This is a genomic window from Type-C symbiont of Plautia stali (assembly GCF_059730935.1).
In genome coordinates this window covers 1664405-1720998 of the sequence record NZ_AP035923.1, presented here as the reverse complement: position 1 = coordinate 1720998, position 56594 = coordinate 1664405, and the positions used below count along the sequence as shown (strand labels likewise).

At 54.5% G+C, this 56594-nt stretch carries 58 protein-coding genes, 1 tRNA gene and 1 pseudogene (2 of these 60 running past the window's edge); 21 read left to right on the top strand and 39 right to left on the bottom strand.

What is annotated here, in order from left to right; genetic code table 11:
- The 9 genes from fliL to AC6I7J_RS07815 all read left to right on the top strand — a co-directional run.
- Positions 1-475 carry the 3' portion of a flagellar basal body-associated protein FliL gene (gene fliL / locus AC6I7J_RS07855; RefSeq protein WP_021509864.1) on the top strand. 11 nt of this gene lie to the left of the window's left edge, so 475 of the gene's 486 nt are visible here — the last part of the coding sequence; its start codon lies beyond the left edge, outside the window; it ends in the stop codon at positions 473-475.
- A gap of 4 nt (positions 476-479) precedes the next feature.
- A complete protein-coding gene (fliM, locus tag AC6I7J_RS07850; RefSeq protein WP_498007083.1) occupies positions 480-1487 on the top strand; it encodes a flagellar motor switch protein FliM in 1008 nt (335 codons plus the stop codon).
- Positions 1480-1890 (top strand): flagellar motor switch protein FliN, encoded by a 411-nt coding sequence (gene fliN / locus AC6I7J_RS07845; protein WP_021509862.1) that lies wholly within the window; start codon positions 1480-1482, stop codon positions 1888-1890. The genes fliM and fliN overlap by 8 nt, the downstream gene beginning before the upstream one ends.
- A gap of 2 nt (positions 1891-1892) precedes the next feature.
- The gene (gene fliO, locus AC6I7J_RS07840) at positions 1893-2288 is read left to right on the top strand and encodes a flagellar biosynthetic protein FliO (RefSeq protein WP_058757392.1); all 396 of its coding nucleotides are present in this window, start codon (positions 1893-1895) and stop codon (positions 2286-2288) included.
- The gene (fliP, locus tag AC6I7J_RS07835; RefSeq protein ID WP_031280176.1) at positions 2288-3022 is read left to right on the top strand and encodes a flagellar type III secretion system pore protein FliP; all 735 of its coding nucleotides are present in this window, start codon (positions 2288-2290) and stop codon (positions 3020-3022) included. The genes fliO and fliP overlap by 1 nt, the downstream gene beginning before the upstream one ends.
- A 41-nt stretch (positions 3023-3063) precedes the next feature.
- Complete coding sequence (gene fliQ, locus AC6I7J_RS07830; protein WP_010618647.1) at positions 3064-3333, top strand: flagellar biosynthesis protein FliQ; 270 nt, start codon at positions 3064-3066, stop codon at positions 3331-3333.
- Positions 3333-4121 (top strand): flagellar biosynthetic protein FliR, encoded by a 789-nt coding sequence (gene fliR / locus AC6I7J_RS07825; RefSeq protein ID WP_021509859.1) that lies wholly within the window; start codon positions 3333-3335, stop codon positions 4119-4121. Before fliQ ends, fliR begins: the two co-directional genes overlap by 1 nt.
- 627 nt (positions 4122-4748) lie before the next feature.
- Positions 4749-5384, top strand: a complete 636-nt coding sequence (gene rcsA, locus AC6I7J_RS07820; protein WP_021509858.1) for a transcriptional regulator RcsA — start codon at positions 4749-4751, stop codon at positions 5382-5384.
- Between the two features lie 163 nt (positions 5385-5547).
- Positions 5548-7251, top strand: a complete 1704-nt coding sequence (locus AC6I7J_RS07815) for a methyl-accepting chemotaxis protein (protein WP_058776029.1) — start codon at positions 5548-5550, stop codon at positions 7249-7251.
- Positions 7252-7486: 235 nt separating this feature from the next.
- Here AC6I7J_RS07815 and dsrB read toward each other — a convergent pair whose 3' ends face one another.
- Positions 7487-7684 carry a protein DsrB gene (dsrB, locus tag AC6I7J_RS07810; protein ID WP_010618650.1) on the bottom strand — a complete coding sequence of 66 codons (198 nt, stop codon included), beginning with the start codon at positions 7682-7684 and terminating at the stop codon, positions 7487-7489.
- 67 nt (positions 7685-7751) lie between these two features.
- Positions 7752-7910 (bottom strand): YqaE/Pmp3 family membrane protein, encoded by a 159-nt coding sequence (locus AC6I7J_RS07805; RefSeq protein ID WP_021509855.1) that lies wholly within the window; start codon positions 7908-7910, stop codon positions 7752-7754.
- Between the two features lie 316 nt (positions 7911-8226).
- Here AC6I7J_RS07805 and AC6I7J_RS07800 point away from each other — a divergent pair, with 316 nt between their 5' ends.
- The 3 genes from AC6I7J_RS07800 (at position 8227) to AC6I7J_RS07790 (ending at position 10864) form a co-directional block, all read left to right on the top strand.
- Positions 8227-8460, top strand: coding sequence for a YodD family protein (locus AC6I7J_RS07800; protein WP_058757390.1), 234 nt, complete (start codon positions 8227-8229; stop codon positions 8458-8460).
- A gap of 359 nt (positions 8461-8819) precedes the next feature.
- Positions 8820-9617 (top strand): mannosyl-3-phosphoglycerate phosphatase-related protein, encoded by a 798-nt coding sequence (locus tag AC6I7J_RS07795; protein WP_498007082.1) that lies wholly within the window; start codon positions 8820-8822, stop codon positions 9615-9617.
- Between the two features lie 26 nt (positions 9618-9643).
- Positions 9644-10864 carry a glycosyltransferase family protein gene (locus AC6I7J_RS07790; protein WP_058757388.1) on the top strand — a complete coding sequence of 407 codons (1221 nt, stop codon included), beginning with the start codon at positions 9644-9646 and terminating at the stop codon, positions 10862-10864.
- Here AC6I7J_RS07790 and dgcQ read toward each other — a convergent pair.
- The 6 genes from dgcQ to AC6I7J_RS07760 all read right to left on the bottom strand — a co-directional run bounded on the left by dgcQ (position 10861) and on the right by AC6I7J_RS07760 (position 14924).
- Positions 10861-12513, bottom strand: a complete 1653-nt coding sequence (dgcQ, locus tag AC6I7J_RS07785; protein WP_288443927.1) for a cellulose biosynthesis regulator diguanylate cyclase DgcQ — start codon at positions 12511-12513, stop codon at positions 10861-10863. The genes AC6I7J_RS07790 and dgcQ overlap by 4 nt on opposite strands.
- Positions 12514-12646: 133 nt before the next feature.
- Positions 12647-12826: a YodC family protein gene (locus tag AC6I7J_RS07780; RefSeq protein WP_498007081.1), complete on the bottom strand. Its 180-nt coding sequence runs from the start codon at positions 12824-12826 to the stop codon at positions 12647-12649.
- A 181-nt stretch (positions 12827-13007) separates the two neighbouring features.
- The gene (locus AC6I7J_RS07775; RefSeq protein WP_254919505.1) at positions 13008-13142 is read right to left on the bottom strand and encodes a hypothetical protein; all 135 of its coding nucleotides are present in this window, start codon (positions 13140-13142) and stop codon (positions 13008-13010) included.
- Between the two features lie 36 nt (positions 13143-13178).
- Positions 13179-14090, bottom strand: coding sequence for a DUF808 domain-containing protein (locus AC6I7J_RS07770; RefSeq protein WP_058757386.1), 912 nt, complete (start codon positions 14088-14090; stop codon positions 13179-13181).
- An 11-nt stretch (positions 14091-14101) separates the two neighbouring features.
- Positions 14102-14377 carry a hypothetical protein gene (locus AC6I7J_RS07765; RefSeq protein WP_021509848.1) on the bottom strand — a complete coding sequence of 92 codons (276 nt, stop codon included), beginning with the start codon at positions 14375-14377 and terminating at the stop codon, positions 14102-14104.
- Between the two features lie 70 nt (positions 14378-14447).
- Positions 14448-14924, bottom strand: coding sequence for a very short patch repair endonuclease (locus AC6I7J_RS07760; protein ID WP_058757385.1), 477 nt, complete (start codon positions 14922-14924; stop codon positions 14448-14450).
- A 156-nt stretch (positions 14925-15080) separates the two neighbouring features.
- Here AC6I7J_RS07760 and dcm point away from each other — a divergent pair, with 156 nt between their 5' ends.
- Positions 15081-16478, top strand: a complete 1398-nt coding sequence (gene dcm / locus AC6I7J_RS07755) for a DNA (cytosine-5-)-methyltransferase (protein ID WP_498007080.1) — start codon at positions 15081-15083, stop codon at positions 16476-16478.
- Positions 16479-16628: 150 nt separating this feature from the next.
- Entirely contained in the window at positions 16629-18224 is a 1596-nt protein-coding gene (locus tag AC6I7J_RS07750) for a methyl-accepting chemotaxis protein (protein WP_498007079.1), read from the top strand.
- A 39-nt stretch (positions 18225-18263) separates the two neighbouring features.
- On the opposite strand, the gene AC6I7J_RS07745 is transcribed toward AC6I7J_RS07750, so the two are convergent.
- Both AC6I7J_RS07745 and AC6I7J_RS07740 read right to left on the bottom strand, forming a co-directional pair.
- Positions 18264-18509 carry a hypothetical protein gene (locus AC6I7J_RS07745; RefSeq protein ID WP_021509844.1) on the bottom strand — a complete coding sequence of 82 codons (246 nt, stop codon included), beginning with the start codon at positions 18507-18509 and terminating at the stop codon, positions 18264-18266.
- Positions 18510-18579: 70 nt separating this feature from the next.
- On the bottom strand, positions 18580-19284 hold the full coding sequence (locus AC6I7J_RS07740; RefSeq protein ID WP_058757381.1) for a phosphohydrolase: 705 nt from the start codon (positions 19282-19284) through the stop codon (positions 18580-18582).
- A gap of 579 nt (positions 19285-19863) precedes the next feature.
- On the opposite strand from AC6I7J_RS07740, the gene AC6I7J_RS07735 reads away from it, so the two are divergent.
- From AC6I7J_RS07735 to AC6I7J_RS07725, 3 genes are all read left to right on the top strand, one after another.
- Positions 19864-20544 (top strand): ASCH domain-containing protein, encoded by a 681-nt coding sequence (locus tag AC6I7J_RS07735; RefSeq protein WP_058771148.1) that lies wholly within the window; start codon positions 19864-19866, stop codon positions 20542-20544.
- Between the two features lie 237 nt (positions 20545-20781).
- A complete protein-coding gene (gene mtfA / locus AC6I7J_RS07730) occupies positions 20782-21558 on the top strand; it encodes a DgsA anti-repressor MtfA (protein WP_166711580.1) in 777 nt (258 codons plus the stop codon).
- A gap of 103 nt (positions 21559-21661) precedes the next feature.
- A tRNA-Asn gene (locus tag AC6I7J_RS07725) sits at positions 21662-21737 on the top strand.
- An 83-nt stretch (positions 21738-21820) separates the two neighbouring features.
- Here the strand turns inward: AC6I7J_RS07725 and AC6I7J_RS07720 are convergent.
- Positions 21821-22752: pseudogene (locus AC6I7J_RS07720) on the bottom strand (ArdC family protein).
- An 840-nt stretch (positions 22753-23592) separates the two neighbouring features.
- On the opposite strand from AC6I7J_RS07720, the gene AC6I7J_RS07715 reads away from it, so the two are divergent.
- On the top strand, positions 23593-23952 hold the full coding sequence (locus AC6I7J_RS07715) for a mCpol domain-containing protein (RefSeq protein WP_498007078.1): 360 nt from the start codon (positions 23593-23595) through the stop codon (positions 23950-23952).
- A gap of 9 nt (positions 23953-23961) precedes the next feature.
- Positions 23962-24564: a Cap15 family cyclic dinucleotide receptor domain-containing protein gene (locus tag AC6I7J_RS07710; protein WP_498007077.1), complete on the top strand. Its 603-nt coding sequence runs from the start codon at positions 23962-23964 to the stop codon at positions 24562-24564.
- Between the two features lie 391 nt (positions 24565-24955).
- Here AC6I7J_RS07710 and AC6I7J_RS07705 read toward each other — a convergent pair whose 3' ends face one another.
- The 25 genes from AC6I7J_RS07705 to AC6I7J_RS07585 form a co-directional block, all read right to left on the bottom strand.
- On the bottom strand, positions 24956-26701 hold the full coding sequence (locus tag AC6I7J_RS07705) for an anti-phage protein (protein ID WP_498007076.1): 1746 nt from the start codon (positions 26699-26701) through the stop codon (positions 24956-24958).
- 60 nt (positions 26702-26761) lie between these two features.
- Positions 26762-27655 carry an anti-phage nucleotidyltransferase gene (locus AC6I7J_RS07700; protein ID WP_498007075.1) on the bottom strand — a complete coding sequence of 298 codons (894 nt, stop codon included), beginning with the start codon at positions 27653-27655 and terminating at the stop codon, positions 26762-26764.
- 15 nt (positions 27656-27670) lie between these two features.
- Complete coding sequence (locus tag AC6I7J_RS07695; RefSeq protein ID WP_498007074.1) at positions 27671-28633, bottom strand: anti-phage phospholipase; 963 nt, start codon at positions 28631-28633, stop codon at positions 27671-27673.
- A gap of 716 nt (positions 28634-29349) precedes the next feature.
- A complete protein-coding gene (gene ybiX, locus AC6I7J_RS07690; protein WP_058771146.1) occupies positions 29350-30027 on the bottom strand; it encodes a PKHD-type hydroxylase YbiX in 678 nt (225 codons plus the stop codon).
- Between the two features lie 51 nt (positions 30028-30078).
- Entirely contained in the window at positions 30079-32364 is a 2286-nt protein-coding gene (locus AC6I7J_RS07685; protein ID WP_150058605.1) for a catecholate siderophore receptor Fiu, read from the bottom strand.
- A gap of 347 nt (positions 32365-32711) precedes the next feature.
- Positions 32712-32879 (bottom strand): hypothetical protein, encoded by a 168-nt coding sequence (locus tag AC6I7J_RS07680; RefSeq protein ID WP_021313248.1) that lies wholly within the window; start codon positions 32877-32879, stop codon positions 32712-32714.
- Positions 32880-33165: 286 nt separating this feature from the next.
- On the bottom strand, positions 33166-34356 hold the full coding sequence (locus tag AC6I7J_RS07675) for a cytochrome c biogenesis protein/redoxin (RefSeq protein ID WP_498007073.1): 1191 nt from the start codon (positions 34354-34356) through the stop codon (positions 33166-33168).
- 136 nt (positions 34357-34492) lie between these two features.
- A complete protein-coding gene (locus AC6I7J_RS07670) occupies positions 34493-35803 on the bottom strand; it encodes a sensor histidine kinase (RefSeq protein ID WP_498007072.1) in 1311 nt (436 codons plus the stop codon).
- The gene (locus AC6I7J_RS07665) at positions 35800-36540 is read right to left on the bottom strand and encodes a response regulator (RefSeq protein WP_021509836.1); all 741 of its coding nucleotides are present in this window, start codon (positions 36538-36540) and stop codon (positions 35800-35802) included. The genes AC6I7J_RS07670 and AC6I7J_RS07665 overlap by 4 nt, the downstream gene beginning before the upstream one ends.
- A 73-nt stretch (positions 36541-36613) precedes the next feature.
- The gene (locus tag AC6I7J_RS07660; RefSeq protein WP_215480460.1) at positions 36614-37609 is read right to left on the bottom strand and encodes an alpha/beta fold hydrolase; all 996 of its coding nucleotides are present in this window, start codon (positions 37607-37609) and stop codon (positions 36614-36616) included.
- 17 nt (positions 37610-37626) lie between these two features.
- Complete coding sequence (locus tag AC6I7J_RS07655; RefSeq protein ID WP_159377232.1) at positions 37627-38079, bottom strand: DUF6130 family protein; 453 nt, start codon at positions 38077-38079, stop codon at positions 37627-37629.
- A 235-nt stretch (positions 38080-38314) separates the two neighbouring features.
- Entirely contained in the window at positions 38315-39061 is a 747-nt protein-coding gene (locus tag AC6I7J_RS07650; protein WP_498007071.1) for an aspartate/glutamate racemase family protein, read from the bottom strand.
- Entirely contained in the window at positions 39054-39758 is a 705-nt protein-coding gene (locus AC6I7J_RS07645; RefSeq protein ID WP_498007070.1) for a class I SAM-dependent methyltransferase, read from the bottom strand. Before AC6I7J_RS07645 ends, AC6I7J_RS07650 begins: the two co-directional genes overlap by 8 nt.
- A gap of 16 nt (positions 39759-39774) precedes the next feature.
- Positions 39775-41004: a DUF711 family protein gene (locus AC6I7J_RS07640; protein ID WP_072208521.1), complete on the bottom strand. Its 1230-nt coding sequence runs from the start codon at positions 41002-41004 to the stop codon at positions 39775-39777.
- A complete protein-coding gene (locus AC6I7J_RS07635; protein ID WP_498007069.1) occupies positions 41004-41675 on the bottom strand; it encodes an NTP transferase domain-containing protein in 672 nt (223 codons plus the stop codon). The genes AC6I7J_RS07640 and AC6I7J_RS07635 overlap by 1 nt, the downstream gene beginning before the upstream one ends.
- Positions 41668-42057 (bottom strand): ParB N-terminal domain-containing protein, encoded by a 390-nt coding sequence (locus AC6I7J_RS07630; protein ID WP_058757367.1) that lies wholly within the window; start codon positions 42055-42057, stop codon positions 41668-41670. The genes AC6I7J_RS07635 and AC6I7J_RS07630 overlap by 8 nt, the downstream gene beginning before the upstream one ends.
- Complete coding sequence (locus AC6I7J_RS07625; protein ID WP_498007068.1) at positions 42054-42833, bottom strand: NTP transferase domain-containing protein; 780 nt, start codon at positions 42831-42833, stop codon at positions 42054-42056. The genes AC6I7J_RS07630 and AC6I7J_RS07625 overlap by 4 nt, the downstream gene beginning before the upstream one ends.
- Positions 42823-44673 carry a glycosyltransferase family 25 protein gene (locus tag AC6I7J_RS07620; protein WP_498007067.1) on the bottom strand — a complete coding sequence of 617 codons (1851 nt, stop codon included), beginning with the start codon at positions 44671-44673 and terminating at the stop codon, positions 42823-42825. Before AC6I7J_RS07620 ends, AC6I7J_RS07625 begins: the two co-directional genes overlap by 11 nt.
- 294 nt (positions 44674-44967) lie before the next feature.
- Complete coding sequence (locus AC6I7J_RS07615; protein WP_262257691.1) at positions 44968-46389, bottom strand: EmmdR/YeeO family multidrug/toxin efflux MATE transporter; 1422 nt, start codon at positions 46387-46389, stop codon at positions 44968-44970.
- Positions 46390-46509: 120 nt separating this feature from the next.
- Complete coding sequence (locus AC6I7J_RS07610; protein WP_058771132.1) at positions 46510-47259, bottom strand: ABC transporter ATP-binding protein; 750 nt, start codon at positions 47257-47259, stop codon at positions 46510-46512.
- Positions 47252-48127: an ABC transporter ATP-binding protein gene (locus AC6I7J_RS07605; protein ID WP_021509824.1), complete on the bottom strand. Its 876-nt coding sequence runs from the start codon at positions 48125-48127 to the stop codon at positions 47252-47254. Before AC6I7J_RS07605 ends, AC6I7J_RS07610 begins: the two co-directional genes overlap by 8 nt.
- On the bottom strand, positions 48120-49403 hold the full coding sequence (gene livM, locus AC6I7J_RS07600; RefSeq protein WP_088516815.1) for a high-affinity branched-chain amino acid ABC transporter permease LivM: 1284 nt from the start codon (positions 49401-49403) through the stop codon (positions 48120-48122). The genes AC6I7J_RS07605 and livM overlap by 8 nt, the downstream gene beginning before the upstream one ends.
- Before the next feature lie 10 nt (positions 49404-49413).
- Positions 49414-50328, bottom strand: a complete 915-nt coding sequence (locus AC6I7J_RS07595; RefSeq protein ID WP_021509822.1) for an ABC transporter permease subunit — start codon at positions 50326-50328, stop codon at positions 49414-49416.
- 81 nt (positions 50329-50409) lie between these two features.
- On the bottom strand, positions 50410-51468 hold the full coding sequence (locus tag AC6I7J_RS07590; protein WP_168926258.1) for a branched-chain amino acid ABC transporter substrate-binding protein: 1059 nt from the start codon (positions 51466-51468) through the stop codon (positions 50410-50412).
- A 162-nt stretch (positions 51469-51630) separates the two neighbouring features.
- Entirely contained in the window at positions 51631-51792 is a 162-nt protein-coding gene (locus AC6I7J_RS07585) for a hypothetical protein (protein WP_498007066.1), read from the bottom strand.
- Between the two features lie 74 nt (positions 51793-51866).
- Here AC6I7J_RS07585 and AC6I7J_RS07580 point away from each other — a divergent pair, with 74 nt between their 5' ends.
- Positions 51867-53321, top strand: coding sequence for an AMP nucleosidase (locus AC6I7J_RS07580; RefSeq protein WP_021509819.1), 1455 nt, complete (start codon positions 51867-51869; stop codon positions 53319-53321).
- Between the two features lie 46 nt (positions 53322-53367).
- On the opposite strand, the gene AC6I7J_RS07575 is transcribed toward AC6I7J_RS07580, so the two are convergent.
- Both AC6I7J_RS07575 and AC6I7J_RS07570 read right to left on the bottom strand, forming a co-directional pair.
- The gene (locus AC6I7J_RS07575) at positions 53368-53664 is read right to left on the bottom strand and encodes a hypothetical protein (RefSeq protein WP_150361631.1); all 297 of its coding nucleotides are present in this window, start codon (positions 53662-53664) and stop codon (positions 53368-53370) included.
- Between the two features lie 338 nt (positions 53665-54002).
- Complete coding sequence (locus tag AC6I7J_RS07570; RefSeq protein WP_021509817.1) at positions 54003-55301, bottom strand: NCS2 family permease; 1299 nt, start codon at positions 55299-55301, stop codon at positions 54003-54005.
- Positions 55302-55755: 454 nt separating this feature from the next.
- Between AC6I7J_RS07570 and AC6I7J_RS07565 the strand changes: the two genes are divergently transcribed.
- On the top strand, positions 55756-56502 hold the full coding sequence (locus AC6I7J_RS07565) for a response regulator (protein ID WP_021509816.1): 747 nt from the start codon (positions 55756-55758) through the stop codon (positions 56500-56502).
- Here AC6I7J_RS07565 and AC6I7J_RS07560 read toward each other — a convergent pair.
- Positions 56439-56594, bottom strand: the 3' end of a protein-coding gene (locus AC6I7J_RS07560) for a carbohydrate kinase family protein (RefSeq protein ID WP_021509815.1). 897 nt of this gene lie beyond the right edge of the window; only the last 156 of its 1053 coding nucleotides appear in the window; its start codon lies off the right edge, out of view — the gene reads right to left on this strand; the stop codon is at positions 56439-56441. The genes AC6I7J_RS07565 and AC6I7J_RS07560 overlap by 64 nt on opposite strands.

Genomic DNA, 56594 nt, shown 5'->3' with positions numbered 1-56594 from the left:
CGCGAAAGCTAAAGGCCGCAAACGTTCATTACTAATTCCGGTGTTACTGATTGTAACGCTGGCCGCTTGCAGCGTGGCAGGCTATGCAGTCTGGCGAATGATGAATAAACACGAGGGTGACAAGCCGGAGGCTGCCAAAGTGGAGCCGCCGCCCGCCCCGGTATTTTTTGCAATGGATACGTTTACGGTTAACCTGGTCAATCCCGACAACGATCCCGATCGCGTGCTGTACGTAGGCTTTACCCTGCGTCTGCCGGATGAGGATACCCGTCGTCGGCTGAATGACTACCTGCCTGAGGTGCGCAGCCGTTTGCTGCTGCTGCTTTCACGTCAGAGCGCCAGCGCGCTGGCAACCGAGCAAGGCAAACAGGCCCTGGTTGAACAGATCAAACAGGTGCTGGCGCCACCGCTGGTAAAAGGTCAACCTGCGCAGGTAGTCAGTGACGTGCTGTTTACCGCCTTCATTTTGAGGTGACTTAATGGGCGATAGCATTCTCTCCCAGGCTGAGATTGACGCGCTGCTCAATGGCGACAGTGACAGTGCGGAAGTAGAGAACAGTTCCAAAGGGGCCGATGGCGATATCCGCCCCTATGATCCCAATACCCAGCGTCGCGTGGTGCGCGAGCGTCTGCAGGCGCTGGAGATCATCAATGAGCGTTTTGCCCGTCATTTTCGTATGGCGCTGTTCAACCTGCTGCGCCGCAGCCCGGATATCAGCGTAGGGGCAATCAAGATTCAGCCGTACCATGAGTTTGCCCGCAACCTGCCGGTGCCAACCAACCTGAACCTGATTCACCTGCAGCCGCTGCGGGGGACTGCGCTGGTGGTGTTCTCGCCGAGCCTGGTGTTTATCGCGGTGGATAACCTGTTTGGCGGCGACGGTCGTTTTCCGACCAAAGTGGAAGGCCGTGAGTTCACCCACACCGAGCAGCGCGTGATTCGTCGCATGCTCAAGCTGGCGCTGGAAGGCTACAGCGACGCATGGAAAGCCATTTATCCGCTGGAAGTGGAATACGTGCGTTCTGAAATGCAGGTGAAGTTCACCAACATCACCACCTCACCGAACGATATCGTGGTCAACACGCCGTTCCAGGTGGAGATTGGCAACCTGGTGGGTGAGTTCAATATCTGTATTCCGTTTTCGATGATTGAGCCGCTGCGCGAGCTTCTGGTCAATCCACCGCTGGAGAACTCGCGTCAGGAAGATAACCACTGGCGCGACAATCTGGTGAAACAGGTGCAGCACTCGGAGCTGGAGCTGATTGCCCACTTCGCTGAAACGTCGCTGCGTCTGTCACGTATTTTGCAACTGAAACCTGGTGACGTCCTGCCCATTGAGAAGCCGGAGCGCATCATTGCCCACGTCGACGGCGTACCGGTACTGACGAGCCAGTATGGCACGCTCAACGGCCAGTATGCGCTGCGTGTAGAACATCTGATTAACCCGATTTTGAATTCGCTGAATGAGGAACAGCCCAATGAGTGACAGCAAAAAACCGTCCGATGATATCTCTGCGGACGATCTGTGGGCTGAAGCGATGAACGAGCAGGCGGCGACCAGCAGTGCGGCGGAGCCAGGCGATAACGTATTTAAGTCGCTTGAGGCCAGCGCCGCCAGCGGCTCGCTGCAGGACATCGATCTGATCATGGATATTCCGGTCAAACTGACCGTGGAACTGGGCCGTACCAAGATGACCATCAAAGAGCTGCTGCGCCTGACGCAGGGTTCGGTGGTGGCGCTTGATGGCCTGGCCGGCGAGCCGCTGGACATCCTGATTAACGGCTATCTGATCGCCCAGGGTGAAGTGGTGGTGGTGAACGACAAATATGGCGTGCGCATCACCGACATTATTACTCCGTCCGAACGTATGCGTCGTCTGAGCCGCTAATCATGTTAAAAAACGCGCAAACCGTTCAGCCCGCTCACGCCCAGCCGGTGGTGTCCACCAGTTCGGTCGTTGGGCAAGTCAGCAGCGTGCTGGCGGTGATCGTGCTGCTGATTCTGGCCTGCGGCTGGCTGGCGAAACGCCTCGGCTTTGCGCCGAAAGCGGTGAGTGGCCAGGCGCTGAAAGTCAGCGCCAGCGTGCAGGTTGGCCGTCAGGAGCGGGTGGTGATTGTTGATACCGCCGATGCGCGTTTAGTGCTGGGCGTCACCGCTCAGCAGATCACCCATCTGCACTCGCTGCCGCCGCTGCCACCGGAAGCATCCCTGCCCGTCAGCGCGGCGCCGCAGGATTTTCGTCAGCTGTTTCAGAACCTGGTTAAACGTCCCGGAAAACCCCAATGATGCGTCGATTGCTCCCTCTTCTGCCGCTGCTGATGCTGCTGGCACCGGCTGCCCATGCGCAGCTGCCGGGTTTGATCAGCCAGCCGCTGGCCAATGGCGGCCAGAGCTGGTCGCTGCCGGTGCAAACGCTGGTCTTCATTACCTCGCTGACCTTTATTCCGGCAGTGTTGCTGATGATGACCAGTTTCACCCGCATCATTATTGTGTTTGGTCTGCTGCGCAACGCACTGGGTACGCCGTCCGCGCCGCCGAATCAGGTGATGCTGGGTCTCGCGCTGTTTCTGACTTTCTTTATCATGGCGCCGACCTTCGACAAGATTTACACCGATGCCTATCTGCCGTTCAGCCAGGACAAAATCAGCATGGACGTGGCGATCGACAAAGGTGCCCAGCCGCTGCGTGAGTTCATGCTGCGCCAGACGCGCGAAGCCGACCTGGCCTTGTTCGCCCGTCTCGCCAACAGCGCGCCGATTCAGGGTCCGGAAGCGGTGCCGATGCGCATTCTGCTGCCCGCCTATGTCACCAGTGAGCTGAAAACCGCTTTCCAGATTGGTTTCACCGTCTTTATTCCGTTTCTGATCATCGACCTGGTGGTCGCCAGCGTACTGATGGCGCTGGGAATGATGATGGTGCCGCCGGCCACAATTTCGCTGCCGTTTAAGCTGATGCTGTTCGTGCTGGTGGATGGCTGGCAGCTGCTGGTGGGATCGCTGGCGCAAAGTTTTTACTCCTGAGTGGCTTTCCGCCCTCACCTTTCTCTCGACAGGAGCGCAACATGACACCGGAATCGGTAATGGTAATGGGCCAGGAAGCGATGCGTATCGCCCTGATGATGGCCGCTCCGCTGCTGCTGGTGGCGATGGTGAGCGGTTTGCTGATCAGTATTCTGCAGGCGGCAACGCAGATTAACGAACAGACACTGTCGTTTATCCCGAAAATTCTTGCCGTTGCGGCCACCGCCGTGGTGGCCGGACCGTGGATGCTCAACCTGATGCTGGACTACATCCGTACCCTGTTCAGCAACCTGCCTTATATCATCGGCTAATGGTCACCCTCGACAGCAGCCAGCTGGTGCACTGGGTGGCGCAATTCTTCTGGCCGATGGTGCGTTTGCTGGCGCTGTTTGCCAGCGCGCCGCTGCTGAATGAACGTTCGATTCCAAAACGGGTCAAAATTGGACTGGCGGTAGTCACCACCTGGATTCTGATGCCGCTGCTGCCGCCGGTCGAAGTGACGCTGTTTACTCCGGCGGGCTTCTGGATGCTGGTGCAGCAGTTGCTGATTGGCGTGGGGATTGGTCTGACCATGCAGCTGGCTTTTTCTGCCGTGCGGCTGGCCGGTGAGATGATTGGTCTGCAGATGGGTCTCTCTTTTGCCACCCTGCTCGACCCGAACAGCCGGATCAACATGCCGCTGCTGGCCCGTTTTCTCGACATGCTGGCGATGCTGCTGTTCCTGACCTTCAACGGTCACCTGTGGTTGATCTCGTTACTGGTGGACAGTTTTCACACGTTGCCGATTAACGATCAGCCACTCAACGCCAACGCCTTCATGGCGCTGACCAAAGCCGCCAGCTTAATTTTCCTTAATGGCATGATGTTAGCGCTACCCTTAATAATTCTGCTCCTCACGCTAAACCTGGCACTAGGTTTGTTAAACCGCGTTTCACCTCAGCTGTCGGTTTTCGCCATCGGCTTCCCAATCACCTTAACGGTAGGGATCCTGAGTCTGGGTATGATGATGCCGTTGCTTGCACCTTTCTGTGAACATCTGTTCGGTGAAGTCTTTGATTTACTCGCGCAGTTTGTATCAGAACTTTCCCCTGCCCGTTGATTAACGATACTGTTAACCTTCTTATACGATAGTTAAGTAATCAAAAACATTCTGTGCATTTTTCGAACCATATTTTTCAGAAATCAACTGAGGATATTCTGATAAATGCGCATTTATGGTGAAAATTATTCTTATTAAACGGCGCTTCGCGTATTTTAGTCAGACGATTCCTAAGCCGGTTAAGCCGGTGAATCGGTTGATAAAATGCTCAAAGGGCTGTTTTTAAACAAAAAAAATATTACAGCGATTTTTCTTGTCTAAATCCCTTTTTTCCGGCATTGTCAACACTCGCTGAAACGTCACACTTTCGCGATTCAAATGTTTTTAAGAATTGTCCTATCAGATTTGTCTGTGACTTGCGCGATAGTGACAGGGCTCTCAAAACAGAGCGAAAGAAACACATAAACCAAATTCCCGGCGATTCCCACTATCGCGGGGACAAGAGTGACGTGGAAGTAACACAATAAACTTCGCAGAACGGGTCAGGGACGAGTCAAGATGGCGCAGGAATGCATTACGCCAGTCTGCCGAGCAGAATAAAAAAGTGTCTTTGGAAATCTCTCTCGTACCGCAAACGCGTATTCATCGTTGATTTAAACGGATAACAAATTGGTGAGGGTCGCTATAATGCCAACGATTATTATGGATTCATGTAACTACACACGCCTGGGTTTGTCAGACTATATGTCGGCAAAAGGAGTCAAAAAGAAAAATATTACTTCCGTGTCTGACATCGAACAATTGCAACAACGGTGTGAGCAATTAAAACCGGGCGTAGTATTTATTAACGAAGAATGCTTTATTCACGAATCCGATTCCAGCGATCGCATTCGTTCTATTATCATGCAGCATCCGGATACGCTATTCTTTATTTTTATGGCGATCTCGAATATCCATTTTGAGGAATACCTCTACGTTCGTAAGAACCTGATTATTACGTCAAAATCGATAAAAACATCGACACTGGACTCCCTGCTGGGCACCTACCTGCAAAAGAAACTCAATGCCTCACCGCGCATTTCTGCCGGGCTGGATATTCATCCACTGACATTGAGCCAGACTGAATCGAATATGCTGAAAATGTGGATGTCAGGTCATGACACCATTCAGATTTCGGATAAGATGCAAATCAAAGCGAAAACTGTTTCGTCACATAAAGGCAATATTAAACGCAAAATTAAAACGCATAATAAACAGGTTATTTATCATGTGGTGCGCCTGACAGATAATGTTACCTCGGGCATTTATGTCAACGTGCGATAATTTCACCCAACGATAATACGCTTTGTGGTCAAGGCCAGTCCCCGCGACTGGCCTTGATTATTTTTGAGCGTTTTGCGAGCGCGATCCCACTTCCCCGCTAAGCCTTTATCCCCTGCTGCCGATGCTTGTTTTCAGAACCCCTTACCACTATGAGAGCAAGGAAATGAAAACAGCATCGATAGATGAGCAACATAAGCTCAGCATCTGGCAAAACCTACGCCTGATGCCTCTGTTCAGCATGATCTTTGGTGGCATTCTGCTGCTTTTTGCCCTGTGCATTGGACTCGCCAGCTACTTTCTGATTCAGAGCAATAATTCCCTCAATGACGCCACCGATGAGATTCAGGTGCGCATGGGCATTTCTAACAGCTCAAACCATCTGCGAACCGCACGCCTTAACGTGCTGCAGTCGGGCGCGGCGGCGCGCATCGGTGAAATGGATGGCTATCGTGCCGATCTGGCGCGCACCGAAACGCGCATTAAGCAGGCGCGCGAGGGCTTCAAAATTTATATGGATCGCAAAATGAAGACGCCGGCTGACCTGGCGCTCGACGGTCCGCTCACCACCAGCTTCAATGCCTATATTGATAAAGGCCTGAAGCCGATGATCGAGTCGGCGAAACAGGGCAGCTTTGAGGGGATTGTCGCGCAGGAGACCGATGTCACGCGCAAGCTGGATGATGCCTATAATGCCGTGCTGCTGAAGGCGATTAAGATCCGCACCGAGCGCGCCGAAGCGATAAACGCCGAAGCGGCGCATCAGTCGCGCGTCGGTTTTATCGCGATGGCTGCGGCTTTTGCCGCCGCGCTGCTGCTGGTGCTGCTCACCTTCGTATTCCTGCGCCGCGTGGTGATCAATCCGCTGCGCCTGTCGGTGGGTCGCATTGAGCGCATCGCACAGGGCGATCTCACCGCCCCCGAGCAGGCCTATGGTCGCAACGAAATTGGCAGCCTGCTGCACAACCTGCAGCTGATGCAGGCGTCGCTGGTGCGCACTGTCGGCACCGTCCGGGAAGGCGCGGTGGCGATTTATCAGGGCTCCAGCGAGATCTCCGCAGGTAACACCGATCTGTCATCACGCACCGAGCAGCAGGCTTCTGCGCTGGAGCAAACTGCCGCCAGCATGGAGCAGCTCACCGCCACGGTGAAGCAGAACGCCGAAAACGCCCATCACGCCAGCCAGCTGGCCGCCGATGCGTCTGGCAAAGCGCGCAGCGGTGGTGAACTGGTGAGCGGCGTGGTGAAAACCATGAATAACATCTCCGGCAGCTCGAAGAAGATCGCCGAGATTACCAATGTCATTAACAGTATCGCCTTCCAGACCAATATCCTGGCGCTCAACGCCGCAGTGGAAGCCGCACGCGCCGGCGAACAGGGCCGTGGCTTCGCCGTGGTCGCCAGTGAAGTGCGCAATCTGGCGCAGCGCAGTGCGCAGGCAGCGAAAGAGATCGAGTCGCTGATTGCCGAGTCGGTGGATTTGATCAGTAACGGCTCGCATCAGGTCGGCGAAGCCGGCAGCACCATGGGCGAGATTGTCGAAGCGGTGCGCCGCGTTACCGACATTATGGCCGAGATTGCGGCAGCGTCTGATGAGCAGAGCCGTGGCATTCAGCAGGTCAGCCTGGCGGTGACCGAGATGGATAACGTGACGCAGCAGAACGCCTCGCTGGTGGAGGAAGCCTCTTCAGCCGCGGCTTCGCTGGAAGATCAGGCCGGTAAACTGACGCAGGCGGTGGCGGTGTTCCGCCTGAATGATACGCCGGCTTCGCTGGTGGCTGCTGCGCCGCAGTCGGCGCTGAAAGCGCCAGCGCTCGCTCCACGTCCGACGCTGGCTGCAGCGGGCAATGATAACTGGGAGACGTTTTAAGAGTAGTGAGGTGGGGTGCGGTATTTTTCCCTCACCCCATCCCTCTCCCGCTTGCGGGAGAGGGGGCCGTCCGTGCGGCTGTTGAGTAGGGTTTTCACATAACGCTTCAGGAACAACTTATTACTAAGCGTCGGCGCTGAACGGTTCCCTCTCCTGCGAGCAGGAGCACTGAACGGTTCCCTCTCCCGCAAGCGGGAGAGGGTTAGGGTGAGGGTAATCTAATCGCAAAACCACACTACCCTTCCCCCGCATACGGCTCAACAAACACGCCTTCGGCGTGATCGCTCTCATTAAAGAACCAGATCCCCAGCGGGTAATCCTCCAGCGCCACCAGATACATGGTGCCCTCATTAAAGCCTTCCACAGCCAGCACAGTACCGACGCGACGTGGGCCGCCGTCGGTTTTTACCGTTACCCGGTCATTGACCTTCATTGATTTCTCTCCAGAAACAGTCCTGCGCATAGTGTAACGGAAGATAGTCAGCGCTGCCTGATCGCGATCAGCGTCGGGCGATTACCCACACCGCATGCACGATGCCGGGGATGTAACCACACAGCGTCAGCAGAATGTTGAGCCAGAAGGCGCCGCCAAAGCCGACCTGTAAAAACACGCCCAGCGGTGGCAACAGAATGGCAATAATGATCCGAATTAAATCCATACTAACTCCCTGATAACCATAATAATCAACCAGCTGTAAGCATAGCTGCTTTACGCCAGAATGGGGAATGCAGCGGGTAAAGAAGTGTCAAAGCCGGGCTTTTCACTTTCTTAACGTTTCCCGGAAAGACTTTTGACGCGGCACCCTCGTACACTTGTCATCACTGCACCAACCCCAAAGGGGCAGTCAACCTAAAAGTAACAAGGATTTTTGCCCGCGCAGCGCGGGCTTTTTTTTGCCCGTTTCCCGTCCACGTCCCTCGCCCGCTGTCACCGTCTATACTTGTCAGGAATCCGTTTGCCTCCGGGAGGCTGTCATGGCTACAGCAAAAGAGTACAGCGATAACGTGCAGCGCGAAGTGAACATCGACGTGGACGCGCTGCTGGAAGCGATTCAGAAAAAAACGTCAGGCGAAGTGCAGGAGTTTATGCAGGCTGAAGATGCGCACCGCGTGAAGGTGAATGGCGAAGCGTTTGACTCCTACACCGAACTGGCCGAGGCGTTTGAACTTGATATTCGTGATTTCACCATCACTGAGGTGAACCGCTGAAATCGATTTCAAAAAAAGACCCGGCACGCTGGCCGGGTTGAAAAAAGAATAAATTCGTTACACCAGGAAAATCTTAACACCGCTTCAGAGTACGCCTTAGCTGAAGTAAGACAAGTCTCAATTCTGCACGCAATTCGAACAAATCTGCATAATCATGCACTGCTGTTACCGAAAACATCGCGCTACGGCTGACATTCTGCATGCACAAAACGTGCAGCCGCTTCGGTATCTGGCTTATGTTTTAAGAATTATCCTGGATAGTGGCCGCGCCGGCGGCAAGGAAAAGTGTGATCGTGATTACGCTATTATACTGATTACACGTCGCTTTACGGATGCCTTTGGGCGTAAGGAGTGTATTGATGATCCCGTTAGATTCCTCCCTGCTGATCGTGACCGATCTCGATGGTTCGCTGCTCGATCATCATGATTACAACTGGCAGGCCGCCAGCGAGTGGCTGGCGCGTCTTAAGCAGCAACAAATTCCGCTGGTGATTTGTTCGAGTAAAACCGCAGCCGAAATTATTCCGCTGCAGAAGCGGCTGGGCATTGCCGGTGCACCCTTTATTGCGGAAAACGGCGCCCGCGTCGCCTTCGGCGGGGAGGCGCAGATCGCTGAAGAGCCCGGTGCCGATTACCTTGCGCTCTGTGCCACGCTCAGCAACCTGCAGGCGGATTTTCGCTTCACCGGCTTTCATGACTTCAGCGACGCAGAAGTGGCCCGTTTCACCGGCCTGACACTGACGGAAGCCAGCCAGAGCCGACTGCGCGATGCGTCTGAAGTCATCGTATGGCGCGATGATGAAACGCGGCTCGACGCCTTCCGCGCGGCGCTGGCCGGGCATCAGCTGGCCCTGACGCAGGGCGGACGTTTCTGGCACGTGATGCCGGCGGGCAGCGGTAAAGGCGTGGCGCTGGAACAGTTATTGCAGCAGTTGCAGCAGCAGGAAGGCACGAAGCGCACCACGATTGGTCTGGGCGATGGCCCTAACGATGCGCCGATGCTGGAGCGCGTCGATTATGCCGTGGTGATTAAAGGTTTCAGTAAAACCCCGGTGCTGCTGCAACGCAGCGATCATCATAACGTTTACCACACCGCACACGTTGGCCCTGAGGGCTGGCGCGAAGGTCTGGATTACTTTCTTGCCCAACCTGAATAACGGCAGCTGACCAGAAGGATGAGACGATGAGTGATTTTTACCAGAACGGCGTAATTACCAACTTTCATAATCTCACCCACCGCAGCGTGGAGTCGCTGGAAAAAGAGATGGTGCGCTTTGCGCGCAAGCGCAAAATGGGGCTGATTCTGCCCTCGCTGTTTTCCGAGCTGGAAGGCCCGGCGCTGGATAATATCGTCAACGAACTGGCGAAAGTGCCCTATCTGGAGGAGATTGTGATTGGCCTCGATCGTGCCGATCGCGATCAGTTTCTTTTCGCGCGCGAATTTTTTTCGCGCCTGCCGCAGCGCCACCGTATTTTGTGGAACGATGGCCCGCGGCTGAAAGCGCTGGACGCCGAGCTGGATAAAGAGGGCCTGTCGCCCAGCCAGCCAGGCAAGGGGCGCAACGTGTGGTTCTGCACCGGCTACACGCTGGCCTCCGACCGCTCGCAGTGCGTGGCGCTGCATGACTGCGACATCGTGACCTATGAGCGCGGCATGCTGGCACGTCTGCTCTACCCGCTGGCCAACCCGGCGTTTCAGTATGAATTCTGCAAAGGTTTCTATGCGCGCGTTGCGGACGGCAAGCTTAATGGCCGCGTCGGACGTCTGCTGGTGGGCCCGCTGCTGCGCTCGCTGCAGAAAGTCTACGGCCATTCGGAGTATCTCGACTATCTCACCAGTTTCCGCTATCCGCTGTCCGGCGAGTTTGCCATGCGCACCCACGTGCTGAACGGCATCAAAATCCCTGGCGACTGGGGGCTGGAGATTGGCGTGCTGTCAGAGATTTATCGCAATTACACCACGCGGCAGACCTGCCAGGTGGAAATCGCGGACAACTACGATCATAAGCATCAGCCGCTGGCAGAAGAGGATGGCACCGGTGGCCTGAAGCGCATGAGTAACGATATCGTGCAGTCGCTACTGCGTAAGCTGGCGACAATGGGCGTGCCGCTCACCAGCGACTCGTTCCGCGTGCTGAAGGCCACCTATTATCGCAACGCGCTGGACATGATGGAGATCTACAACCACGAAGCCACCATGAACGGACTGAAGTTTGATCAGCACATTGAAGAAGCGGCGGTCGAGATGTTCACCCAGGCGATTCTCGACGCCGGCCAGTCGTTCATCGAGCGGCCAAACGAGAAACCGTTTATCCCCAGCTGGAGCCGCGTGCAGTCGGCGTTCCCCGATATCCTGCAGCGCATCTACCAGGCGGTAGAAGAGGATAACGAGGGCAAAGTCTAACCGGCCGCGCACACCCGATTGCGACCGCCGCTTTTCGCCAGATACAGGCGGCGGTCCGCTACCGCCTGCAGACTTTCTGCATGGTAACTGCCCTGCTCAGTACTGCAGCTGACACCTGCCGACAACGTAACGCTAAAGGTGGTGCTGGCGTTGACCAGAATGGTTTTGGCCGCCAGCCGGCTGCGGATACGCTCCGCCACGCCCTGCGCCTCAGCCAGCGTGGTGTGCGGCAGCACGATACAAAACTCCTCGCCGCCGATGCGTCCGGCCACGTCGTAAGGGCGCAGCGTATGTTTGATGACGCCGGCCACGCGCATTAGCGCCTGATCGCCCGCGTGGTGGCCCCAGCTATCATTGACCTTTTTAAAATGATCGATATCGAGCTGGATCACCGCCAGCGGCTGTTGCTGCTGTTCGCAGCGCCGCGCCAGCGCGATAAACTGGTCGAAAAAGGCGCTGCGATTAAGCAGGCGCGTCAGGCCGTCATAATTAGCGCGCCAGGCCAGTCGCGCCGAGAGGTCCTCCAGCCGTCGTACCAGGCGGAAAATCACCTGATGCGCCAGCGCCAGTAACAGCACGAACAGCAGCCACATGCCCAACAGAAACAGCGCTACCCGCCCCAGCTCCTGCGCCAGTCCCTGGCGCAGGCTCTGCACGTTGATTAGCCAGGCATCGACATTTTTTAACTTAACCCAGCTGGCCAGCTGACTGCCGAGCCACAGTGTTCCGGCCGGCTGCTGGTGAATCGCCTGCATCAGCTGGCCGCGCTGCGCGGGGGTCAATGCCACATCGTGCGGTGCCGGCAGCCGGGTGATCTCGTTGAGAGCGCGATCTTCGAGCACCAGCTTGCCCTGCAGCACGCTGTGACGCGACTGGTGCAGCAATGCATTTATTCGCTGCTGGGTGAAATCCATCGATAACACGCCGTACCAGTGCTGATGGGCGATCACCGGCGCGCTCACCGTCAGCATCAACCCCTCGTTGAACTCCCCCTGATAGGCTTCGGTCCAGTGCCATCGCGTCTGCGGCGCCCGGCCCGGCTGCTGGTCGCGAAAATAGGGTCGCTGCGTCATGGTGGCGTAACTTTGCGCCAGCTCCTGCGCGTCGCGCGGCGGACGTGAGCTGATGTAATAGCCCGCGCGCGAGGTGTACCAGAAGCGTGAATGAAAGTCCTGCGCCTCATCGCTGAACTGCATGATAAAGCTGAACTCCAGCGCAGCGCGCAGCTCGGGCAGCAGATAAGTATCATCGCGCTGCAGCAGTGCATCACGCTGCAGCCATTCGTCGCTGACGCCATTAATCGGCATGCTGCGCAGGTTAGCGATCTGCAACTGCCACACCGGCTGATGGCGCAACTGCTGAAAACGCTGCAGGGCGTGCTGACCATAATCGGCGTCCAGCGGGTGCGTCAGCGCGTAGCTGAGCATCCGCTGATAGTAATTAAGCTCGTCCAGACTCTCCTGAAAGCGGCTATCAAGGCTGCGCTGGATCTCGGACAGCTGGGCGCGCTGCCGCTGCTGATAGTTATTTTTTAATTCCAGCGCTTCATGGACGGTGAGAAAAAGTGAAAAGAGAAAGACCGCCAGAAAACAGAGATGCACGCGCAGCGCAGGCGTCATGCGGCGTGATGACAGTGGCGAGATTGGCATCAGTAGCCAGGCTCCGGATAACAACGAATTGAAGAAGTGTAGTCAGGCGGGAAAACGGCGTACAGGCAGAGATCAGGAAAAACGTGAAAAGTGACAATGACATCGGGACGGCGCGCTGACCGTCCCGAGGGACTCAGCTGGCCAGCTGGCGCGCGGCCGACAGATGCGTCAGCTCATCACTGCGGAACGCTTCGCGGCGTACACTGTAGCCATCATACCAACGACACTCTACCATTCCGCTGGCATAGCCGGTCAACACCATGGTGGGTCCGCCCTGTTTGTGCTGAACTTCGTCACTGATTGCAAAGGTCATACCGCGCCCTCCCTTCTCACCGTTGATTGAACGGATTAAGGTATAGCAGCTGTGCGCGTTTTTTGCCTATAGGATATTGCTATTACTGTGACAAATTCGGAATAAGCAGTGAAAAATGCCGTAAATAAACAAAGCCGATAAAAGTTATTATCGGCTTTGAACGATTTTCCCGGGTGGAAAATCAGATTTTGCAACCTTCGCAGTCGGCTTCGTCGCTGATATCTGCCGGCACTTCACTGGCTTTTTCTGCCGCTTTGGCTTCCGCCTGCTCCAGCTGTGCATCGATATCAAATTCAAACATATCGTCGTTCATCATCGTTCTCCTGACCCGTGATTAGAAATTTCCTGCGCTTTATACCGATTTACCGCGCAGCTTCGCAACCAGATTTACCACTAACAGCACAATCGACCCAACAATAAAGCCCAGCACCAGATTCGCGCCGTTGCTCAGCAGCATGGAAACCACACCCGGGAAGCCGCTGCTGTACTCTTCAATAGCATGATGCAGCGGCGCGATACCGTGCACGATAATGCCGCCGCCCACCAGGAACATCGCGACTGTGCCAACCACCGACAGGATTTTCATCAGCCACGGTGCCAGCGCCAGCAGCGCGCCGCCGGTGGCCTGCGCCAGCGTGGAAGACTTCTCACGCAGCCAGTAGCCGAGATCGTCAATCTTAACGATCATCGCCACAATACCGTACACGCCGATGGTCACCAGAATGGCAATACCGGCGAGGATTAACACCTGATTGAGCAGCGGCGCATCCGACACAATGCCCAGGGTAATCGCCACAATTTCAGCCGACAGAATGAAGTCGGTGCGCACTGCGCCTTTCACCTTATCTTTTTCGAACTGGCGCGGGTCCTGCTGCGCCAGATTATCCAGGCGCTTTTGCCGCGCTTCCGGGCTCTTCTCCGCTTTGTCGTGGTGCAGGCTGTGCAGCACTTTTTCCACTCCTTCAAAGCACAGATAGGCGCCGCCAATCATCAGCAGCGGCGTAATCAGCCAGGGCGCAAACGCGGAGATCAGCAGCGCCAGCGGCACCAGGATCAGTTTGTTGATAAACGAGCCTTTCGCCACGCCCCACACCACCGGAAGCTCACGATTGGCCTTCACGCCCGTCACCTGCTGTGCATTGAGCGACAGGTCATCGCCCAGCACGCCGGCGGTCTTTTTTGCCGCCACTTTGCCCATGACGGAAATGTCGTCGAGCAGCGTGGCAATATCATCCAGAAGAGTCAGTAAGCTGGTTCCTGCCAAAATGTCATTCCTTATTCCGGTTCGTGATCCTGACAACAGGGGCACCGCTCAATCGCCGTCACCGTCATATCGGCGATGCCCGCACAGTCCCATTCGACGCGTAACGTTTTCCCGTGCAGATCGTCGGCGTGCAGATACTTGCTCACCGGACTTTCTGTCATGCCGCTTATCTCCTCGGTGGCCACCAGCGTATCGTCCAGGTAAATGCGCGCAGTGGCATGGGCATTGACCATGCGCTCATCGCGCAGTTGATACAGGCGTCTGACCGTCAGTTTGATGCTGCTCATGCTGGTGTTCCGCGTCCCAGAGAAAACGCTGATCTAAACTGTTATGGCAGGTAAAAGCAATCACCCTGCCTTAATCCGCCCGATAGTGATGCAATCCCTGATGATCGATCTCGCTGCTGTGCGTGGCAGCCAGCAACCACTCTTCCAGCCGCTCCACCAGCGCTTCATCTTCCAGCCGCAGTTTGCCGCGCAGCGCGCATTCCCAGACGATCAGCACCTTCCAGCCGCTTTCCTGCAGCTGCTGCACATAGCGCCGGTCACGCTCCACGTTACTGTTGATTTTGCCGCTCCAGAATTCGGTACGCGTGGCCGGCATTTTGAACAGATAACAGTGGTGACGATGCCAGAAACAGCCGTGCACAAAGATAATGGCTTTGTGCTGCGGCAGCACAAAATCCGGCCGGCCCGGCAGCGCTTTGTCCTGTACACGAAAGCTAAAACCGCGATCTTTCAGCAGCAGCGCAATACGCTGCTCAATCGCCGTATCCTGATTGCGAATGGCGCGCATATTTTTGCTGCGAATATCATGCGAGTGGACGTCTGCCATGGCGTCTCCTTTTTTCCGGGCTTCTTCAACTTTAGCGCGTTGAGGCGAAAGCGAAAGTTTGTGCGAAGCAGATTGCGAGACGCTGCGCAGCCATCGTTAATTTCCACGCCGCGCCAGGAGTGGTAGCATAGCCGCTTCACTGTTAAGGAAAAACGCATGCTTGCACTCGATCCCGCCGCGACGGCTTCACCCTCCCCGCACTCCGCTGATGATGACGCCACCGCCATACTGCTGCAGGTACTGGATATCTACGCGGCCCGCGATCTGGTGGTCATCCTGAGCAAGGCCGGCGGCCGCGACTGGAGCATCACGCAGCTTAACCGTATTCGCGCGGGAAAAAGTGCCGCGCCCGCGCTGTCCGCGGCGGAGGTCGCTCGTCTGCAGGCGCTGCTGCCGTCGCGACCGGCGCATTATGACAATCCCCGCTTTCAGTTTATCGATCTGTTTGCCGGCATCGGGGGTATTCGCCGCGGCTTTGAGCAGATTGGTGGCCAGTGCGTATTCACCAGCGAGTGGAATAAAGAAGCGGTGCGCACCTATAAAGCCAATCACTACAGCGATCCCGCCCGGCATCAGTTCAACAGTGATATCCGGCTGATTACCCAGCCGGCCGGTTTGCCGGATGAGCAGGCGATTTATCAGCATATCGATAAGACGATTCCCGACCATCAGGTGCTGCTGGCCGGCTTTCCCTGTCAGCCCTTTTCGCTGGCCGGCGTCAGTAAAAAGAATGCGCTGGGTCGCGCGCACGGTTTTGAATGTGAAGCCCAGGGCACGCTGTTTTTTGATGTGGCGCGCATCCTCGCCGCCAAAAAACCGCCGTTTTTCGTGCTGGAGAATGTGAAGAACCTCAAGAGCCATGATAAAGGCCGCACCTTTGCCATTATTATGGCCACGCTGGATGAGCTGGGTTACGACGTCGCTGACGCGGCTGACGACCCGTCGCCGGATGCCAAAGTGGTCGATGCGCGTCACTTCCTGCCACAGCACCGCGAGCGCATCGTGCTGGTGGGGATCCGGCGCGATACCGGCCTGAGCGAGGGTTTTTCGCTGCGCGCGCTGGCGGCACTCTATCCGCCTGAAGTTCCGCCGCTGCACAGCCTGCTGGAGCCGCAGCCGGCGGCAAAATATACCCTGTCGCCCACGCTGTGGCACTATCTCTACCAGTATGCGAAGAAGCATAAAGCCAAAGGCAACGGTTTTGGCTTTGGCCTCAACGATCCGCGCAATCCGCACTGCTGCGTACGCACGCTGTCAGCGCGCTACTATAAAGACGGTTCGGAAATCCTGATCGATCGCGGCTGGGATCACGCGCTGGGCGAGCAGGATTTTCAGCAGGCCGCGAACATGGCGCGCCGCCCGCGCCGCCTGACGCCGCGTGAATGTGCCCGCCTGATGGGCTTTGAAGCGCCGGGCGAAGCGCGCTTCCGCATTCCGGTCTCCGACACACAAGCCTACAAACAGTTTGGTAACTCGGTGGTGGTGCCGGTGTTCGCCGCCGTAGCGAAACTACTGCTGCCGCTGATTGAGCAACACGCGCGTCAGCGCCGCTGAAAACGCAGCCGCGCTTCACGCCCCGGTTTTCCGCCCCGCAATTTGCTTTAGTAACGCGTGATGTGCTGTTTTGCCGCACATCGCGCGCACTGTCACCGGACTGTCACGCATCAAACCAATACTGCGTTTTATTTTTTGCGGAGCTGTTTGATGTCTCTCCTGTCTGTAATCTCCCTGCCGCTGCGGCTGCGACCTCGTTTTACCCTGCGTCTGCCCGTCTGGCTCTCCAGCCTGCGCAGCCAGTTCATGCTGTTTATTGTGCTGTTTTGTCTGTTGCAGTTTGCCGGGGTGCTGTTGCTCAACCAGCACGTGAATCAGACGCAACACTCATTGCAGCAGGCCAGCCAGCTGCGCGAACGGCTGGCCCTGCTGGATAAAGCACGCATTGAGTTACTCACCGCCAGCGACAACAGCCATCGTGCCGGTATTTATCTGATGCAGGACCAGCAGAGCGGTTCGGTCGACAGCTGGAAAAGCCTGGCGGCGGCCGCCACTACCTCATTGCAGCAGGCGCAGCAGCTGTTTGCAGCCTATCAGGCGAAAAGCGATAGCCCGCTGGCACAGGGATTCGTGCTGCTGGCTGGTGGGCTGCAGGAGCAGCTGAAAGGGCTGGCAGCCAATGATATCAACGCATTTTTTATGGTGCCGATGCAGGCTTTCCAGCAGCAGTTCAACGATGCCTGGTTTAGCGAAATCGAACAGGCCAATCAGCAGCTCGGCAGCGTCAACCAGCATTCGCTCAGTACGCTCAAGCAGAGCCGCAATCTGGCGCTGGCGATCGCCGCGTTATTAATGGCGCTGCTGCTGCTGGCCGCCGCGCTGCTGATGCGCGGCGTGTTGCTGCCGCTGCGTCACGCCAACGCCCAGCTGGCACAAATCGCGACGGGCGATCTGGTCGCCAGACCGGCGCCGACGCGCCGTCAGTCGCTGGAAACGCGCCAGCTGCTCCTGTCCATCGATACCATGCGTCAGGGTTTGCAGCAGATCGTCAGCGACATCACGACGGTAGCAACCCGGGTGGCGGCCGGCGCTGATGAGATGCAGCAGCATAATCAGCAGGTGATGCAGCAGCATCAGGCGCAAAATGCCAGCTTCCATCATCTGTCGCAGCGGCTGCATCGCGTGTCAGAAGAGGTGGAAAAAGGTGCACACTTCTCGCAACAGGCGACGCACGACGCGCAGTCCGCGGATGCGCTGATGCGTCACTGCGCCCATGAAGTCGACAATATGGAACACCAGATGCAGCAGATCGTCGCGGCCGCCGGCGATATCGCTGGCATCGTCGGCATGCTGGACAGCCTGTCGATGCAGACGCGTCTGCTGTCGCTTAATGCGGCGATTGAATCTGCGCATGCTGGCGCTTACGGGCGCAGTTTTTCGGTCGTCGCCAAAGAGATGGGATTGCTGTCGCAGCAGAGCGGCGCTTCCACGCGGCAGATCGACGGTTTAATCCAGCACACGCAGCAGCACGTGCAGGATGGCTTTGCGCAGGTGCAGGCGCTGGAAGTGCTGTTTGCGCGGATTGGCCAGGCGGTATCCGGCGTGGTCAGCCAGCTGAATGAGCTGCAGGATAACAGTACGGCGCAGAGCCATCGCGTGAGTAAAATTGCCCGGGAAGTGGTGGAAATGAGTCTTCAGCTCCAGCAAAACGAAGCCCTGACTGATCAGCAGGTGCAGGCAGCGGCGCAGCTGAGTGAACTTTCAGCGCGACTGACGCAGCGCGCGCAGCAGTTCCGCGTTAGCTAAGGTGCAGAAAGAAAAACCCGTCAGCGACGGGTTTTGGTGTTATTTCTTTTTCTTACTTTTCTTCAGCAGTGCACGCACCTGCTTCAGCTCGGCGGCGCTCAGTTGATCGCCCGCCTCTTCGGTATGCAGGCTGTCGACGGCCGGTGGCTCAACGGCATCTAAACTGGCCTGCAGGCGGTTAACGATCTCCTGACTCATGGAGATTTGGTTATCAGCGGCTAACTGTTTAATGTGCTCTTTCAGCGCCGGGTCAATTTTAATGGTTAAGTTAACGGTCTCGGTCATCTTCACACTCCCTCTTGATTTACAACAACGTAGCGGAAGCAGAATAAAGTTAACAGACTGTCATAAAAATTTAATATTGTGCCGGTATGGGACTGAAATCGCGTAACACGGACTCATCAATATCGGTCAGATTGCCCTGCAGTTCGGCGCACAGCTTCGCCATATAGCGGACGAGAAAATCGGCGTTGTGTTCAGCCAGCAGACGGCCGGTTTCCGTCTGCATGGTCTGCGGCAGGCTCAGCAGTTTCTTCTGGAAATGGTCCAGCGTCCACTTTACGTCATCCAGTTCACGATCTTTACCCAGCGGATCGTCGCTGTCGAACAACGGCCGTCCCAGCGCACCTGCAGTATAGAAAACGCGCGCAAGGCCAATCGCGCCTAATGATTCGAGACGATCGGCGTCCTGAACGATCTTCGCTTCTAACGTTTTTGGCGTAATGCGGGCGCTGAAACTGTGGGCCTGCACCGCATGCGCCACGCTGTCCAGCAGCGCTGAGGGGAAGTCCGGAAAATCCTGTTGCAGAATGCGGCGCGTCTCTTCCGCCGCGTAAGTCGAAGCCAGATGGCGTTCCGGATGGTTTTTCGGCAGGTTCACCACATCGTGGAAATAGCAGGCGGTCAGCACCACCAGCGGATCGGCATTGGTGTTTTGCATGATGCGGGCCGCGCTCATCCAGACGCGGCGCAGGTGCGCGATATCGTGGGCTTTATCATCGTGCAGCCAGTTCAGCTGTAGCCAGCTTTCGTAACGGTGTTGCCAATGGGTCAGTGACATCGTGCTTCTCCTGTTATTGCTATTATTTCGCACCGGGTACGGCTTGCGCCCATCATAGCGGCCCGGTGATGACACTTTCTTTACACCCTTCCCGGATGTCCAGCGCAAAAAAATGCGATCCCGATCATGTTATAGCGCTGTTAAAGCCGCTTGCCCAGCCGCGATACGGTTTTCAGTATTTCCTTAACCTGTTTTAGTTAAGCCACTCTGTTTAATTTCGGTGATGCATTTCCCGCTGGGTGAATTTTCAGCATCGCCAAAGGTCCAGTTTAGCCTGTCGCAACCCCAGCATTAAAACGCCCCTTTACATAGCGACATAATCTGAAAAGATTCCCATTGCGACCGTTATAACGTACTGTATAGGGGAAATTTACGGCTCTCACCTGTACCCGGAGCCTTCGTCAGCGCACTGTTTGCTTATGAGCCATTTTTAATACCGGAAGCGGCAGTTATTGCCCGATAATAAGGCGACAAATTATTAAGCAAATTGATTCAAACCCATTATGCTAATGCTCTCATCCGAGGATACGGATGTTTCGTCGAAGTTCTCCGGGTACGTGATACAACATGAGGTACATAATGAAAGAACGGCCGATTCTTTTTTCCGAACAGCGGGTGCGCGCCCTGCTGGTTGGCCAGCAAACTCAGACCCGGCGCATTATGAAAACTCAGGCGTTTGGCCCGGGACAGGATCATCATGAAGGCGTGCACGCGTTTGATGTCAGCGCTAATCATCTGCATGGCTATAAGCTGATGTCGATGGCGGACATTGGTGCGCAGTGCCCGTTTGGCCAGGTCGGCGATCGTCTGTGGGTGCGTGAAACCTGGCGGGGTCCGATTGTGCCTGAGGCGCAGCTGGCGGAATACGAGCGCGATCCGCTGCCGTTCCGCAATCCGGCATTTTGCCAGTATCGCGCCGACAGCCATGAACTTGGACAACAGGAAGAAAATCAGCAGGTCGCCGAGCAGTTTGGCTGGCAGACCGCCATCCATATGCCGCGCTGGGCCAGCCGCATCGATCTGGAAATCACGGCGGTACGCGCGGAGAAAATTCAGGACATCAGCGAAGACGACATAATGGCGGAAGGCGTGCAGACCGATTCGCACTTCCTCAATAATTTCTTCACTATGAACATGAATTCCGAATCGCCGAAAGAAGCTTACCGCAAGGCGTGGCAGAAGCAGTACGGCGCCACCAGCTGGGAGGTGAATCCCTGGGTCTGGGTCATCGCATTCCAGCGTGTGGAGCGTGAAGGCTAACCGTTTGCCCTCTTCCGCACGGATGAGGGCGTCATCTTTTGCGCGATTCAGTGAATCACCAGTTCTTGCCCCCTCGCCGGCGGCACAGCGCCCCCCTTTCCCACCTTGCCAGTTTGCAATCCCTGTCACAGACAAATCCGCCGCTAACAGGTTGAATAAGCGGCTTTGATTCCACGCTGGCAATTTATCGTCTGCCGCGTCAGGATATGATTTCCGCCCTGCAGAGTGAGTGACGCAATGATCAAATGGCCGTGGCGTGCACAAAAAGATGCTGCCGTGACTGCCCTGCCCTGGCAACAGGCGCTGGGGCAGCCGATCTTTTCTCTGCTGAACAGCGACGAGCAGCAGGCGCTGGTGGCGCTGGCGCAACGCTTCCTGCTGCAGAAAAAAATCACTCCGCTGCAGGGGCTGGAACTTAGCGAACTGCGCCTGGCTCGTCTGTCGTTGCTGTTTTGCCTGCCGATATTGAAGCTGGGTCTGGAATGGCTCGACGGCTTCCACGAAGTGCTGATCTACCCGGAGCCGTTCAGCGTTGACGATCGCTGGGAGGACGACAGCGGCCTGGTGCACCACGCGCCGGCCGTGCATGCCGGCCAGAGCTGGACGCAGGGACCGGTGGTGCTGAACGCGCTGGACATCCAGGACTCGTACGATCTCTCTGGTTACAACCTGGTGATCCACGAAGTGGCGCACAAGCTCGACGCGCGCGGCAGCGGTTACACCAGCGGCATCCCGGCCATCGCGCTGCGCGATGTGGCCAGCTGGGAGAAAGATTTACTGCAGGCGATGGCCGAGATTGAAGCGGAAGTGGATCTGGTGGGTGAACAGGCCGCGACCCTCGATCCTTATGCCGCCAGCGATCCGGCGGAATGTTTTGCCGTGCTGTCGGAGTACTTTTTCAGCGCCCCCGACCTGCTCGCCAGCCGTTTTCCGGCTATGTATCGCCACCTGCAGCAGTTTTACCATCAGGATCCGCTGGCGCGTCTGGCGCAGCAGGCACCGGAATCTGCTTAAATCACGATCGCTTTGCCGCTTTGCTAGCCAGTTGAATACAAATGTGTTTTTAGCTGTTGACACCCACAGGGGCTGCCATTAATATTCGCCTCGTTCCAACGATTCCTCTGTAGTTCAGTCGGTAGAACGGCGGACTGTTAATCCGTATGTCACTGGTTCGAGTCCAGTCAGAGGAGCCAGATTTAAAGAAGCCCGCTCAGGGAAACCTGAGCGGGCTTTTTGCTTTGATTTCACAGTCCCTCTCTTAAACCCTGAGCTTAAGTCATTCAATATCGATGCATTTTGATGCCGCAGTGCCCTCTTTGAGAATATAGCGCTCGTCGTTTTTCAGCGCTTTCAACCAGGAAGCAATATAGCTTTCATGTTGTACCTCTCACTCAATGCCATGATCAGTCATCACAAAGGCACTTCCCAGCTCCGCGACAAGTTCTTCCTCTGCATAATCCGCACTGCCAAACTTTCCTTTCATTTCACGGTTCAGGCGTTTTTTACTCCCACTCCAGTGGACAAGCTCATGCAGGCCGGTAGCGTAGAAGTTAGCCGCATCTGAAAAAAGATGGCGCTCCGGTAGCCATACTTCATCAGTTGAGGGTCGGAAAAAAGCGTTTTGTCCTTTTTCAATGATGTTTGCGCCGCTCTTCCTGAAAAGTCTTCAGCCTGGGGCAACGGGTCAAAGGTTGCTTCCGGGCTGACTGTTTCAGTTGTCAGGGGCAAATCGTCGATTTGCTGAACGTTAAACACGGTGAAGGTTTTCATCATCGGGATATGTTCAATGTCTCTAATGTCGTTTTCCTTTTCGAGGGTGGTGTAGAAAATAGCTGTTGTTCCATGCTCACCCTTGCGAACCTGTCCACCTGCAGCCTGTGCCTGTTTGTAGGTCATCCAGCGGGAATCGCTGAAACCCTGTTTAGATGCGCTGCACCACAGCAACATGATATTCATGCCACTATAAGCCGCACCTGTAGCGTAATTGGAAGGCAGATCAGACATGCCATCTACACGCTGCCACGGGCAGGACCACGGTTTTACACCTGACTCTAGTGCTGCAATAATGTTGTCGGTAACGGTCTGATAAATGTCCGTTCTGGTTTCAGAAAATTTCATTTTTGAGGAGCCTGACTGCCCTAGCAGGGATACGCGGGTCGCCGCAGCGGAGTCAGGGGCGCTAGTCTGGGTATGCTGGGATATCATCATGGTTTTTTCTCCGTCTGTGTGTTTTTTTCGTCTTCGTATCGCCTGACGGTTCGCTTTTCCGTCATCGTTCTTTCCTGCAAGGGCGCAGCATGCGTGCCATTTACCCTTGCGGGACGGGTTGTGTTGGGAAACGATTAACAGGAAGCCGATACAGGAACGAAAAGTGCACAGGAGAAAAACTGCCCCTGAATAGCCGGGCGTAGCGCCCCTTATTTCGCAATGGTGAAAAGTAAACTGGTGGTGTTGAGTCTGGGGCCTGCACTGACAGGGACTTCAAGTAGGTGTTAGCATGCTTTCCTGCCGGACGAGACGATCCTGCTAACCGTGGGCGGTTTGTTCTTAAATTAATTGTCTAATTCCGGCATCACTTACAACCGGAGCCGGGCTGTCTCATTATTGAACGCAGCATCAAGTCTATCCACCACCACCTAGATCGGGAGTGAGAGATTTCTTGGAAATGGCCACAGCACCGTAACCGGGGAATCATTCTCAAAGGGCTTAACAGGTATATCATTTCACTTAATTATAATGCCAATGTCATGAAAAATATTTAGTGTAAAGATTTAATAATTATCATTTAGGTATAGATTACAAGTAGAAAAACTGAATGAGTCGCCACATTAAACATATAAAACCTCAACATGCTTGATGTATTTAACAAGACATAGAGTTAAAGCTATTGAAATTAGAAAGATTTAAAATGCAAACCTCGTTTTGGCCGAGCATAAATACAATTTAAACCGCAACGTTTTTAAGCAAATAAATTCATTTGCAACTAAGCATTTAGGGTTGATATAATATAACCACTTAGATTATAACCCACGTTAGTTTGGAGTTAATATGTACATAGCGATAGATGGCGATGATGTGGGGAGAAAAATAACCTCATCATACTTATCCAACTCAGAAGAGAGGTTGATATATATAAGCAAAAAATTAAATGACACCACAAAAAAAATATCTAAAATGCTCTTATCCAATGGATTTGAGATAATTTTCCAAGCCGCAGATGGTGTTACAGCGAAAACATACAACGAGGTCAATCTTAACTTTGTTTTTGATAAGATAAAATCCTATTCCTTTGACGAAATTACATTTTCAGCTGGTGTGGGAGCGAATCTAAGAGAAGCCTATGTTGCACTGTTAAATTCTAAAAGCAACGGTAAGAATATGATTTCCATTTATAAAGACATATTATAATGGTGCGAAATGTTTAGAATAATAAGATTTGACTGGTTGTTAAAAACGGTATCACTAATCTCTTTATTTGTCACAATACTTTCCTTTTGGATCTTTAAGACAGTTCTGTCTGCTGACTTAAGCCTGTTCAAATTATTATCAATATCATCCTTAGCATCCATTATCATAAACTTCTTTCTCCTTTCATCAAAGATATCAAGACTAATATGGAGAACAATAAGGTTTTTTAAGAAAGATATATATCCTGACTTAAATGGAATTTGGGTTGGCCATATAATCACAGAAACAAATGATGAATTTGAAGTCCGCGCAAAAATAAAGCAAGCGCTCCTTGTAACAAAGATAGAAATGCACGGCCCCACAGTTAAATCTGTTACGCTAGAAGCAACGCCAACTAAGGAACTGGATAACAACAAATTGTATTATGTATATAAATCAACCCCTAAAAACCCTAGTTGGAGCGAGTATATTGGTTCGACCATATTCGACGTAATTGAAAGTAACAATGCGCTCCAACTTTCTGGTCGGTATTATACAGACAGAAAATCCGTGGGGAGAATATCAATAAAAAGAATATCAATTAACACTGAATCCGACATATCTTTTTATTAACTTTCGGAATATTTAATTACCACAATCAGCCATGCTCGCTCTTTTAAAATAGAAGGATTATTCGCGCTACTGATATATTAATCATGGATAAACTCCTTTCAGTAGCCATTTTCCCTAAAACAACACTCCTGCACCCCCCATATATTCCATCAAAACTGATTATTGTGGGCGACTCCACTTGACCTTCCCCCAGGATTAGATACAACCTTCAGCTTCTTCATGGGGATATCCTCATGTGACTGATGAAGACATTACTAACATCTCGGTGTATTAATCAACGGGAGCAGATCAATAAGGCCAACGACGACAACATCCCTACTTACACCAACAAATGTTAGGCCATGATATTGGCACGAGGTACCTAATATTAACATCACGCAACGGTATTCGGTCAGTCTATGAGATAGCTTTCGTCCATCTCTGGGGCAACTTCAAATCTCTCAGTTTCAAAATAGATAAGACCTACTTCTTTTGGAACGGCATCTAGTTTGTCGAGTACGGCATTAATTCGAGCGCATTGCTCAGCGTTGATATAGAAGCGATGGTCGTTTAACCAATTCCGAGAATCATGATAGTTGTCGAGCGTTGCCGCCTCCAGTGTTACGACCCAATGTTCTATTTTTGAACGACTGCACAGTCGCTTGATTTGAGGAATGATATCGACTGTTCGATCATCCGACACGACGATCGCAAGCCTTCGAGTGCCACTCGTTTGTACGTAACGCACTCCGGAATTATACCGAGATCCCCTTGATGGCGTACACTCATCGGTCGCTTCACCGTCGAGAATAATCCCGATAGCATGGCAAAGACCAGCAGGATCGAGCAGTATTGTGCCATCAATACCGCTGACACTTCGAAGGAGTGATTCAGTGAGCCTAGTTGGCACAATTCTACTACCTTGCTTGCAAAGTCGATTCGCCTCGCAGGCCGCATCTTCCGCAACGACAATCATGCTGCCATGCCCCTGACTGGTTTGGGTCATCAGAAGGTTCCACAAGTGCAATCCACTATCTTGTGAAGATAACGGAAATAGTCTCGCGTAATTTGCTAGGAAGGCAGCTTTGTCAAAAGGCTCCTGTGGAAGTTTGGGCACAGCATATTGACTGAGAAGCAGTGCTTGGTTACCGCAGTACAACTGCCAGTGATAATGATCTATAAAATCTACCGTGAACGCATCTTGTGCACTGGGATCGTGCGACTCCTTCATTCTCCCAAGTCCATAGATGTAATGACTATCTGCGATAATGCCGACACCTGATGCCGCCATCTGCAAGACTTTCCGAACCCATCGTGGCTCACGAAAGGGAACTGGCTCAACAAACTTCACCAGGAACTCAACCGCCTCGTTATCTGGATCGACGAGAATGAGCTGACCTATACCTTTCGCCCCCTCGTACATAAGAGAGAAGACAAGGTTCAAAGCATCGAAAAGATCAGTATGAATGTATCTTCGTTCGATCGAGAGGCCTGCGGTGTACAGAAAGTCCTTTGCAGCAATCCGTATTATTTCCTCGGCATCTCTCATACTGCCATGGATAAATCGTCCTGGATCAGGGTTATGCAATTCCTCGGTAGCCTCACGAAGAACCGCATACATCGCTGCATGTATCAGGCTGCGAAATCCATGTCCTTGTTGGCTTTCGTCAAAAGACTTGGTGAGCAAAGGAGGGAATTTCTCGAAAGTGTCGTTTGGAATCTGTATGACTGGGGTAACATAATAGTCGTCTATTCGCCTAGACTCTCCGCAAAATGACGTTACGTTATGCTCAGTATCAAAAGCTTCAAGTGCCTTACTAACCGATGTTCGCACTGAGTCGCGACGTATCCACTCTGGCTTGTCGCGCATGCTTGGCCCATCACCAAAAATCATACTCTGTAACCGATGATTCTTGTAAATCGATTCAACTGAATCCAGCAATCCTTCAAACAAAGATAGTTGCCACTTACCATCTTCTGGCTCTACGCATATCGGATTCGCATTTTTACTGCCAGGGCGGCGAGCACCAACAAGTAGCACTTCTGCATCAGCCGGTGCACCCAATTTTTTCAGTACATTACGTGCCAGAATCTGGATGTGAATTCTGTAGCTGTCCTGATATCCCCACATAAAAAGGTTAATGATGCTACCTGCCACCTCGATTTCTCCTGCTTGCTGTTTGCCGTGCCCTAAGACCAGCAGTTTTGTCGACTCACTTCACCATTCATTCCACATTTTTATTGCAGCGTCGATAAACGCTTCCGCATCGGCTTTCTCCCATGAGGTATGTGTCCCCTCCCAAAGCAAGTAATACTGTTCATTGGCGCATAGCAGCTTGTCTTTATCTGCTTCTGTCTGAATCCAATTCATGGCATTGACAAAACAATCAGCATAACTGGTGCCAAACTTTTCATTTGGCACGTTGTAGAGTAGACCTTCAAGGTAATAGGAAGGTGCAAGTCCTGACTTCAATTTTCCGTCAGCAATGAGTTTACTTCGAAGGTTCTTCAGTACGCGAACCATGGGCTTTAGCCATTTATTACTGGCCTGATGTTTTAAGGTGAGATTTTCTGAATGCTGCTTGGGGTAATTGGCAATCCGTTCACCAGCGCCATTAAAGAAACAGATGCCCTCATCGTATTGTGAGTCGTAATACCCCTTGAATTTCCAATAACGACGAAACTGCATTGATGCGATAACGTCAGCTTTGCGCCTACTTCCATTTGCCGCTACAACTATGGCCTTATCTCCGACCTTAACATCAGACCCGAAGCGCTCTGTAAGAGCCTCAAGCACATCTTGCTTAAATTGAGTATACGAGTAGGTTGCAGGAACAAATGCACGTTCATACGCCTCTTTGTCTTCTGGTGATAACTGTGTGAGGTCACTGTAGTAGACATCATCAAAACATATGACTACATCAACGTCACTTTCAGCATAAATGTTAGTATCGTTTCCATAGGAGCCCTGAAGGAATACTTTAAAATTCTTTCCATGATACCCAGTGTTTGCGCTCTCTAATGCATTCTTTATAATGCTATAAGTCGAGGCAGACTGTGCAATAGATCCTTGGTGGGACCATGTATCGAGCTGTGATTCAGGTATTCCCATATTATTTTGCCTCTCTCATATCAGAAACTCTCTTAATTGTGCCTCACGAGCTCCAAAAGACTCCCTACCACGCTGCCGAAGGGTATTCAGTTTATCTAAATTGTACTCAAGTAAATCTGTCGCCATCTCAGGCCGTTCGAATGTGTCGCTGATCCGAATCGTCGGAATATCTTTGAATAGAATGTCGCGTAGTTGATCCATCGATTGTGTATTGATCTCTAAAGTTTTTTGAAGCAGCTGGACTGCGAGCCATTTCTTAGCAATCCGCATAAGGAAACCTGGTTTAGGTTCTGGATAGATACCAACACCGACATTTATAACCCGGATATCCTTGCGATCTTTTTTCAGAGCGACAGTGGCGTCGGCGATTGCAAACAAGGTGGGGTTGTTTGCACAGTAACCTCCATCGATCAACTCAACCTTATCTCCTGGTGCGGTAACAATCACTTTCCTTTCGAAGAAGGGATAAGCCGAGCAAGACGCTTGCACTGCATCAGCGATACTGACCCCGAATCCTGGACTGAAGGTTCCCTTGCGACCATGGGCCTGCACAACATTACCTTTGAAGATCATTGGTCTTTCGGTCATCCATCGAGTTGCGACGATGCCAATACCCATCAGAACATCTTCGAATGTCTTGTCTTGAAAAACTTCCTTAGCCAAATCCTGAAGCGCTATTGTTCTTGCCGCAGCCGACCGGCTGGACATAACTCGTGGTACATGTTCGGTGTACAGTGCGTGTATTTGATCTACTTCGTATCCTAGAGCGATGAGCGCGGCAATAATCGCACCGGTGCTAGTACCAAATACAAGATCAAACCTCTTATATAATGGGCACCCAAGCATAGCCTCAATTTCCTTGAGGACACCTAGCGTATAAAAGCCCTTTGCACCGCCACCATCAAGTGCGAGAACTCGACATATGTTGTCGTTGCCGTACTCGGTGAGCAGTGATGACGGCGAAACAGAGTAAGTCATTCTTTTGCACTCCTTGTTCACTACGATGATTCCAACTAGTACCGAACAATTTATAAAAGCTGGAGACTCCAAGTAGTCCGACACCGGCATAAACCAACAGCGTGAGCGGATGGATCCACATCAAATTGCATAGTAGGCTAACTTGTTCGAGGTAGGACTTTTAAGGTCGCGTTCCATCGAAATAAGGTAGATAAAATACCTCTTGACTCACACCATGGCCTCCCTCATCTGTTGCAGAGCATTGGGCAACAATGCTTTAAGCGTCTTCATTCTGTACTTTACCTAAAACCTAGAGTTGCGGACATATTACACAACAGAGCCTAAACCTATACTATTCATTGATCTATTTTTACGCATTTACCACTTCAATAAAATCCACAACTGCGGCTTCACTCAAAAGCGGAGAGTCCGGCCAGTATTTACTACATTACGTGCGTCAATTGCTGTACCCATACGGTTCTGCGAATAGATAACTTTCATATCCACCCCACCCATGGAACACCTAAGTAACGATCAGCTTATCCGAGGTTCACTCAACCCAGCCTTACGTAACCCGCTACTATTGGTAGTCATTTTGGTGGTCTTAACAGAAAGTGGATTCAGGTTTAGCTTGAATATTAGCCAGTTATTGGCAAAGACGATCCCAGTCAGAGGAGCCAGATTTAAAGAAGCCCGCTCAGGGAAACCTGAGCGGGCTTTTTGTTATTGCGTGACGGCTAAACTTCCGTCCAGCCGCGCAGCAGGTTGTGGTACATATTCAGCAGCGACAGCAGTTCTTCGCTGTCACCGTGGCGCGCTTTCAGGCTCTGAATGTTGCGGTCCAGTTCAAACAGCATCGCGCGTTGCTTATCATCGCGCACCATCGACTGAATCCATAAAAACGAGGCGACCCGCGCGCCGCGCGTGACCGGCGTGACGCAGTGCAGGCTGCTGGAGGGATAAAGCACCAGGTCGCCCGCCGGCAATTTTACGCGGTGCTGACCGTAAGTATCCTCGATCACCAGTTCCCCACCCTCGTAGCTGTCGGGTTCACACAGAAACAGCGTGGCGGAGAGATCGGTACGCATCCAGCCGGCCGCGCCATTGTGGCGTACCGCACCGTCCACGTGAAAACCGTAGGTTTCTCCCTGCTGATAACGGTTGAACAGCGGCGCAGAAAGCGTGCGCGGCAGTGCGGCGGCAAAGAATAGCGGATGGCTATTCAGTGCCTGAAGCACTGCAGCCTGCAGCCGATCATAGAGTGGCGTGCCGGTGTCAATCTGCTGGTTATTTTTTACGGTCGCGCCCTGGCTGCCGACCGTCGCCCGTCCGTCAACCCAGTCAGCCTGCTGCAGCTGTGCGGTAAAGTGCGCCAGCTGTTCAGCGTTAAGCACGGCAGGAATGTGATACATCATCGCGGAGTTCTCGCCATTAAGCGTGGAGCGCGAACGCCCCACGGTTGACCATCAGAAATGCACGTTAGCCGTCAACAGGAAAGTACGCGGCTCGCCCGGATGATAGCGATAACCACTCTTGTTGATCGATGCCACATAGTTGGTATCAAACAGGTTATACACGTTGAGCTGCAGGTCGAGGTTATTGTTGACCTTATACCCGAGCTTGGCGTCAGCCACCCAGTAGCCTTCGGTGTGATCCGGCGTGCCCACGGCCCCATCGCTGCCGCGACGCAGGCTGCCAACGTAACGTGCGCCCGCGCCTACCGACAACGCATCAGTGGCCTGATAGTTGGTCCACAGCGTAAAGGCGTGCTTCGGCGTATAGGCCAGCGCGGATGAGCCATCCTGCGCCACGCTGGCGCCTTCACGCACCGACGCGTGCTGCATGGTGTAACCGGCAATGATTTCCCAGTCTGGCGTTATGTTGCCGGTTGCTGAGAGTTCATAGCCTTCCACACGCTTCTTACCGGTTTGCGAGTAAGTGCCGTCATCATTGGCATCGACCTCATTTTCGATGTCGGTGCGGAACAGTGCGGCGTTCAGCAGCAGCCGCTTGTCCAGCACCTGCCACTTGGTGCCCACTTCGCTGGATTTGGCCTTCTGCGGTTTAAAATCGGTACGGTTGGCGCTGTTGCCGCTGCCACCCGCCGCCAGCGCGAAGCTGCTGCCACCCGGTGGCTGCTGGGAGATGGCGTAGTTCACATACAGGTTGCCCTGTTCGGTCAGACGATAGAGCGCCCCCGCTTTCCAGTTCACCAGATTGCCTGATTTCGCCGTGTCCACCGTGGTCACCGGCGTATTACGCGCCACACCCGCCGGACAAGCCAGCGCGCCGCGTCCGGTGCCGCCACAGGCCGTCGCGCTGTCGTACTCGGTATGGTAGTTGTCGAGACGAATGCCGCCGTTCAGCTCAAAGTCAGGGGTAATCGCCAGCGTATCAAATGCATAGATGCCAAACGTATCAGTCTGCCCGTTAGCGTTCGCACCGTTGCGGTCCAGACCGCCAATCGAAATGCTGCTGATGGGATGGTAGATATTCACCGCAGGTGGGGTCAGCGCGTTAACGCCATAGGTGGTCTGGTTTTCACGCGTGAACTCTACGCCCGCACTCACATCATGCCCGACGGAACCGGTGGCAAATTTCGAGGTGATATTGGTCTGGTTGGTAAGAATACGGTTGCTGATATCTTTGGTGTTTGCCAGGCGCGACCAGCGCCAGCTGCCAACATCGTTCGGGTTAGGTGCAGTAATGTTACTGGCTCCGCCCATCACCGCCGTCAGCAGATACTCCTGCTTAACCCGCGACCAGCGCGTGGTGTTGCGCAGCGTGGTGTTATCGCTCAAATCGTGTTCAAAGCGCAGCGTGGCACTGTCGGTAGTCGATTTGTCGAAATCAGAATCGGTGCCGTAGTAGTTGCTGGTAGCGACCTTGCCGGAATTGTTCAGCGCAGCATACGCGGCAGACGGTGCCGAATAGCCGGGCAGGCCAACGGTCGGAATACCGCCGTCCGGTGTGTTGTTCTGGTGGACGTGTAAATAGTTGACGTACAGCCGCGTTGCGGTGTCCAGCCCCAGCGCCAGCGAAGGCGCGACGCCATAACGCTCGTTCTGGATGTGGTCACGCGCCGCATCATGGGTTTTTTCACCCATCAGATTAAGGCGAAACGCCGCATTGTCGTTGATTGCCTGGTTGTAATCGAGCGTGCCGCGGCGCATCCACGCGCTGCCGGCGCTGACTGACGCGTCAAGCCCGGTGTCCAGCCGCGGTTGTTTGCTAATCATATTGATCGAGCCGGATGGTGCGCTGCGACCATAGTCGGTGCCGGAAGGCCCCTTGATCACTTCCACCTGCTGCGTGTTGAAGGTGTCACGCGTGACGCTGGCGATGTCGCGAATACCATCCACGTAAATGCTGTTGGAGGTATCGACACCGCGCATGTACACCGCATCGCCGGTAGTTGAGCTGCCGTTTTCCCCGGCATAAAACGCCCCGACGCCCGGCACGTTTTTCAGCGCGTCGGTCAGATTGGTGACGCCCTGATCTTTAATGACCTGATCCGGAATTACCGTCATGGTGCGGGTGGTATCCACCAGCGGACGGGTAAATTTGGGATCGGCCGAGGCATTTGGCGCGTACAGCGAAGGCGTGCGCGCTTCAACCACCAGCGTATCATCAGATTTTTTGCCGGAGTTATCGGCCCCCAGCGCCGCAGCCGGCGAAATACCAATACAAAGCCCGGTGAACAGGGTCAGCGAATTGAAGCTACCAAACGGCAGCTGGCGATTTTTATCCATGTTAAAAGGTGAGTTTCTTATCGTTATTAACGCACTCATTGTCTTTACCGCACCTGCCATTCAGGCATAGCACTGAATCAACACGGTTTTCCCAGACAACACCTAAATGATAACGCCAATGGTTATCATTTACCTTTATATTCTTACACGCACACTGCCGCTTGGGAATACTTTTCTTTACGTTAAAATTACGAAATCAATACAATTGAACAAAACGGCGGGTGGTTACGGCAATTTTTTCATCAGGCGGGCAAACAGCATAAAAAAACCCGCTCGGCGTGAGCGGGTTTTAGTCTGGCGTGCACAGTTCATTCCAGTAGCAATAGCGCATGCGCTGGTGGCGGCGGTTATCGTTCATAGTAGCGATACACGGAAGGATGAAACTCCACGCCGTACAGCTGGCTGATCGGGATCAGCAGATCGATATGCTCACCGGGGTCGAATTCGCGCCCGTCAGGGGTGGCGGCTTTGCTGGCTGCCAGACGCGCCAGCCACTGCTGCAGGATCTTCTTCATTGTCAGCTTCTCCATAAAAGGTTAACGCTGACAGTAAACCCCAGCCTGGACGCGGAACCAAACGACAAGTTATGCGTTGGATTACTGCATTTTGCATATTGGAGTGGCAACGGTGGCTGCGCCATGACGGTCACCCTGAAAGGTGCCCCTACGGGCTGGGAGGTCCTGGCAATGCCGCACGCTGTTTGCCTGATAGTCCCTGAGTCACCCCAGCTTTCAAAGGCATCCCCCGCGAACCACAACCTAAATGAGAAGCAGTGGCGGCCCGGGCGGGCCGCCTGACCTGTCATACACGCGCCTCTTTCAGCAACTGCTGAATCACCCTCTCCTGCTCTTCATAGTTGCCTTCACCAAACGCGGTGTAGCGCAACTGGCCGAGTGCATCAAAGATGTAGTGCGCGGGCCAGTACTGATTACCAAAACGGTTCCAGATGCTGTAATTGTTATCCGCCACTACGGTGTAGGGCAGCTGCCAGCGCGTAATCGCGCGCTTCAGCGCCTTTTCATCGCGCTCCCACGGGTACTCCGGCGTGTGCACACCCACGACAACCAGCCCGTCACGTTGATACTTACTGGCCCAGTCGCGCACGTATGGCAGCGTATGCTGGCAATTAATGCAATCCCAGGTCCAGAAATCGACCAGTACCACTTTGCCCTTTAACGTGGCAGGCGTCACCGGCGCCCCGTTCAGCCACGCCGTGCCCCCCTCCAGCGACGGCAAGGCGCTGCTGGTTTGCGGCAGGCTAACCGGCTCCAGGCGCACTTTGGGTGCCGGCGTGGTCAGCCACTGGCTCAGCTGCTGCTCCAGCTTCAGGGCAAAAGCGGGCGCTGCCTGCAGCTGGCTCTGTGAGCCGGTAACAATCACGCCCACCGAGGCGAGCATCAGCACGCCCGCCGCCTGACGCAGCCGCGCACTCATCGCCAGCCCCGGACGCAGTCGCGCCACCAGCGATCGTCCGGCGAAATAGAGCAGCGCCAGCATCAGCGCGGCACCGCTGCCATACGCCAGCAGCAACACGCCAACCGACAGGGGATGATCGCCCACGACGGCCAGGCTGAGGATCGCGCCCAGCACCGGTCCGGCACAGGGCGACCACAGCAGACCGGTTGCCATGCCCGCCAGCAGCGCGGCGAGCACCCCGCTACGTCGCTGGCTGGCATCGTTGAGGCGGTTACCCAGCGCGACAAACGGCCGGGTAACGCGTTGGGCGATGCGCGTCGAGATTAACGTCAGTGCGGCTATCGCCAGGAACAGCAGCGCCAGGTTGCGACCAATGCTGGTGACCTGACTGACCCAGTGGCTGGTAAGCGATACCAGCAGCGCCACCAGCGTGAACATCAGGACCATGCCGCTCAGCAGCGCCAGCAGCTGTCCGCGACGGCCGCGTACGCTGGCAAATACAAAAGGAATAATCGGTAAGGTACAGGGGCTGAGCAGCGTCAGCATCCCGGCAAGAAAAGCGATAAGCAGTGTCATAAAGAACCTCATACGGTGGATAAACGTCTGCGCGTCCGGCAGTACGTCTATTACATCCACCGCATGTGTTCAGGCTGTGTCGGGGAAACGCCGTTTTGTCGGGTTATGTGTGTAGCGGGCAGGCAGATACATCAGGTTACATATCCTGCTGCTGCAGGATGATGCACGCTTCCAGCCCGCCAGCTGCCCGGTTACGCAACTGCAGGCTACCCGCCATCTGGCTCACCAGCTGGGTGGCGATCGCCAGGCCGAGCCCGGTCCCGCCGGTGTGGCGATTGCGTGAACTCTCCACGCGGTAGAAGGGCTCCAGCACCGCCTGTAACGCCTCCTCCGGGATGCCGGGCCCGTTATCACGCACCCGAATCTCCACGCTGTCACCCTGGGGTGAACAGAGTTCAACCTCCGCTTCGCCGCCAAACTTGAGCGCATTATCTATCAGGTTGGTCATGATGCGCCGGAGTGCCTGCGGCCGCACGGCGAAGGTGTCATGACCTGTGCACGGCACAAAGTTCACCGCTTTACCGACATCCTGATAGTCACAGACTACGCTATCCAGCAGCGCGTTGAGGCTGACGCTCTGGCGCTTCTCCTCCAGCACTTCCGATGAGCGTGCATAAGCGATGCCCTCGCGCACCAGGCGGCTCATGTTATCGAGATCGCTCAGCAGTTTGTCGCGCAGCTCAGGCTGCTCCGCCATCTCCACCCGCAGCTTCATGCGCGTGATCGGGGTTTGCAGATCGTGGGAGATGGCCGCGAGGATTTGCGCACGCGCTTTGAGGTGATCCTGAATCCGCAGCTGCATAGCGTTAAACGCACGCGCCGCCTGCTGCACTTCATCCGGGCCGTTCTCTGCCATCAGCTGTGCGTGGCTGGCGGCCGGTTTGAGCGCATCAACCGCCTGGGTAAAGCGCACAAACGGTCGCACCACCTGCCGCACCGCCAGCCATGCGCAGCACAGCAGCAGCAGCAGCTGACCCATCAGCACCAGCGGCAGCCAGCGCGCAATCGCCGGCATGCGCGGCCAGAGATCGAGCGTGAGCGGCGCGCCGTCATGCAGCGTCAGATGCACCTGAATATGCTCCCGCGGCCCCGGAATCGCATGAATGCTCATCTGATAGCGCCCGCCAAGCGTCTCCTGCAGTGAACGTACCGCGTCGCGCGTGCGCCAGCCGGAGGGATACGGCCCCGCTTCGCCCGGCGACAGACTGTAGCGATAATTGCCGCGCGCCAGCTTCGCCAGCCAGCCCGGACGCTCGTCCGCCGGCAGACGATCGAGGATTGCCACACTGGTCGCCACATCGTACTCCAGGTTGCCCAGCATCACGCTTTTAGCGCTGCTCATGCGTTCAATCAGCAGGCTTGCCAGCGTGAGAGTATTTGCCAGCAGCAGTCCGCCCAACACGATAATCAGCAGGCGTGACAGCAGCGATCGCGGCCATAGCCTCATTGATGCGCCTCTTTGATCACCACCGTGCTCGCCAGCACGTAACCTTCGCTGCGGACCGTTTTGATATAGGCCGGTTCACGGGCATCTTCGCGTAACCGCTGGCGCAGCCGGCTAACCAGCAGATCGATCGAGCGTTCAAACAGCTCCGCGTCGCGGCCCTGCGTCAGGTTGAGCAGCTGATCGCGATTCAGCACGCGCTGCGGATGGTCGAGAAACACGCGCAGCAGGCGGTACTCTGCGCCACTCAGCGCCACAATCACGCCGTCGCTGTCCAGCAGATGGCGCGCGGAGGTATCCAGCTGCCACTCGCCAAAGGCAATGATGCGGCCGGCCCCGGTAATATGTAAATTTGGCGGCAGCGCCCGGGTACGGCGCAGGATCGCTTTGATGCGCGCCAGCAGCTCACGCGCCACAAAGGGTTTGATCAGGTAATCATCCGCCCCCATCTCCAGCCCGAGAATGCGATCGGTCTCTTCGCTGCGGGCAGTAAGCATCAGTACCGGCAGGTTCTGCCGGGGATCGCTGCGCAGCTGACGGCACAGCGTCAGGCCATCGTCACCCGGCATCATGATATCCAGCACCACCAGATCCACCAGGCTGCTGCTCAGCACGGCGCGCATTTCGCGGCCATTGGCCGCACCGGTGGCGCGGTAACCGGACTTAATCAGATAGTCGGTTATCAGTTCGCGGATATCCCGGTCATCATCCACCACCAGAATGTGATCAACGTGCTCCAAAACAGCCTCCTGTCAGCCACTTATGCAAAAAAGACCGGCACGCGATGGCCGGTCCGGGTCGTGAATTACTCCGCTACAGTGCGGCCGCATCCTCAACGGCTTGCACAAAAGCCTGCGGTGCTTCCGCTGGCGGATTGTGTCCGATATTGCCCGTGAAGGTGCGATGCTGGTACCTGGCGCTGAACCTGGTGCGGTACGTCTCCGGTGCCGGGTGCGGCGCCCCGTTATTATCCCCTTCGATGGTGATGGTGGGGACGCGAATTGTCGGTAACGTGGCTAATGTTTTCTCATAAGCGGCATATTTTTGCTCGCCTTTTTCCAGGCCCAGGCGCCAGCGGTAGTTGCTGATAGTGATCGCCACCTGATCCGCATTATCCAGCGCTTTGGCGCTCTGGTTAAAGGTGGCATCGCTGAATTTCCAGCCGGGCGATGCCTGCTGCCAGATCAGTTTCGCAAAGTCGTGTGTATGGGCGGCATACCCCTGCTGACCGCGCTCAGTGGCGAAATAGAACTGATACCACCACTGCTGTTCGGCCTGTGGCGGCAGCGGTTTTTTACCCAGCTGCTGGCTACTGATCAGATAGCCGCTGACCGACACCAGCGATTTTACCCGTTCTGGCCATAGCGCCGCGACGATGTCCGCGGTGCGTGCGCCCCAGTCAAAGCCGCCCAGCACGGCCTGTTTGATATTGAGCGCATCCATCAGCGCCACGACGTCCGCTGCCATTGCCGAAGGCTGACCGTTACGCGGCGTTTTATCCGACAGGAAGCGCGTGCTGCCGAAGCCGCGCAGATACGGCACGATCACCCGATACCCTTTTGCCGCCAGCGCCGGTGCCACCTGAGCATAGCTCTGGATATCGTACGGCCAGCCGTGCAGCAGGATCACCGCCTGACCATCACGCGGACCGATGTCCACATAGCCTGTGTTCAGTACGCCCGCATTGATCTGCTGAACGTGGCTGAAGTCAGCGGCGTAATCGTGTGAGGCCGGGGTGGCGGCAAACGCGGTGCCTGCCGCCGTGAGAACCAGCGTTGCCAACAGAGTCTGACGTAACAGTGTTTTCATAATTTATCTCCGGGTAATCAGTGCGGTGCAATCTGTACGGGCACGTTAAAGGTGATGGTTTTGCTGTCGATTGGTTTATGCGTAGGATCGGCAAGAATGATGGTGACCTTGTGCGGCCCGACAGGCAGACCGACCAGAATCACCGGCTCACCGCTGGTGTCCGCCCAGTGCCACGGGTTGTCATCCACGATGACGTGAATGTGGCCGATGCGCGGCGTGATTTTCAGCGCTTCCTGGCCAAACACGGGCTCGATGCGCAGATTTTCTGCCCGGTACTGGATAAACACCGCGCCCTTGCGCAGCGGTCCGGCCAGCGGCGCATCCACAATTAATCGCGCAGGCGGCTGGGGATGATCCAGTGGCGCCACGGCCGCCGGGCCGAGCACGTCAGCAGCGCTCAGTCGCTCCGCCCAGGCGCAGGTCGCAGAGGCGCCCATCAGTAACGTTGAAATAAACAGTCGGGTTAACATCGTGGTATCTCCATGCATTCGGTTGATGCGTACAGAAGACCACGGCGATGTATAGCGGATATGTACAGACTGGCGGGTTATGCAACGGCGTGTGTGCTGTGTGGCGGGAGATACAGTGTGATACAAATTGATGTTTACCCCGCCCGGGGGAAAATCAAAGCAGGATTTTCACAGCCCCGGGGCGGGGAAATTAATGAGATAAGCGGCCCTTCGTCGTGGAAATAATTCGTCCGCCTTAATCACGCAGGCGGCGAAATGATATGGCGCGCAAAGCGGCACGCGCGAGAGCTTCGCTCGAATCAATTAACGTCATTTCCTGCCAGATCGCGCTGTGTTTTAGCAAACTCAACTCTGTGCAAGCCAGAATAATGTGCGTAGCACCCTGTTGCTTCCAGCTATTTACGGCGTCCGCTAACTGCCGCATTGAGAGTTCAGACACGCTTTTTGTGGCTTTTATCTCGTTAATGCAGCGTGTCACTAGCTGTTGGGTGGATGCAGCGACATTAACGATCTCGGCGTGCTGTTGCGTAAGCGCATCCTGATACAGCCTGCTCTGGTACAACATTTGCGAACCGAGCACAACGACCCGCTTGCCCTGAGGCGCAATATGCTCAAGTGTGGCATCAATAATATTAATAACCGGAATAGCTACGTCCTTGCTCCAGCGCGACCAAAGGAGGTGAGCGGTATTACAAGGCACAACGGCAACCGTAGCACCTGCAGCAGCGAGTTCTGTAATAGTTGCGTGAATCCAGGGAGAAGGATCACGTTCACCCAGTTGCAAATGACGCCCGCGGCTGGGAATTTTACTATTATTATCAATAATAAGTCTCGGATATTGCCACTCTTTATCTGCCTGAACCAGGCCATACAGCTGCTGGCAAAAATCCAGTGTTGCCCAGGGGGCTACGCCCACGACGCCTAAAACACCTTCATCAGCCGGCCAACTAACATCGTCATAGAGAGGTGAAATATTAACCATTTTCTTGCTCAAAGTGATAAAGGCGTAATCGGGTTTCAGGATACTTATTAAGCATATGACCTTCAGGGAACATATTTTCACTCCTGGTTAAGCTGAAACCATACCGCGCAAATATAGCTTCGTATTGCTCAGCAGTTCGATATGTAGCCGAATACTCTGCTTGCAGATTCGCAGAATAGCGGTTGTTGATTTCGAATCTTTCACCGACACCCGTACCATCACGCAATAATATAGTGCTTTCTGGTTTACTGTAAGTACGCAAATTACTTAACAATTTTTCAGCTTGCTCATCATTAAGGTAGATCATCAGGCCAGATATGAAAATGACATCGTACTGCTCTGAGCTACAATAACTCTCGGCAGATGAAAGAATGAAATCGACATTTTCAATATTGCGTTTGCTGGCTTCAAGCTTACCCACTTCAATCATTGCAGCTGAAAACTCTACAGCGGTGATTTTTTTTGCGCCCTCATGCTGAAAGCGAAAAGCCCACTGCCCGACCCCGGCGCCGAGATCAAGTACCGTTTTCCCTGTCAGGTCAGGTAACCAGGCAAAAACTTTTTGCATCTCTGTGCGAATTTTAATATCGAGAAATTTTGGATCGTTTTCCAGATTTGCTAAACTTTCAAACGATAACTTATTGTAATTATCCGGTCGGCGATCCCAAAAATCCTTCACTTTTTTTGCATCTAACATTTCATTAAGCCTGATTTTAGCGATACGTCCAGCGTTCATTATCAGCAGAAAAATCAACATCACTTTTCGCGACATTCATAATGCGGCTATTGCAGAGGAAGTCATAATTAAAGCGTGTAAATTCATTTACCTCTCCGCCAGGAATAGGTAATAAACGTACACCGAGCGGTTTCGTTAACCGCACCGCGAGTGCAGCCGTATCAAGAATAATAGCGGCAATATCTTCAGGCAGTGTCGAACCTGGCACCGGGAGCATATCTAATCCACAACCACAAACAGTTGACCATGCATTAAGCGTATCAATGCTTAATGCACGACGATTATTGGTACTCGCCAGGGCATCATCTTCCAGTACTGAGAACATGACGCCATTGAAACCCGTTGCGCGAGCACCACTGATTGCGACTGCGCTTTTAATCGCATTCGTCAGAATACTGGTTATAAAGAGTGATCCCTGAACGCCACCAGGACGCGCACCAAGATTTTCAACTAACCTGCCGACAGAAATACTGCCATCCGGAAAAGGTGCCAGCGAGGCATCCAGACCGGCATAGTCAAGCCCTGAATCAGACGCCAGCTCATGACCGAATGCATCAATTTCGCGTAAGCGTGCGCAGAGTCGAAGAATAAACTGGTCAGCAAAGTCCGCCAGCAGCATGTTGCCTTCCCGCACCTGCTCACTCAATTCCAAAGCAATATCGGTAGTTTCGAGGGCAAAACTAAACTTCAGTGTCTCACCTTCATGCCGGGAAAACGGAAAAAACGGGGCATTTGGCGGACAACGCAATGAGGCACCGAGGCGGAAATTATCAAAGCCATTATTACTGCGATGTGCTACCTGCAACATGAAACGGGCAACGTCATGGCTGGCTCGAATATTTATACCCTGCTCATCGGCTACCATCAGATTCAGAAACATACGCGGTTGCCTGAAGAGTAAAGCAAACGCGGCATCTAACCGTCCGCGGTAATTATCGCCATGCGTTAAGTCCAGCGGTAAGCAAAACCAGCGAATATCAAGTCTTTCAGCCAACGCATTGATTGAATTTATTCGTGCTGGCAGGGTATAAATCTCATCTTCATCACGATCATTCAATGGTGGCAGGGTTAAACGTAAGGTTCGCAGTGGCCAACGACGAGACTGGAGTTTATCAATCACTAACGTGCGAAAGTGATGTAAACGTGACTCAGAATGCCCGTCGGAAATAGCGGAGTAAGGCAAGCCCAGCGTAATAGCTCGTATCATTAACCGTGATCCTCCTGCATCAGACGCCAGTAATCTGCCAGCGTATTAATTTCATTAAATGCATGCTCCCCCAGGTCGTGAGCGTAGAGTGCTGTCGTTTTCTGACACGGTAACGTTTGGGCGGCATACAAATTACCATACCGCAGGCATTGCTTATGCCACTGACTCAGGAGTGCCATATCACTGACTTTAAACAGACCCATAGCCTCAGGGTGCTCTGCGGCGCGTATCGGTCCCAGATACGTCTCCTCCACGATGCCCCGGCGATTAACGTCACAATGAATGGAGGTCAGCATGCGATTATGCCGCTGGTGAGTCAAAACGAGATTTCCCTCAGCGTGATCCATTTCATGGATAAGCTGAGGAGAAAAAAACATATCTCCCGAGACAACATACGTGGGGCTATTAATCTGATTCAGGGCCAATCCCAGACTCATTGCATTATTAGTCGTTGCCCAGTTGTCATTGATAACGTAATTCAGATCAGGGTAGGACTCCATAATCTGTAACGCACCAAAGCCAATCACTACGGTAATTTTTTTCCCATGAAAGGCATCAATAGCATAGTCGAGAATCGTTTTCCGCGTTTTGGGATGGCGAATTAAAACTTTATTTTTACCATCCAGTTGCAGGCTTCTGCCGGCGGCCAGAATGATGGCATTTTCAACCATGATAGCCTAACTCCTGCAGCGAAAATTGACATACCGGCATGGGTACAACGAAATCATGCTTTACCGTTTTATAAGGGTAGATGTCATTAATTAATGCACGCCTCGCCACTTCCTGCCAGTCAAATTGATGATTTTCGCGCAACGATCTTAATGGCACCGAGGCGTAATCAAATCGTACGACCGGCACTCTTTTTAGTCCCAGACTGAGCGCGACTTCCATACGGTGCTGGCCGTCCAGTACCAGATTATGGTGTAGATCAAGCGCCAGAGGTTTTACCCATACGCCTTCCTGAATAATTTTATTACGCAACCATTCAACGCGACGTGAACTGAATTTTTCAATATGACGCAATTTTTGTGGTTCAAAAAACTCTACATTCATTTTAGTGCCTCAAAATTTTCTAATAATAAATGATAATCCGCAACCGCCTGCCGGTAATCGACTTCTTCGTTGAAAGATCTTGCAAACAAATCCGTAATATCTACAGCACGGCAGGGTAAGCAAGAGCGGTGTACAATCCAGGGTGCCATGTAATATTGCTGAGTGCTTGTCTGTAAAAAAGTCTGCCGCAGGCGTCGATCGTTTTCCACCTGTTCCGGAGAGACACTTAGCAAGCCGACCATTTTCATCCAGCCATCAAATGCGGAGTCGTAATCGGGCACATAGGCAATTTTCTTTATAGCAGGTTCAGCTTTACTGGCTTCGACAATACCGCCAGTAAGGCAAGAGTTGTAATAACCATGGGTGAGCCAAAAACTGTCACTGCCCATTTCAGCTTGCATTAACCGCGGCCATACACGTGGATCCAGCAGAACATCCGTTTCGATAATTGTATAGCCATATTCAGGATGATTAAGCGCGCTGACACCTTTTTCAACGGATAATATGTTGACATCATTTTTATAATTATCATTGTGCGCTAACTTAATATTAGCATCAGCATAATTATCTTTAATCCAGCGTTCTACAACTGATGACTGATGACCGGTAACCAGTACAATTTCACGCTCGCCGCATTTTAACAGCTCAGTCAGCAACGTATCCAGCACGGTGATTTCACCGACCGGCAGCAAGCATTTAGGATAATTCAGGGTCAGATGCCTCATTCTCGTTCCCTGACCAGCAACCAGTAATATTGCGGCGCGTTTAGAAGACATTGTGATGAACTCCAGCGGGCATAAGGGTTTTTTCAATGATTTTTACAATCTCACTGCCTGCGCCCTGCTCTGGCATATGAAGTTCATCACGTAAAACCTGCAGTCGCTTATCACGCATGGGATCCTTGCCTGAAACAAGATTATCAACGAAAGTTTTAATATCTGCGGATTCATTCGCAACGTCATAAGCGTCATAAATAAATTCAGCGCTACTGTTAATACCGAGGCAATTTTCATGAGTCAGGAAAAGGATTGGCTTACGCGAAGGTAAATACTCCAGCAAAAACGATCCTGCATCTGCCATCAGCGCATCTGATTGTGAAAAGGCGTAGCGATAATCAGCAGAAAAATCCCACTCCACATGTGATTTGAGATGAGAGTATTCGCGCAGCATTTGCCAGTTCTGAGCAGTTTCGCTGTGTGTTCCGCGCTCTTTACGAATATCCAGAAATTGTTTAAAAAGCGGATGTGGCCGAATAATCAAATTGACGTCATCACGTTTGATGATATCGAGCATTGCCTGTGTATATAAATTAAACGTAGACCACATCTTTTCATCATCAGGCATGACGAAATGCGGCGCCCATAATAGCGTTGGCTTGACTTTATTAACTTTTTCATCCGCCTGAACGCCAAAGCGTGATGGATAGTTATCTAGCTTTGGATGTCCGCTAACATAGACGTGATGATTGCCATTTCCGCAATATTTAGCAAACTCATCTTTATGCCGCTGAGAGCGAACGAATACCCACCTGGCAACATTTTGACAGGGAAGATTGTACTGATAAACACGGTTTCTCTCGCCATCACCCATATCTAACCCATAAGGAATATAGGCGATAGAAATATTGCGTCGATTAAGCGTCAAACTTTGCAGTTCATAGGGACGTGCATCATCATAAGGATTTTGTAAAAAAACCACATGGGGCTTACGCGCCGTAATCTCATACTCGTGATACTCGGTATACCGGATACCCTTATCATTTAATAAATCACGCTGTGCAGTGTAATCCGGTGCTTTTGCGCCCCGACTGAAATAGGGCGCCAGGATAATCTGGCAATCAAAATGCGGTTTGGCCTGCATAGCGCGATATACCGACTCAAAGTTAGTCCAGCCGGGGGCCCACTGGAAAAAGATATCCACTTTTATCTTTTCTTCGCCAGGTTGATAGGCTGGCCAGACTATTTCTTCTAATTTTTTAGCGAAATGCGCTCGATAATCAACAGGTTGGTTTTCGATATCACTTTTATCAGCGGCCTTATAACCCGCATTGGGAAAGATACCCAACCAGCGGTCACGTTTTATCAAACTATTCCAGCGTACATCTAAAGCCCAGCACTGAGGAACGCCACCCGCCAGTAACCCCTGCAAGCTTTCTGCATAATTATCAATGAGAGTGGAGTAGTAATCACCGTTCACAATGTAAGCGCAAGCGCACCATGCATATTGCGGCTTAATAATAAAATCCACACTTTTTAACGGCACGACGTTATCATAGTGGGCAGCGAGCAGCGCGACATGCCAGTTGATCTGCTGTAAAGAGGAGAGAAATAGATCAATTCGCTGTTTGGTCTGAATATCATCATGGAAAACCATATCGTCTTCCAGAATCAATACATTTTTCCAGCCGTTTTGCTGAGCCATTTGCAGCACGAGAATATGTGATTTAATACAGCCGATATAGCCTGGCGCTTCTTCAATAGCCTCAAAACGGACAATCTTTTCACGTGGTACGCCAATTGCTTTTAATTGACGAGCGATACGTACCCTGCGATCCTTGCGTTTGTTCAGGTTGATGTATACAACCTTATCTATTGTCTGCCAGTTGACTGCCATCATCTCTACACCCATCGCACTAAGAAAGCTCTCATTTTCAGGACGGCGCAATAAAGACAATTCTTAAGGAAATTAAAAAAATTTTTTAGGTTTACTGGCAAGGCGCACAGTTGTCGCATCATGTTCGAATTCACGAAAGCGCTGAGTTAGGTTGCCAGCGGAAAGGCAGCGGTCAGTCCGAAAATAGCCGTGCGGCTTGAGGCGGGGCCGGGTATGGCAGGCATAGGGTGCGATCTTTTTTTGCTGGCGCAATAACCCGATCACAAAACCCTGTGCCTGTCTTTTTGTGGGGATTCCTCAGCCCTGTGGGCCACTGCTCTTCGCGAGCATTTTGCGGTAATTGTTCAGCCATTTGCCGCTGGTTAAACGCCACCAGAAACAGATACCGCGCACCGTCCAGTCGAGGAACATGCCGAGCCAGACGCCAGTCACCCCCATGCCCAGCACTATACCCAGCAGATAACCGGCCACCACGCGCGCGCCCCACATACTGAACATCGATACATACATGGTGTACCGCGCGTCGCGCGCGCCTTTTAGCCCGGCCGGCAGCACCCAGGAAGCGGTCCAGATAGGCATAAAGGCGGCATTCAGCCAGATCAGGTGTTTGGTTACCTCAATCACCTGCGGATCGCGGGTGTAGAATCGCGCCAGCGTGCCCGCCAGCGGCACGGTGATAAACGCCAGCGTACATAGCCCAATCATCGCCAGCCAGAATACGTGCTTGATCTGCCGCTCCGCCTGCATTACCTGATTTTTCCCTAAGCGCCTGCCGGTGATAATGGTCGACGCCGACCCCAGCGCGTTGCCCGGCAGGTTAATCAGCGTGGCGATGGAGAAGGCAATAAAATTACCGGCGATCTCATTGGTGCCCATGCCGGCGACAAAAATCTGCGTCAGCAGTTTGCCGCCGTTAAACAGCACCGATTCGATACTGGCCGGTACGCCAATCCCCAGCACTTCCATCAGGATGTTGCGATCCCAGCGGCGGAAATAGCTGGCCAGCGTGATTTTCAGCGCCGGACTGATGCCGCGATACAGCACGTAAATGGCCGCCGCCGCGCCGATATAGCGTGAAATGGTTAATCCCAGCCCGGCACCGACAAATCCCATCCCTTCCCAGCCAAGCGCACCGTAGATCAGCACGCTACTGATGATGATATTCAGGATATTCATGCCGCCGTTTATCAGCATCGGAATTTTAGTGTTGCCGGCACCGCGCAACGCGCCGCTGCCTATCAGCGCAATCGCCGCCGCCGGATAGCTCCACGCGGAGGTTTGCAGATAGCTGAGCGCCAGTTCTTTGACCTGCGGCTCGGCGTTGCCGGCAATCACATCAACAATCAGATGCCCCCAGAACTCGATGGCGATGACCAGCACAAACGCCAGCACCGTCATCAATCCCAGCGACTGCCGCGTCGCCGCACGCGCACGCTTGCCGTTGCGTTTGGCCAGGCTGAACGCCACCACCACCGTGGTGCCGAGATCGATGGCGGCAAAAAAGGAGATGATCACCATGTTGAAGCTGTCGGCCAGCCCCACGCCCGCCATCGCCTCTTTGCCCAGCCAGCTCACCAGAAAGGTACTGAGAACCCCCATCAGCATCACGCACAGGTTCTCAATAAAGATGGGCACCGCCAGTGGGGTGATTTCACGCCACAACAGCGTGCGATAAGCACGGCGTTTGGGATACCACGCCGTGTTTCTGATCGCCCGCATTACTGCTACGCCAGGATTTTGCAAGGGAGTACCAAATCACTTTGGTTAAGAAGTAGAGTAATAATGATGATAGGCTGCTAACGATTATGCAAAGTGTTTCCCGTCACCATTTAATCATTATTACAAACTTTTTGCTGACTCCCCGCCCGCGCCGACGCTGCCGCCCAGATAGGCGCTGCGCACCTCTTCGTTGTGCAACAGTTCGCTGCCGCTGCCGCTCAGACGAATTTCGCCATTGACCATCACATAACCGCGATCCGCCAGTTGCAGGGCGTGGCGCGCGTTCTGCTCCACCAGAAACAGCGTCATGCCCTGCTGCGTCAGCTCGCGCAGGATGCTGAAAATTTGCTTTACCACCAGCGGGGCCAGCCCGAGGCTGGGTTCATCCAGCAGCAGCAGACGCGGCCGGCTCATCAGCGCGCGGGCGATCGCCAGCATTTGCTGCTCGCCGCCGGAGAGCGTCATTGCCCGCTGTTTCCGCCGCTCCAGCAGGCGTGGAAACAGTGTGTACATGCGTTCTTTATCCTGCTTCATGTAGCGCTCGCCGATGGCGATGGTGCCCATCAGCAGGTTCTCTTCCACCGTCATATCCGGAAAGATGCGCCGTCCTTCCGGCGCCTGAGCAATGCCGCTGGCGGCGATAAAATGGGTCGACCGCTGGCTGATGGCTTCTCCGCGCAGGCGAATTTCACCGCTGGCAATGCGCGGCTGACCAAAAATCGACATCAGCAGCGTGGATTTTCCCGCACCGTTGGCCCCAATCAGCGCGACGGTTTCCCCTTCCGCCACGGTCAGCGACACCTGCTTCAGCGCCTGCACCGGGCCGTAAAACACATCTACCTGTTCAAACGCCAGCATTGCTTCAGCCATGCTCGCTCTCCTCTTCCGCGCCGAGATAAGCGGCGATCACCTTCGCATCGTGTCGAATCTGCTGCGGCGTGCCCTGGGCGATCACGTCACCGTGATCCAGCACCACGATGTGATCGGAAATGCGCATCACCATCGGCATATCGTGTTCAATCAACAGCACGCTGATGCGATGATCGGCGCGCAGCTGATGCAGAATCTGGCTCAGCGCCTCGGTTTCGACCGGATTAAGCCCCGCTGCGGGCTCATCCAGGCAGATCAGCTCCGGCCGGGTGCACATGGCGCGCGCAATCTCCAGCCGGCGCTGCTGGCCGTAAGAGAGCGTACCGGCCAGCCGGTTGGCACTGCTGACCAGATCAACGCGCTCCAGCCAGTAAAAAGCGCGATCGAGCGCGCGACTCTCCGCTGCTCGATAGCCGCGGGTATTGAGGATGCCGGCCAGCAGCTGACGGTTGACCTGCATATGCTGCGCCACCAGCAGGTTCTCCACCACCGACATCTCGCGAAACAGGCGGATGTTCTGAAAGGTACGCGCCAGACCGGCGCGGTTGACCAGATGTGCGCCGCCAAACATCTTGTACCAGATACGCGAGCCCAGCCGCGCCGGCCGCAGCCAGTCACCCGGCTGAATCTTCTGGCCCAGCACCTGGATCACATCGGTGCTGCGCTGATGGGCATTGAGCACGATGCGCCCGCCGCTGGCGCGATAAAATCCCGTCAGGCAGTTAAATACCGTGGTTTTGCCCGCGCCGTTGGGGCCAATCAGCGCGGTGACCGAGCCGCGCTCCACGCGCAGACTGACATCATTCAGCGCTTTGATGCCGCCAAAGCGCATCATCAGGTTATCAACCTGCAGGATGGCATCACTCATGGCGTACTCCTTTTCTCAGCGGCACACCGACGCGTGCGGTGCGCACCAGGCCGCGCGGACGCCAGATCATCATCAGCACCATCAACATGCCAAACAGCAGCACGCGGTACTCGGCAAAGCTGCGCAGCAGCTCGGGCGCCACCGTCAGCACAAACGCGGCCAGCACCACGCCGAGCGTCGAGCCCATCCCGCCCAGCACCACGATGGCCAGAATCAGCGCGGACTCAAAAAAGGTAAACGAGGTGGGATTAACGAACCCCTGATAGCTGGCGAAAAATACCCCGGCAATACCGGCGGTTGAGGCTCCGAGCATAAAGGCCGACAGCTTCACCAGCACGTGATTCAGCCCCATGGCGCGACAGGCGATTTCATCTTCACGCAACGCTTCCCACGCCCGGCCAATCGGCATGCGCGTCAGCCGGTGCTTGATAAACAGCACCAGCAGCACTACCAGCACCAGCACCACGTAAATAAAGATGAACTTCATGTTGGGGTTGTAATCGAGATGCAAAAACTGGTGGTACGGTATGCCGCCCTCTTTTGCCCGGCGGGCGAATTCAAGGCCGAGAAAGGTCGGTGACGGCACCGAGACGCCGTTCGGGCCCCCGGTGAACGACAGCCAGTTATTCAGCACCAGCCGGATAATTTCACCGAAGCCGAGCGTGACGATAGCCAGATAGTCACCGTGCATGCGCAGCACCGGAAAGCCGAGCAGCGCACCGGCCAATGCCGCCAGCAGCGCAGCGATGGGGATCATGCTCCAGAAACCCAGCCCGAGATACTGATAGCCCAGCGCCAGCCCGTAGGCACCAATGGCGTAAAATGCCACGTAGCCCAGATCGAGCAGCCCGGCGAGGCCGACCACGATATTGAGCCCGAGTCCCAGCAGCACGTAGATTAGCCCGAGAATCGCCACCGTCAGCAGATACTTGCTGGAGAGAAACGGAAACGCCAGAGCCACAACCAGCAGCAGCGGTATTATCCAGCGCAGGCGCGAGCGGTAACCGGGTTCACGCACGTATACGCCGTCATCGTTGCCCTCAAACTTGCGCAGAAAACGGCGCCCCACGGCGGTATGCAGAAACAGCCCCAGCAGCAAACGTCCTGCCATCACCACTGCCACCAGCAGCGCCACGCGCAGCGGCGACAGCGTAAAACTGTAGCCGCTGAGCACCACGCCCACTACCGGGCCGAACACCACCAGCGCGACAGCACCGGCCAGCAGCGTGTCGAGCAGCACCTGACGGATGCCGCTGGTTTGCGTCATTGCATTCATTCTGGCTTCCTCACACTTTGGCGACCAGCGGCCGGCCCAGCAGTCCCTGCGGACGGAAGATTAAAATCACCACCAGCAGCGAAAACGAGAACACATCTTTGTAATCAGAGTTCACCAGCCCGGCGAACTGCGCCTCGGCCACGCCCAGTAGCAAACCGCCCAGCATCGCACCGGGCAGCGAACCGATGCCCCCCAGCACCGCCGCGGTGAAGGCTTTGATGCCGATAATGAAGCCGGCGTAGAAATCAAACGTGCCGTAGTTCATGGTAACCAGCACCCCGGCCAGCCCGGCCATCGCCGCGCCGATGACAAACACCAGCGAAATCACCCGGTCGGTATTGATACCGAGAATCGACGCCATGCGCCGATCCTGCTGGACCGCACGGCAGATACGGCCCAGTTTGGTGTACTGGATAATCCAGGTCAGCAGCGCCATCCCGCACAGCGCCGCCACCAGGATAAACACTTTGGTCCAGGTGATTTGCACCACGCCGCCGTCAATCTCCATACGCAGCACACCGCTGAGCAGAGTAGGAATGCCCTGCTGATTCGGTCCCTGACTGAGCTGCACATAGTTTTGCAGAATCAGCGACATACCAATGGCAGAGATCAGCGGTGCCAGCCGGGTGGAATTGCGCAGCGGACGATAGGCAATGCGCTCAATGGCCCAGCCGTAAGCGGCGGTGACCACGATGGTGAACAACAGCGTGCCAAAGATCAGCAGTGGAAAGGAGTGAATGCCAAAGTAGCTGAGCAGCGCCAGCCCGATCGCACACAGATAAGCAGAGATCATGTACACCTCGCCGTGGGCGAAGTTGATCATGCCGATAATGCCGTAAACCATGGTGTAGCCGATGGCGATCAGCCCGTAGACCGCGCCCAGCGTCAGGCCGTTAATCAGCTGCTGTATAAAGAAGGCGTCCATATTGTCTCTCGCAGGTGGAAGGCGTGCACAGGTCACGCTCAGATGCGAACGGCCCCGCTGCGCGCGGGGCCGCAGAGCGAATTACAGCTGGTGATATTTGCCTTTGTCATCCCACTGATAGACCACGTAATCCGAGACTTTCAGGTCGCCTTTTTCGTCCCATGCCTTCTTGCCCATCACGGTGTCAACGCTGTTGGCCTTCAGCCAGTCGCTGGCTTTTTCATTGTCTTTGCCTGCCGCTTTGTAGGCGGCGGCCAGAGCCTGAATGGAGGCGTAGGCGTAGAGCGTATACCCTTCTGGCTCAAAACCGCTGGCGCGGAATTTTTCAATCACCGCTTTGCCATCCGCGATGGTGCGCGGGTCATTGCCGAAGGTCATGTACACGCCTTTAGTGAACTGCGGACCGCCGGCGGCAGTCACCAGTTCTTCCGTCACGATGCAGTCGCCGGAGAAGAAAGCCGCATTGACGCCCTGCTCGCGCATCTGACGCACCAGCGGACCCGCCTCCGGATGGCAGCCACCGAAATAGACCACATCCGGTTTCACCGCGCCGATTTTGGTGACCAGCGCATTAAAGTCTTTTTCACCGCGCGACAGCCCCTCATACAGCACCTCTTTGACGCCGCGTTTCTCCAGCGCCGCTTTGGTGGCATCCGCCAGCCCCTGACCGTAAGTATCTTTATCGTGAATCACCGCCACTTTCTTCGCTTTCAGCGTATCGAGGATATAGTTCGCGGCGATACTTCCCTGCTGGTCATCCCGCCCGCACATGCGGAACAGGGTTTTCATGCCGCGCTCGGTGATTTGTGGATTGGTTGAACCGGGCGTAATCGCCAGTACGCCCGCCTCGTCATACACCTCTGAGGCTGGCATGGTCGAGGATGAGCAGAAATGGCCCACCACCGCCATCACTTTGTCCTGATCCACCAGCCGGTTGGCAACGGCCACCGCCTGCTTGGGTTCGCAGGCGTCATCGCCCTGCACCAGCACGATTTTTTCACCGTTTATGCCGCCCGCCGCGTTAATGTCCGCCGCGGCCTGGCTGGCGCCCTTCCAGTATTGCGTACCGTACGTAGCATTCGGTCCGGTAAACGGACCGGCCACGCCAATCTTTATGTCAGCCTGCGCGTAGAACGCCATGCTTAAACAACCTGCCATCACCACCTTCAATGGGTGTTTTATGAATTTCAAAGACATGCTTTCAATCCTCAACGGGTCAGGAACGGAGCCATACCACGGCCTGGGAGAAATCAATCTGAAACACTTCGAGAGCAGTGTGGTCTGTGCGACCACGGTTGAAATTTAAGCAAAAAGCTCGCCAGAGAAGACAATCGGTGACAATTTTTTTGCAGCGGCATCGCAGCCGGGCGGAAAACGTGCGATGTGGCCTCCCTGCACCTGATAAACATAGCCAGCCTTTTGCCGCCTACCAGCACCGTGATGGTGCAGAATGCGGTCGTTCACAGATTCTTCATCATGATGAGAGGTTTATCCGCTATGCTCTGGTCAAATCGGTCCAACTTGCTGAAGGAGAATCTATGAATACGCAACGGAACGGATTGACCACCGAACAGGCGCTGGATCAACTGGAGCGTCTGTATGACGACGCGGTTGAAGCGCTGCGCAACGCCATTCGCACGTTCACTGCCAGCGGCACACTGCCGGACGCCGGACTGCGCCAGCAGGGGCTGTTTGTCTATCCGGAGCTGCGCATCACCTGGCAGGGTGAAGGCCCGCAGCAAAATCGCACCCGCGCCTGGGGACGTTTTACCCACACCGGCCGCTACAGCACCACCATCACGCGCCCGGCGCTGCTGCGTCACTATCTCAGCGAACAGCTGCAGATGATCGAAAAAGAGTACGACGTGCTGATTGAGGTGGGTCCGTCACAGCAGGAAATCCCTTATCCCTATGTGATTGATGGCTCCGACCTGTCGCTGGACCGCTCCATGAGCGCCAGTATTGCGCGCCATTTCCCGACGACCGAGCTGTCGCAGATTGGCGATGAAACCGCTGATGGCCTGTTCAATGCCGACGCGCTGTTCCCGCTGTCGCATTTCGACGCGCTGCGCACCGATTTCTCCCTGGCGCGCCTGCGTCACTACACCGGCACCGCGGTAGAACACTTCCAGCCGTTTGTGCTGTTCACCAACTACACGCGCTACGTCGATGAGTTTGTGCGCTGGGCGATTGAGCAGGTGCAGGACCCCAGCACGCCGTACGACAGTCTCGCCTGCGCCGGCGATGTGGTGATCACGGCGGAAACGCAGGACCCAACGGCGATGATGTCGGATCTGGCGTGGAAGAAGCATCAGATGCCCGCCTGGCATTTAACCTCGCCCAATCGTCGCGGCATCACGCTGGTGAACATTGGCGTCGGTCCGTCGAACGCCAAAACCATCTGCGACCACCTCGCGGTGGTGCGTCCACATGCGTGGCTGATGATTGGTCACTGCGGTGGCCTGCGTGAAAGCCAGAGCATCGGCGATTACGTGCTGGCACACGCCTATCTGCGTGACGACCACGTGCTGGACAGCGTATTACCGCCGGATATCCCGATCCCGAGCATTGCGGAGGTGCAGCGTGCCCTGTACGACGCCACCAAAGCAGTCAGCGGTATGCCCGGCGAAGAGGTGAAGCAGCGCCTGCGCACCGGTACGGTTGTCACCACGGACGACCGCAACTGGGAGCTGCGCTACTCCGCATCTGCGTTACGCTTCAACCTGAGCCGCGCGGTGGCGGTGGATATGGAGAGCGCCACCATTGCCGCACAGGGCTATCGTTTCCGCGTACCGTACGGCACCCTGCTGTGCGTCTCGGATAAACCGCTGCACGGTGAAATCAAGCTGCCCGGCCAGGCCAACCGTTTCTATGAGGGCGCGATCTCGGAACATCTGCAGATTGGCATCTGCGCCGTTGAGCTGCTGCGCGCCGAGGGTGACAAACTGCACTCCAGGAAACTACGCACCTTCAACGAACCGCCCTTCCGCTAAATCCGCTGCTCCGGCCCATGGACGGGCCGGATTACTGCTGGCAACCTTAAATTTTCAGCACCGCCACTTTTACAAACCATGCCAGTACGGCGAGGAGAGCCGGCAACATGAGGGTCCAGATCAGTCTGTCATTTAACCGTTCGAACTTTTTATCGATACGCTTCTCCACCTGACCGATCTCATTCATCAGTTGATTGCACATCAGCCCCTGTTCGGTACGCACGCGTTCCACGTCCGCTCTGGTGGCAAAATTTTCAAAACGCGCGGTCAGGACCGCGACATCCTGCTGTAACAGCCGGGTGGTGTTCGCCAGCTGTTCCACGTGTTGGGTTAATCGTACCATTAGCGGTGCTCCCTGATTTCTTAACGCCAGAAGGCGAGGCGGCAACCGATGCGGCAGCGTGCAAACGGGATAATCCATTATCTTGTCCTTCTTCAGCAACCTTGTGTCATCGCCTCACTCCACCGCTATTTAAGCAGAGCGGCAGCGATTAAACATTCCACGATCCCGCCACTGCAGGCAAAAAATTTGCGCATGGCAGAATTTACGGAGAGACAGTAAACAACAGGCCTGAAAGAGAAAAGTGGGGACGGGCAGGAATTGCGAGACATCACGCAAACAATCCTTGCGCAAATGTAACAACTTACACGGAAGCCCGGGCGGGCTTCCGTAACACAGCATCAGGCACTCAGCCAGCCGAGTTTAATCACAAACAGAATCGACAGAATCACCAGCGCCGCATTGACCTCTTTGGTGCGGCCACTCAGCAGTTTCACCACCGTCCAGGTAATAAAACCAAAGGCGATACCGTTGGCGATCGAGTATGTCAGCGGCATGGTCAGCGCGGTCACGGTGACCGGTGCCGCCGTGGTGACATCTTTCCAGTCAATTTCTGCCAGACCGGAAGCCATCAGCACCGCAACGAACAGCAGCGCTGGCGCCGTGGCGTAGACCGGCACGCTACCCGCCAGTGGCGAGAAGAACAGGCTGAGCAGGAACAGAATGGCGACCACAATCGCCGTCAGACCGGTACGGCCGCCGGCGCTGACGCCCGCAGCGGACTCCACATAGCTGGTGGTGGTTGAGGTACCCAGCAGTGAACCGAACAGTGCAGCGGCGCTATCGGCGATCAGCGCACGGCCCATTTTCGGCACGTTGCCCTGCTCATCGGCCAGACCGGCGCGTTTCGTCACGCCCAGCAGCGTGCCGGTGTTATCAAACACGTCGACAAACAGGAACGCAAAGATCACGCTCACCAGGCCAACGTTGAACGCGCCGGCGATATCCAGCTGCATAAAGGTCGGCGCAATCGACGGCGGCGCAGAGAACACGCCCGCGAACGGCGTCAGGCCAATGCCCATCGAGATAAAGGTAACAACCAGAATGCCGATCAGTACGGCTCCGGTGACGCGACGCGCTTCCAGCACCACAATGATAAAGAAGCCAAGCAGCGCCAGCAGCGGACCCGGTTTAGTCAGGTCGCCCAGACCGACCAGCGTAGCCGGGTTATCCACCACGATGCCCGCTCCTTCCAGCGCAATCAGTGCGAGGAACAGGCCAATGCCTGCCGCAATCCCGGCACGCAGCGGCAGCGGAATGCTGGCGATAATCCATTCGCGAATTTTAAAAATCGACAGTGCAAAGAAGATCACCGCCGAGAGGAACACCGCACCCAGCGCGATCTGCCAGGTGTAGCCCATATGCAGCACCACGGTGTAGGTGAAGAAGGCGTTCAGGCCCATGCCCGGTGCCAGCGCGATCGGATAGTTAGCGATCAGGCCCATCAGAATCGAACCGATGGCTGCAGCCAGACAGGTGGCGACAAACACCGAGCCTTTATCCATACCGGTCGCCCCGAGGATGCTGGGGTTCACAAACAGGATGTAGGCCATTGCCAGAAAGGTCGTGATACCGGCAATGATTTCGGTGCGCACCGTGGTGTGGTGAGCTTTTAACTTAAAAAGTTTTTCTAACATCATCATCTCTCATCAGCGGAGACGGCCCGCAGGCCTGCTCTCTCTTGCCAAGGCGTTTTCCCGCTATTCCGCGCGTGGTGGCTAAGCTGACGCGGAAAAAGTGAGGAAAATTATTTTTTTATGCCGGCGTTTTGCCACCGCTGGCAGCAGAACGTCGTGTGCTATCCCCTGTCCACATAGCAATTGCTATGCCACTCCCTGACGCAATCGTTTCCGTTTCAGCGTGCCGTTGCGGCTAAGAAAATTCTGAACCAGAACGAGGCGCGATTATGGTGCATTGCACCACCTGCGCGCAAACGTTTTCCCGCCGTGCGCAGCCGGGGGTGAAATATTGCGGTAACGCACGCTTTCACACTCTGCCAGGCGATGGCGCTCACGTTTCTGCTGCGCGTTTCAGCAGCTTAAAAACGCCGGGTTACACTGCGTTTAACCCTTTCGCAACAAAAGAGGCAGTGCAATGAAGCCCGCGATTCTGGTCGTTGATGATGATCGTGCCATCTGCGAATTGCTGCACGATGTGCTGAGCGAACATGTGTTTACCGTTTATAGCTGTCATCAGGGGCGCGACGCCCTGGCGCTGCTGGCGCAGCATCCGGAAATCTCCCTGGTGATGCTGGATATGATGCTGCCCGATACCAACGGCCTGCTGGTATTACAGCAGATGCAGCGTCAGCGCCCTGAGCTGCTGGTGATCATGCTGACCGGCATGGGATCGGAAGCCGATATGGTGGTTGGGCTGGAAATGGGCGCCGACGACTATATCGCCAAACCCTTTAATCCCCGCGTGGTGGTGGCGCGGGCCCGTGCGGCGCTGCGGCGCTGCGGGCGACTGGCGCAGCCGGAAACGGTGATTGATGAGGGCTGGCAGTTTAATGGCTGGCGGCTGGATGATGTGCGTTGTCAGCTGTTCAATCCGCAGCGTGAAAGCGTACCGCTCACCCAGGGCGAATACAGCCTGCTGCGCGCGCTGGTCGGCCACGCGCGTAAGGTTCTGACGCGCGACCAACTGCTTGAGCTGACCCACAGCGAGAGCCTCGACGTGTTCGATCGCACCATTGATGTGCTGATCATGCGCCTCAGACGCAAAATCGAGGCTAATCCGCATCAGCCGATCCTGATCCGCACCATTCGCGGACTGGGCTATGTTTTTTCCGCCGATGTGATGCGCCCGTCCGCCGCGGCGCGCGAAACGCAAATCGCCTGATCCATCCAGCGCTGCATCTCGCTCAGTGGCCGGATGCCGTCCAGCGCGTTGGCCGCATGCAGATTAAAGCTGGCGCAGGTATGGGCCAGCTT

Coding starts and splice junctions, on each gene's coding strand:
- fliM (WP_498007083.1), top strand. CDS start 480: ATGGGCGATAGCATTCTCTCCCAGGCTGAGATTGACGCGCTGCTCAAT.
- fliN (WP_021509862.1), top strand. CDS start 1,480: ATGAGTGACAGCAAAAAACCGTCCGATGATATCTCTGCGGACGATCTG.
- fliO (WP_058757392.1), top strand. CDS start 1,893: ATGTTAAAAAACGCGCAAACCGTTCAGCCCGCTCACGCCCAGCCGGTG.
- fliP (WP_031280176.1), top strand. CDS start 2,288: ATGCGTCGATTGCTCCCTCTTCTGCCGCTGCTGATGCTGCTGGCACCG.
- fliQ (WP_010618647.1), top strand. CDS start 3,064: ATGACACCGGAATCGGTAATGGTAATGGGCCAGGAAGCGATGCGTATC.
- fliR (WP_021509859.1), top strand. CDS start 3,333: ATGGTCACCCTCGACAGCAGCCAGCTGGTGCACTGGGTGGCGCAATTC.
- rcsA (WP_021509858.1), top strand. CDS start 4,749: ATGCCAACGATTATTATGGATTCATGTAACTACACACGCCTGGGTTTG.
- AC6I7J_RS07815 (WP_058776029.1), top strand. CDS start 5,548: ATGAAAACAGCATCGATAGATGAGCAACATAAGCTCAGCATCTGGCAA.
- dsrB (WP_010618650.1), bottom strand. CDS start 7,684: ATGAAGGTCAATGACCGGGTAACGGTAAAAACCGACGGCGGCCCACGT.
- AC6I7J_RS07805 (WP_021509855.1), bottom strand. CDS start 7,910: ATGGATTTAATTCGGATCATTATTGCCATTCTGTTGCCACCGCTGGGC.
- AC6I7J_RS07800 (WP_058757390.1), top strand. CDS start 8,227: ATGGCTACAGCAAAAGAGTACAGCGATAACGTGCAGCGCGAAGTGAAC.
- AC6I7J_RS07795 (WP_498007082.1), top strand. CDS start 8,820: ATGATCCCGTTAGATTCCTCCCTGCTGATCGTGACCGATCTCGATGGT.
- AC6I7J_RS07790 (WP_058757388.1), top strand. CDS start 9,644: ATGAGTGATTTTTACCAGAACGGCGTAATTACCAACTTTCATAATCTC.
- dgcQ (WP_288443927.1), bottom strand. CDS start 12,513: ATGCCAATCTCGCCACTGTCATCACGCCGCATGACGCCTGCGCTGCGC.
- AC6I7J_RS07780 (WP_498007081.1), bottom strand. CDS start 12,826: ATGACCTTTGCAATCAGTGACGAAGTTCAGCACAAACAGGGCGGACCC.
- AC6I7J_RS07775 (WP_254919505.1), bottom strand. CDS start 13,142: ATGATGAACGACGATATGTTTGAATTTGATATCGATGCACAGCTGGAG.
- AC6I7J_RS07765 (WP_021509848.1), bottom strand. CDS start 14,377: ATGAGCAGCATCAAACTGACGGTCAGACGCCTGTATCAACTGCGCGAT.
- AC6I7J_RS07760 (WP_058757385.1), bottom strand. CDS start 14,924: ATGGCAGACGTCCACTCGCATGATATTCGCAGCAAAAATATGCGCGCC.
- dcm (WP_498007080.1), top strand. CDS start 15,081: ATGCTTGCACTCGATCCCGCCGCGACGGCTTCACCCTCCCCGCACTCC.
- AC6I7J_RS07750 (WP_498007079.1), top strand. CDS start 16,629: ATGTCTCTCCTGTCTGTAATCTCCCTGCCGCTGCGGCTGCGACCTCGT.
- AC6I7J_RS07745 (WP_021509844.1), bottom strand. CDS start 18,509: ATGACCGAGACCGTTAACTTAACCATTAAAATTGACCCGGCGCTGAAA.
- AC6I7J_RS07740 (WP_058757381.1), bottom strand. CDS start 19,284: ATGTCACTGACCCATTGGCAACACCGTTACGAAAGCTGGCTACAGCTG.
- AC6I7J_RS07735 (WP_058771148.1), top strand. CDS start 19,864: ATGAAAGAACGGCCGATTCTTTTTTCCGAACAGCGGGTGCGCGCCCTG.
- mtfA (WP_166711580.1), top strand. CDS start 20,782: ATGATCAAATGGCCGTGGCGTGCACAAAAAGATGCTGCCGTGACTGCC.
- AC6I7J_RS07715 (WP_498007078.1), top strand. CDS start 23,593: ATGTACATAGCGATAGATGGCGATGATGTGGGGAGAAAAATAACCTCA.
- AC6I7J_RS07710 (WP_498007077.1), top strand. CDS start 23,962: ATGTTTAGAATAATAAGATTTGACTGGTTGTTAAAAACGGTATCACTA.
- AC6I7J_RS07700 (WP_498007075.1), bottom strand. CDS start 27,655: ATGGGAATACCTGAATCACAGCTCGATACATGGTCCCACCAAGGATCT.
- AC6I7J_RS07695 (WP_498007074.1), bottom strand. CDS start 28,633: ATGACTTACTCTGTTTCGCCGTCATCACTGCTCACCGAGTACGGCAAC.
- ybiX (WP_058771146.1), bottom strand. CDS start 30,027: ATGATGTATCACATTCCTGCCGTGCTTAACGCTGAACAGCTGGCGCAC.
- AC6I7J_RS07685 (WP_150058605.1), bottom strand. CDS start 32,364: ATGGATAAAAATCGCCAGCTGCCGTTTGGTAGCTTCAATTCGCTGACC.
- AC6I7J_RS07680 (WP_021313248.1), bottom strand. CDS start 32,879: ATGAAGAAGATCCTGCAGCAGTGGCTGGCGCGTCTGGCAGCCAGCAAA.
- AC6I7J_RS07675 (WP_498007073.1), bottom strand. CDS start 34,356: ATGACACTGCTTATCGCTTTTCTTGCCGGGATGCTGACGCTGCTCAGC.
- AC6I7J_RS07670 (WP_498007072.1), bottom strand. CDS start 35,803: ATGAGGCTATGGCCGCGATCGCTGCTGTCACGCCTGCTGATTATCGTG.
- AC6I7J_RS07660 (WP_215480460.1), bottom strand. CDS start 37,609: ATGAAAACACTGTTACGTCAGACTCTGTTGGCAACGCTGGTTCTCACG.
- AC6I7J_RS07655 (WP_159377232.1), bottom strand. CDS start 38,079: ATGTTAACCCGACTGTTTATTTCAACGTTACTGATGGGCGCCTCTGCG.
- AC6I7J_RS07650 (WP_498007071.1), bottom strand. CDS start 39,061: ATGGTTAATATTTCACCTCTCTATGACGATGTTAGTTGGCCGGCTGAT.
- AC6I7J_RS07645 (WP_498007070.1), bottom strand. CDS start 39,758: ATGTTAGATGCAAAAAAAGTGAAGGATTTTTGGGATCGCCGACCGGAT.
- AC6I7J_RS07640 (WP_072208521.1), bottom strand. CDS start 41,004: ATGATACGAGCTATTACGCTGGGCTTGCCTTACTCCGCTATTTCCGAC.
- AC6I7J_RS07635 (WP_498007069.1), bottom strand. CDS start 41,675: ATGGTTGAAAATGCCATCATTCTGGCCGCCGGCAGAAGCCTGCAACTG.
- AC6I7J_RS07630 (WP_058757367.1), bottom strand. CDS start 42,057: ATGAATGTAGAGTTTTTTGAACCACAAAAATTGCGTCATATTGAAAAA.
- AC6I7J_RS07625 (WP_498007068.1), bottom strand. CDS start 42,833: ATGTCTTCTAAACGCGCCGCAATATTACTGGTTGCTGGTCAGGGAACG.
- AC6I7J_RS07620 (WP_498007067.1), bottom strand. CDS start 44,673: ATGATGGCAGTCAACTGGCAGACAATAGATAAGGTTGTATACATCAAC.
- AC6I7J_RS07615 (WP_262257691.1), bottom strand. CDS start 46,389: ATGCGGGCGATCAGAAACACGGCGTGGTATCCCAAACGCCGTGCTTAT.
- AC6I7J_RS07610 (WP_058771132.1), bottom strand. CDS start 47,259: ATGGCTGAAGCAATGCTGGCGTTTGAACAGGTAGATGTGTTTTACGGC.
- AC6I7J_RS07605 (WP_021509824.1), bottom strand. CDS start 48,127: ATGAGTGATGCCATCCTGCAGGTTGATAACCTGATGATGCGCTTTGGC.
- livM (WP_088516815.1), bottom strand. CDS start 49,403: ATGAATGCAATGACGCAAACCAGCGGCATCCGTCAGGTGCTGCTCGAC.
- AC6I7J_RS07595 (WP_021509822.1), bottom strand. CDS start 50,328: ATGGACGCCTTCTTTATACAGCAGCTGATTAACGGCCTGACGCTGGGC.
- AC6I7J_RS07590 (WP_168926258.1), bottom strand. CDS start 51,468: ATGGCGTTCTACGCGCAGGCTGACATAAAGATTGGCGTGGCCGGTCCG.
- AC6I7J_RS07580 (WP_021509819.1), top strand. CDS start 51,867: ATGAATACGCAACGGAACGGATTGACCACCGAACAGGCGCTGGATCAA.
- AC6I7J_RS07575 (WP_150361631.1), bottom strand. CDS start 53,664: ATGGTACGATTAACCCAACACGTGGAACAGCTGGCGAACACCACCCGG.
- AC6I7J_RS07570 (WP_021509817.1), bottom strand. CDS start 55,301: ATGATGTTAGAAAAACTTTTTAAGTTAAAAGCTCACCACACCACGGTG.
- AC6I7J_RS07565 (WP_021509816.1), top strand. CDS start 55,756: ATGAAGCCCGCGATTCTGGTCGTTGATGATGATCGTGCCATCTGCGAA.